The 46,037-nt window shown below is 49.7% G+C and carries 49 protein-coding genes and 4 riboswitches; of the genes, 29 read left to right on the forward strand and 20 right to left on the reverse strand.

Features of this window, described 5'->3' with window-relative positions; all coding sequences use genetic code 11:
- Positions 1-138 precede the first annotated feature (138 nt).
- The 12 genes from KNQ13_RS09620 to paaX all read left to right on the forward strand — a co-directional run bounded on the left by KNQ13_RS09620 (position 139) and on the right by paaX (position 9,646).
- The gene (locus tag KNQ13_RS09620; protein WP_026830695.1) at positions 139-534 is read left to right on the forward strand and encodes a phenylacetate--CoA ligase family protein; all 396 of its coding nucleotides are present in this window, start codon (positions 139-141) and stop codon (positions 532-534) included.
- A 17-nt stretch (positions 535-551) separates the two neighbouring features.
- Positions 552-1,523, forward strand: coding sequence for a 1,2-phenylacetyl-CoA epoxidase subunit PaaA (paaA, locus tag KNQ13_RS09625; protein WP_209548325.1), 972 nt, complete (start codon positions 552-554; stop codon positions 1,521-1,523).
- A 13-nt stretch (positions 1,524-1,536) separates the two neighbouring features.
- On the forward strand, positions 1,537-1,881 hold the full coding sequence (gene paaB, locus KNQ13_RS09630) for a 1,2-phenylacetyl-CoA epoxidase subunit PaaB (protein ID WP_026830697.1): 345 nt from the start codon (positions 1,537-1,539) through the stop codon (positions 1,879-1,881).
- Positions 1,878-2,663 (forward strand): 1,2-phenylacetyl-CoA epoxidase subunit PaaC, encoded by a 786-nt coding sequence (gene paaC, locus KNQ13_RS09635; protein ID WP_026830698.1) that lies wholly within the window; start codon positions 1,878-1,880, stop codon positions 2,661-2,663. The genes paaB and paaC overlap by 4 nt, the downstream gene beginning before the upstream one ends.
- A 14-nt stretch (positions 2,664-2,677) precedes the next feature.
- Complete coding sequence (gene paaD / locus KNQ13_RS09640) at positions 2,678-3,172, forward strand: 1,2-phenylacetyl-CoA epoxidase subunit PaaD (protein ID WP_026830699.1); 495 nt, start codon at positions 2,678-2,680, stop codon at positions 3,170-3,172.
- A gap of 15 nt (positions 3,173-3,187) precedes the next feature.
- On the forward strand, positions 3,188-3,511 hold the full coding sequence (locus tag KNQ13_RS09645) for an EthD family reductase (RefSeq protein ID WP_014969405.1): 324 nt from the start codon (positions 3,188-3,190) through the stop codon (positions 3,509-3,511).
- Positions 3,489-4,265: an enoyl-CoA hydratase/isomerase family protein gene (locus KNQ13_RS09650; protein WP_026830700.1), complete on the forward strand. Its 777-nt coding sequence runs from the start codon at positions 3,489-3,491 to the stop codon at positions 4,263-4,265. The genes KNQ13_RS09645 and KNQ13_RS09650 overlap by 23 nt, the downstream gene beginning before the upstream one ends.
- A 14-nt stretch (positions 4,266-4,279) precedes the next feature.
- Positions 4,280-5,788 (forward strand): aldehyde dehydrogenase family protein, encoded by a 1,509-nt coding sequence (locus KNQ13_RS09655; RefSeq protein WP_026830701.1) that lies wholly within the window; start codon positions 4,280-4,282, stop codon positions 5,786-5,788.
- A 52-nt stretch (positions 5,789-5,840) separates the two neighbouring features.
- Positions 5,841-6,713: a 3-hydroxyacyl-CoA dehydrogenase gene (locus KNQ13_RS09660; protein ID WP_251027403.1), complete on the forward strand. Its 873-nt coding sequence runs from the start codon at positions 5,841-5,843 to the stop codon at positions 6,711-6,713.
- On the forward strand, positions 6,710-7,918 hold the full coding sequence (locus tag KNQ13_RS09665) for an acetyl-CoA C-acyltransferase (RefSeq protein WP_026830703.1): 1,209 nt from the start codon (positions 6,710-6,712) through the stop codon (positions 7,916-7,918). The genes KNQ13_RS09660 and KNQ13_RS09665 overlap by 4 nt, the downstream gene beginning before the upstream one ends.
- Entirely contained in the window at positions 7,915-8,685 is a 771-nt protein-coding gene (locus tag KNQ13_RS09670; protein ID WP_026830704.1) for an enoyl-CoA hydratase-related protein, read from the forward strand. The genes KNQ13_RS09665 and KNQ13_RS09670 overlap by 4 nt, the downstream gene beginning before the upstream one ends.
- 76 nt (positions 8,686-8,761) lie before the next feature.
- A complete protein-coding gene (paaX, locus tag KNQ13_RS09675; protein WP_014969411.1) occupies positions 8,762-9,646 on the forward strand; it encodes a phenylacetic acid degradation operon negative regulatory protein PaaX in 885 nt (294 codons plus the stop codon).
- Between the two features lie 52 nt (positions 9,647-9,698).
- Here paaX and KNQ13_RS09680 read toward each other — a convergent pair whose 3' ends face one another.
- On the reverse strand, positions 9,699-10,217 hold the full coding sequence (locus KNQ13_RS09680; protein ID WP_026830705.1) for a gamma carbonic anhydrase family protein: 519 nt from the start codon (positions 10,215-10,217) through the stop codon (positions 9,699-9,701).
- An 82-nt stretch (positions 10,218-10,299) separates the two neighbouring features.
- Between KNQ13_RS09680 and KNQ13_RS09685 the strand changes: the two genes are divergently transcribed.
- The 3 genes from KNQ13_RS09685 to KNQ13_RS09695 all read left to right on the forward strand — a co-directional run bounded on the left by KNQ13_RS09685 (position 10,300) and on the right by KNQ13_RS09695 (position 12,288).
- On the forward strand, positions 10,300-11,235 hold the full coding sequence (locus KNQ13_RS09685) for an NAD(P)H-dependent flavin oxidoreductase (protein WP_014969413.1): 936 nt from the start codon (positions 10,300-10,302) through the stop codon (positions 11,233-11,235).
- 121 nt (positions 11,236-11,356) lie between these two features.
- Positions 11,357-11,785, forward strand: a complete 429-nt coding sequence (locus KNQ13_RS09690) for a DMT family transporter (protein WP_014969414.1) — start codon at positions 11,357-11,359, stop codon at positions 11,783-11,785.
- 23 nt (positions 11,786-11,808) lie between these two features.
- Positions 11,809-12,288, forward strand: coding sequence for a DMT family transporter (locus KNQ13_RS09695; RefSeq protein ID WP_026830706.1), 480 nt, complete (start codon positions 11,809-11,811; stop codon positions 12,286-12,288).
- A gap of 111 nt (positions 12,289-12,399) precedes the next feature.
- Here KNQ13_RS09695 and msrA read toward each other — a convergent pair whose 3' ends face one another.
- Both msrA and KNQ13_RS09705 read right to left on the reverse strand, forming a co-directional pair.
- Positions 12,400-12,930 (reverse strand): peptide-methionine (S)-S-oxide reductase MsrA, encoded by a 531-nt coding sequence (msrA, locus tag KNQ13_RS09700; protein ID WP_026830707.1) that lies wholly within the window; start codon positions 12,928-12,930, stop codon positions 12,400-12,402.
- Positions 12,931-13,034: 104 nt separating this feature from the next.
- Positions 13,035-13,138: riboswitch (SAM riboswitch) on the reverse strand.
- Positions 13,139-13,209: 71 nt separating this feature from the next.
- Positions 13,210-14,382: a M20 metallopeptidase family protein gene (locus KNQ13_RS09705; RefSeq protein ID WP_026830708.1), complete on the reverse strand. Its 1,173-nt coding sequence runs from the start codon at positions 14,380-14,382 to the stop codon at positions 13,210-13,212.
- Positions 14,383-14,460: 78 nt separating this feature from the next.
- Between KNQ13_RS09705 and KNQ13_RS09710 the strand changes: the two genes are divergently transcribed.
- Complete coding sequence (locus tag KNQ13_RS09710) at positions 14,461-14,754, forward strand: putative quinol monooxygenase (protein WP_026830709.1); 294 nt, start codon at positions 14,461-14,463, stop codon at positions 14,752-14,754.
- Positions 14,755-14,807: 53 nt separating this feature from the next.
- Here the strand turns inward: KNQ13_RS09710 and KNQ13_RS09715 are convergent, their stop codons facing one another.
- Positions 14,808-17,360, reverse strand: a complete 2,553-nt coding sequence (locus tag KNQ13_RS09715) for an SH3 domain-containing C40 family peptidase (protein WP_236624364.1) — start codon at positions 17,358-17,360, stop codon at positions 14,808-14,810.
- A 168-nt stretch (positions 17,361-17,528) separates the two neighbouring features.
- Positions 17,529-18,086, reverse strand: coding sequence for a GNAT family N-acetyltransferase (locus KNQ13_RS09720; protein ID WP_014969419.1), 558 nt, complete (start codon positions 18,084-18,086; stop codon positions 17,529-17,531).
- 258 nt (positions 18,087-18,344) lie between these two features.
- Between KNQ13_RS09720 and KNQ13_RS09725 the strand changes: the two genes are divergently transcribed.
- The 3 genes from KNQ13_RS09725 (at position 18,345) to KNQ13_RS09735 (ending at position 19,866) form a co-directional block, all read left to right on the forward strand.
- Positions 18,345-18,674: a DMT family transporter gene (locus KNQ13_RS09725; RefSeq protein WP_026830711.1), complete on the forward strand. Its 330-nt coding sequence runs from the start codon at positions 18,345-18,347 to the stop codon at positions 18,672-18,674.
- The gene (locus KNQ13_RS09730; RefSeq protein WP_014969421.1) at positions 18,671-18,988 is read left to right on the forward strand and encodes a DMT family transporter; all 318 of its coding nucleotides are present in this window, start codon (positions 18,671-18,673) and stop codon (positions 18,986-18,988) included. Before KNQ13_RS09725 ends, KNQ13_RS09730 begins: the two co-directional genes overlap by 4 nt.
- 122 nt (positions 18,989-19,110) lie before the next feature.
- Entirely contained in the window at positions 19,111-19,866 is a 756-nt protein-coding gene (locus KNQ13_RS09735) for a general stress protein (protein WP_026830712.1), read from the forward strand.
- Positions 19,867-19,944: 78 nt separating this feature from the next.
- On the opposite strand, the gene KNQ13_RS09740 is transcribed toward KNQ13_RS09735, so the two are convergent.
- Positions 19,945-20,769 carry an aldo/keto reductase gene (locus tag KNQ13_RS09740; protein ID WP_026830713.1) on the reverse strand — a complete coding sequence of 275 codons (825 nt, stop codon included), beginning with the start codon at positions 20,767-20,769 and terminating at the stop codon, positions 19,945-19,947.
- 144 nt (positions 20,770-20,913) lie between these two features.
- Here KNQ13_RS09740 and KNQ13_RS09745 point away from each other — a divergent pair, with 144 nt between their 5' ends.
- A complete protein-coding gene (locus KNQ13_RS09745) occupies positions 20,914-21,939 on the forward strand; it encodes an iron-containing alcohol dehydrogenase family protein (protein ID WP_026830714.1) in 1,026 nt (341 codons plus the stop codon).
- A gap of 67 nt (positions 21,940-22,006) precedes the next feature.
- On the opposite strand, the gene KNQ13_RS09750 is transcribed toward KNQ13_RS09745, so the two are convergent.
- From KNQ13_RS09750 to KNQ13_RS09770, 5 genes are all read right to left on the reverse strand, one after another.
- Positions 22,007-22,972 carry an EAL domain-containing protein gene (locus KNQ13_RS09750; protein WP_236624365.1) on the reverse strand — a complete coding sequence of 322 codons (966 nt, stop codon included), beginning with the start codon at positions 22,970-22,972 and terminating at the stop codon, positions 22,007-22,009.
- A 209-nt stretch (positions 22,973-23,181) separates the two neighbouring features.
- Positions 23,182-23,454 carry a DUF1294 domain-containing protein gene (locus KNQ13_RS09755; RefSeq protein WP_014969426.1) on the reverse strand — a complete coding sequence of 91 codons (273 nt, stop codon included), beginning with the start codon at positions 23,452-23,454 and terminating at the stop codon, positions 23,182-23,184.
- A gap of 8 nt (positions 23,455-23,462) precedes the next feature.
- The gene (locus tag KNQ13_RS09760) at positions 23,463-24,200 is read right to left on the reverse strand and encodes a TPM domain-containing protein (protein WP_026830716.1); all 738 of its coding nucleotides are present in this window, start codon (positions 24,198-24,200) and stop codon (positions 23,463-23,465) included.
- Positions 24,197-24,790: a LemA family protein gene (locus KNQ13_RS09765; protein ID WP_014969428.1), complete on the reverse strand. Its 594-nt coding sequence runs from the start codon at positions 24,788-24,790 to the stop codon at positions 24,197-24,199. The genes KNQ13_RS09760 and KNQ13_RS09765 overlap by 4 nt, the downstream gene beginning before the upstream one ends.
- A gap of 108 nt (positions 24,791-24,898) precedes the next feature.
- Entirely contained in the window at positions 24,899-25,735 is an 837-nt protein-coding gene (locus tag KNQ13_RS09770) for an undecaprenyl-diphosphate phosphatase (RefSeq protein ID WP_014969429.1), read from the reverse strand.
- 171 nt (positions 25,736-25,906) lie between these two features.
- Here KNQ13_RS09770 and KNQ13_RS09775 point away from each other — a divergent pair, with 171 nt between their 5' ends.
- Positions 25,907-28,009 (forward strand): heavy metal translocating P-type ATPase, encoded by a 2,103-nt coding sequence (locus tag KNQ13_RS09775; protein WP_209548324.1) that lies wholly within the window; start codon positions 25,907-25,909, stop codon positions 28,007-28,009.
- A 70-nt stretch (positions 28,010-28,079) separates the two neighbouring features.
- Here the strand turns inward: KNQ13_RS09775 and KNQ13_RS09780 are convergent, their stop codons facing one another.
- The 3 genes from KNQ13_RS09780 to KNQ13_RS09790 all read right to left on the reverse strand — a co-directional run bounded on the left by KNQ13_RS09780 (position 28,080) and on the right by KNQ13_RS09790 (position 30,600).
- Positions 28,080-28,892, reverse strand: a complete 813-nt coding sequence (locus KNQ13_RS09780) for a ZIP family metal transporter (protein WP_034774176.1) — start codon at positions 28,890-28,892, stop codon at positions 28,080-28,082.
- Between the two features lie 69 nt (positions 28,893-28,961).
- Positions 28,962-29,291 carry a YolD-like family protein gene (locus KNQ13_RS09785; protein WP_026830719.1) on the reverse strand — a complete coding sequence of 110 codons (330 nt, stop codon included), beginning with the start codon at positions 29,289-29,291 and terminating at the stop codon, positions 28,962-28,964.
- A complete protein-coding gene (locus KNQ13_RS09790) occupies positions 29,275-30,600 on the reverse strand; it encodes a Y-family DNA polymerase (protein ID WP_026830720.1) in 1,326 nt (441 codons plus the stop codon). The genes KNQ13_RS09785 and KNQ13_RS09790 overlap by 17 nt, the downstream gene beginning before the upstream one ends.
- A gap of 159 nt (positions 30,601-30,759) precedes the next feature.
- Between KNQ13_RS09790 and KNQ13_RS09795 the strand changes: the two genes are divergently transcribed.
- Positions 30,760-31,407 (forward strand): pentapeptide repeat-containing protein, encoded by a 648-nt coding sequence (locus KNQ13_RS09795; protein ID WP_014969434.1) that lies wholly within the window; start codon positions 30,760-30,762, stop codon positions 31,405-31,407.
- A gap of 62 nt (positions 31,408-31,469) precedes the next feature.
- On the opposite strand, the gene KNQ13_RS09800 is transcribed toward KNQ13_RS09795, so the two are convergent.
- From KNQ13_RS09800 to KNQ13_RS09825, 6 genes are all read right to left on the reverse strand, one after another.
- Positions 31,470-32,225 (reverse strand): MBL fold metallo-hydrolase, encoded by a 756-nt coding sequence (locus tag KNQ13_RS09800; protein WP_026830721.1) that lies wholly within the window; start codon positions 32,223-32,225, stop codon positions 31,470-31,472.
- 68 nt (positions 32,226-32,293) lie between these two features.
- On the reverse strand, positions 32,294-32,803 hold the full coding sequence (locus KNQ13_RS09805; protein ID WP_026830722.1) for an arsinothricin resistance N-acetyltransferase ArsN1 family A: 510 nt from the start codon (positions 32,801-32,803) through the stop codon (positions 32,294-32,296).
- 131 nt (positions 32,804-32,934) lie between these two features.
- A complete protein-coding gene (locus KNQ13_RS09810) occupies positions 32,935-33,474 on the reverse strand; it encodes a 1,2-dihydroxy-3-keto-5-methylthiopentene dioxygenase (RefSeq protein ID WP_026830723.1) in 540 nt (179 codons plus the stop codon).
- Between the two features lie 15 nt (positions 33,475-33,489).
- On the reverse strand, positions 33,490-34,110 hold the full coding sequence (locus KNQ13_RS09815) for a methylthioribulose 1-phosphate dehydratase (protein WP_026830724.1): 621 nt from the start codon (positions 34,108-34,110) through the stop codon (positions 33,490-33,492).
- The gene (locus KNQ13_RS09820; protein ID WP_026830725.1) at positions 34,107-34,766 is read right to left on the reverse strand and encodes a 2-hydroxy-3-keto-5-methylthiopentenyl-1-phosphate phosphatase; all 660 of its coding nucleotides are present in this window, start codon (positions 34,764-34,766) and stop codon (positions 34,107-34,109) included. Before KNQ13_RS09820 ends, KNQ13_RS09815 begins: the two co-directional genes overlap by 4 nt.
- Positions 34,763-35,953, reverse strand: coding sequence for a 2,3-diketo-5-methylthiopentyl-1-phosphate enolase (locus tag KNQ13_RS09825; protein WP_209548323.1), 1,191 nt, complete (start codon positions 35,951-35,953; stop codon positions 34,763-34,765). Before KNQ13_RS09825 ends, KNQ13_RS09820 begins: the two co-directional genes overlap by 4 nt.
- An 80-nt stretch (positions 35,954-36,033) precedes the next feature.
- A riboswitch (SAM riboswitch) is annotated at positions 36,034-36,135 on the reverse strand.
- A 208-nt stretch (positions 36,136-36,343) separates the two neighbouring features.
- Positions 36,344-36,446, forward strand: a riboswitch (SAM riboswitch).
- Between the two features lie 78 nt (positions 36,447-36,524).
- On the opposite strand from KNQ13_RS09825, the gene mtnK reads away from it, so the two are divergent.
- From mtnK to KNQ13_RS09860, 7 genes are all read left to right on the forward strand, one after another.
- A complete protein-coding gene (mtnK, locus tag KNQ13_RS09830) occupies positions 36,525-37,694 on the forward strand; it encodes an S-methyl-5-thioribose kinase (protein WP_026830727.1) in 1,170 nt (389 codons plus the stop codon).
- A complete protein-coding gene (gene mtnA / locus KNQ13_RS09835) occupies positions 37,691-38,740 on the forward strand; it encodes an S-methyl-5-thioribose-1-phosphate isomerase (protein WP_026830728.1) in 1,050 nt (349 codons plus the stop codon). Before mtnK ends, mtnA begins: the two co-directional genes overlap by 4 nt.
- Before the next feature lie 466 nt (positions 38,741-39,206).
- A complete protein-coding gene (locus KNQ13_RS09840) occupies positions 39,207-40,163 on the forward strand; it encodes an AAA family ATPase (RefSeq protein WP_026830729.1) in 957 nt (318 codons plus the stop codon).
- Positions 40,160-41,242 (forward strand): DUF58 domain-containing protein, encoded by a 1,083-nt coding sequence (locus KNQ13_RS09845; protein ID WP_026830730.1) that lies wholly within the window; start codon positions 40,160-40,162, stop codon positions 41,240-41,242. The genes KNQ13_RS09840 and KNQ13_RS09845 overlap by 4 nt, the downstream gene beginning before the upstream one ends.
- Positions 41,239-43,311 carry a transglutaminase TgpA family protein gene (locus KNQ13_RS09850; RefSeq protein WP_026830731.1) on the forward strand — a complete coding sequence of 691 codons (2,073 nt, stop codon included), beginning with the start codon at positions 41,239-41,241 and terminating at the stop codon, positions 43,309-43,311. The genes KNQ13_RS09845 and KNQ13_RS09850 overlap by 4 nt, the downstream gene beginning before the upstream one ends.
- Positions 43,312-43,348: 37 nt before the next feature.
- A riboswitch (purine riboswitch) is annotated at positions 43,349-43,450 on the forward strand.
- 128 nt (positions 43,451-43,578) lie between these two features.
- Positions 43,579-45,099 carry a glutamine-hydrolyzing GMP synthase gene (gene guaA / locus KNQ13_RS09855; RefSeq protein ID WP_034774346.1) on the forward strand — a complete coding sequence of 507 codons (1,521 nt, stop codon included), beginning with the start codon at positions 43,579-43,581 and terminating at the stop codon, positions 45,097-45,099.
- A gap of 296 nt (positions 45,100-45,395) precedes the next feature.
- Complete coding sequence (locus KNQ13_RS09860; protein ID WP_026830733.1) at positions 45,396-45,920, forward strand: hypothetical protein; 525 nt, start codon at positions 45,396-45,398, stop codon at positions 45,918-45,920.
- Positions 45,921-46,037 lie beyond the last annotated feature (117 nt).

Here is a 46,037-nt window from a genome sequence, read left to right on the forward strand (position 1 = left end):
TCAATGGGAGACCGCGAAAATGTCTCAACTGGAAAACTGCATACGAGGTCTTCACGGAAGAAGTGTTGCACTTAATTTGACAAACCGTCAAGTTTAAAAAAGAAAGCGCTTCCAATCATCCGGTATCGTACCGGAGACTTGGCATCCGTCACAACAAAAGTATGTGCCTGCGGTCGGACGACGACCCGGATGTCGCGGGTCAAAGGGCGAACGGACGACATGATGATCATCCGTGGTGTCAATGTCTTTCCGTCTGAGATTGAACGGGTCCTGCTGCAACAACCGGGTGTCACACCGCATTATCAAATTCACCGGATTCAACGGGCCGGTCTCGATGCATTGGAACTGCACATCGAACTCGAAACGGGGACAGTTGCTGAAGATCTGAAACGGATCATCTGCCATGCCATGAAAACCGAATGTCTGATCTCGGTTGATCTCGTTTGTCATCCGCCATACGGTCTTCCACGTTCTGAAGGCAAAGCTGTCCGCATCATCGACCGTCGCACAGCGTCTGAGAAGAAGTTTGTTTAAGCAGAGGAGGAAATGAAATGTACGATGCGACGCATCTTTTTGAACCACCGGTCATGACCGAAGAAGAAAAATTGGAACATTTTAAAGAACGGATCGAAAACGGGGAAAAAATCGAAGCTGACGACTGGATGCCTGATTTTTACCGCGACACGCTGATCAAATTGATTTCGATGCACGGAATCAGTGAAATCATGGGCGCTTTACCGGAAAAAGAGTGGGTACCCAAAGCCCCGTCCTTACGCCGGAAGCTCGGCATCATGGCAAAAGTCCAGGATGAGATGGGGCACGGTCAACTCCTGCTGCGGGTCGTCGAGGACTTGATGAAACCGTACGGAAAAACGCGGGCCGACTTGATGGACGATTTGTTTACGGGACGTCTCAAATTCCATAACGTCTTCCACATGCCGACCCGTTCGTGGGCAGATGCCGGGACGATCGGCTGGCTCGTCGACGGAGCAGCAATCATTACCCAGACGAACATGCTCGGGGCGTCCTACGGTCCTTATGCCCGGGCGTTGCAACGGATTTGTGCAGAAGAAGTGTTCCATGCCCAGCATGGTGAATCGATCATCATGGCATTGGCTGAAGGGACACCGGCACAAAAAGCGATGATTCAGGAATCCCTCGATGAGTGGTGGGAATCCCTGTTGATGTTCTTCGGACCGGCGACAAAAGAGACGACCGGGACGTCAAAACAAGACGTGACGATTGCTTATAAAATCCGGACGAAGACGAACGAAGAGCTGCGTCAAAATTTCTTTACGAAATATGTTCCCCGGATCCGTTCGCTTGGTTTTGTCATTCCGGATCCGACATTACGGTTTGATGAGGAAACCGGACAATGGATTTACGCCCAGCCGGACTGGACGGAATTCAAGAAAATCATTCAAGGCGGCGGTCCCCGTTCGAAGGAGCGACTCGCCTTACGTCAAACTTCGTATCAAAACAATGCGTGGGTGCGCGAGGCACTTGCTGAGACGATCGGCTGAAGGAGGAAAGACCATGACGGAAACGTTTTATCAAGAGTTCGAGATTTTCAGTAAACGGACGCCGAATGCTGCCTTTACGCATCAGTTCAGTCTACTGGCACCGAATAAAGAGATGGCCTTAATGATGGCGCAGGAAAACTTCATGCGGCGCGAACCGGTCGTCGACATCTGGGTCGTTAAACGGGAAGATATCCGGGGAATGACGCCGGATGAAAAGCAGATGCTGCAACGGCTGGATAACAAAGATTACCGGACGACGAAAGGGTACGGCTATCTGAAGAAAAAATGGCGGCATTATGAACAGCAGATGCTCGACGAAAAAGAAATCATGTCCTGGCAAGGAGGCGATTCCAAATGACGGAAGCAGAACGTTTGGCGTTGGCCTCACTGCTTTATCAATTAGCAGATGATGACTTTTTATACGCCTACCGCGGATCGGAATGGTTGGGACTCGCTCCGCATATCGAAGAAGATGTTGCGTCGTCCTCGATTGCCCAGGATTCGATGGGGCATGCAGCGATGTACTACCAATTGCTCGAAGAAATCGGTGAAGGAAAGGCTGATGCTTTGGCGCACGTGCGGCTCGCACATGAACGGAAAAATTCGGTCCTCGTCGAACGGGTCAACGGACCGGGATATTATATGGAGAATCCGGAATATGACTGGGCGTATGCCGTCGTCCGCAATTATTGTTATACGCTTGCGAAAAAGGTGCGGATCGATTCGTTGAAAAAAAGCAGTTATGCGCCGCTCGCAGCACTCGCCGTCAAGATCAACATGGAGTTGTATTATCATTTGTTGCACTGGCAGACGTGGTTCACCCAGCTGTATCAATCAACCGAAACCGCCCGTCAAAAAATGGACGCCGCCCTTGAACGGGTATTGGCTGACTTCGGTGATCTGTTTGATTACGGGGAAGCGACACAGCTGATTGACGAGATGCAGCTCATGGAAGATCAGGGAGTGTTGCTTGACCGCTGGTATCAGGCATTGACACCGGTCCTCGTCGATTTAAACGTCACGTTGCCGGAAATGAACATGACCTACAACGGACGAAACGGGGAGCACTCGCCTGATTTGAACGATGCCTTATCGACGCTCGGGGAAGTCTATCTGCTCGATCAGTCGGCTGTATGGTGAAGGAGGAAGGGCAGATGACGATCTTGCTGGAGCAAGAAATCCGGGACGCGCTAGATACGGTCAAGGACCCTGAAATCGATGCCGTCAGTATTCTGGATCTCGGGATGTTCGAAGCGATGGAGTGGACGGAGACAGCTGTCGGATACGATGTCCGGATTACACTGCTGCCGACATTTTTAGGATGTCCGGCGCTTGAGATCATTCAAAAAAATACGGAATCCGCGTTGTTGCAAGTACCTCGGGTCAATACGGTGAAAGTCGTCTTCCTGTTTGATCCGCCTTGGACATCGGACCGGATTACGGAACAAGGGATTGCCGGTCTGAAGTCCTTCGGGATTGCCCCGCCGCGAGTCGTCGACGGAAAGTGGGAAATCGACTGTCCGTACTGCGGATCGACGTTCGTTTCGATTGAAAACCTGTTTGGTCCGACGGCTTGCCGGAGTATTTTATATTGTAAATCATGCAAAAATCCATTCGAGGCGATGAAACCCGTCTCTACTCTCATGTGAAGGAAGGTAATCATTATGGTAAAACTAATCGCGCTTTATACACATCCGGAAAACAAGGAACAGTTTGACGAGCATTACTTCAACGTCCACGGTCCACTGACGGCAAAGATTCCCGGTCTGCAACAGATGACGGTCACGAAAATCGTCGGTTCACCGATGGGCGGAGACGGTAAATATTATCTGATGTGCGAAATGGTCTACGAAAGTCCTGAAACGATGAAAGCCGGCATGCGTTCGCTCGAAGGAAAAGCGTCGGGTAAAGACTTGATGGGCTTTGCGGGAGATCTCGTGACGTTAATGATTGGTGAGGAAGTCCATGCTGACGCCACAGTACGTTAAGACGAGTATCGAGGAGCGAATCGGCCGGATTCGACTGAATCGGCCGGAACGTTACAATGCCCTGAACCGGACGATGATCCGGGAAATCGTCGAAGCGATGGAACAATTCGATCAGGATGAGGCGGTCGCCGTCATCGTCCTGGACGGTGAAGGAAAGTCCTTTTCCGCCGGAGCCGACATCGAGGAGATGCTCGACGCGACACCGATTTCCATGGAACTGCTGGATCCGTTTGCTGATTGGGACCGGATCAGCCGGCTGCATAAACCGCTGATTGCGGCTGTCCACGGATTTGTGCTCGGCGGCGGTTTTGAACTGGCACTGGCCTGTGACTTGATTTATGCGACACCCGAGACGCAGTTCGGTTTTCCGGAAGTCGGACTCGGCGTCATGCCGGGAGCCGGCGGAACCCAACGACTGACGAACCGGATCGGTCGGACGCGGGCCCTTGAATGGTTGTGGACGGGCGACCGGATGTCGGCGTCGGAAGCAAATCATCTCGGAATCATCAACCGGATCGTGGAAGCGGACCAACTCGAAGCAAACGTTTTGGCGGTTGCCGGACGGATTGCGGCACAACCTATGATGTCCGTGCGACTGATCAAAGATGCCGTCGATAAGGCAGGCGATCTGTCACTGCAGGACGGCATGGACCATGAAAGAAGAAATTTCTACTTACTATTCGGCACGAGTGATCAGACGGAAGGGATGCAAGCCTTCCTCGACAAACGTCAACCGACATTCAAAGGAAACTAAAAGGAGTGGAAGCTATGTCAACGGTACATGAAAAAACAATCGAGATGAAACGTTCCGTTTATCATCTGGTCATCAACGGCGAGCAAGTCGAAGGGGCAACAGGGGAGACATTCAAGACCTATAATCCGGCAACGGGCGAAGTCATCGCGGAAGTCGCGAAAGCTTCAAAAGCTGATGCCGATCGTGCCGTACAGGCGGCACGGGAAGCGTTTGATCACGGGAAGTGGAAAATGTGGCCGGTCGGTCGCCGGTCGCAAGTTCTGAATAAAATTGCCGGCATCATGCGTTCACGTTTCAATGAGCTCGTGGAACTCGAGATTCTTGATACCGGGAAATCCCTCGCGGCAGCGCAAGGGCAAATCACGCAAGCGATTGAAGACTTTGAATTTTATGCCGGAGCCATCGTCGGTCACCGCGGTGCCGTCAATAACGTGCCGGGGCAATTCCATAACTACACGGAAAAAGAACCGGTCGGTGTCTGCGCCCAAATCATTCCGTGGAACTATCCGTTGATGATGGCGGCATGGAAAGTCGCACCGGCGATCGCCGTCGGTTGTTCGGTGGTCGTTAAACCGGCAACGCTGACGCCGTTGACAGCAATCATCCTCGGCGAAATTTGTCTCGAAGCCGGTGTACCGGCGGGAGTCGTCAACGTCATTCCGGGATCAGGCCGCGAAATCGGCAACCACTTGGTCGAACACCCGAATGTGGATAAAGTTGCTTTTACCGGTTCAACACCGGTCGGAAAAGACATCATGGGTCGGGCATCGGAAAGCTTAAAACGCGTCACACTCGAACTCGGCGGCAAATCACCGAACCTCGTGTTTGAGGATGCCGATATCACGGCAGCTGTCGATGGTTCGCTGTTCGGTATCTTCTACAACAGCGGCCAGTCGTGTGAAGCCCGGTCCCGCCTGTACGTCCACGAAGACATTTACGAAACGTTCATGGAACAGTTTGTCGCGAAGACGAAACAATTGGTGCTCGGGAATCCGTTTGACAAAGGGACACACGTCGGGGCGATCATCGACCAACAACAGCTCGATGTCATCGATGGCTATGTCCAATCGGCGAAAGCGGACGGAGCAACGATTTTGACTGGGGGTCAAGTCGAGAAAGTGGCTGGTTTTGAAGAAGGTTTCTGGTATGCGCCGACCATCATTGCCGATGTCACACACGAGATGAAAGCCGTCCAGGAAGAAATCTTCGGACCGGTCGTCGTCGTGATGAAGTTCAAGGATGAAAAAGAAGCGGTCCGTCTCGCAAACGATACGGAATTCGGACTCGGGTCAGCAATTTGGACAAAAGACGGGGCACGGGCGACGCGGATTGCGAATCAAATCAAAGCCGGTATCGTCATGATCAACTGTCCGTTCTCGGCCTTCCCGGGCACACCGTTCGGCGGCTACAAACAATCTGGTTTCGGACGCGAACTGTGTATCGAGACACTGGATTTATATACGGAAACGAAAAGTATCCTGTCGTATTACGGCAGTCGTCCACTTAATCCGTTCGGACTGTAAAACCAAGCGTGCGGACGTTCGTCCGCACGCTTTTTTAAAGGGGGAAAATCAGATGATAGTTCAACAGATGGTGGTCGTAGGGTCAGGTGTCATGGGAAGAGGGATTGCGTACGTGGCAGCAGCAAGCGGATTTGATGTGACGTTAGTCGACGTCGAACAAAAGCTGTTGACGTCCGCGCAACAGGAATTAGAAACGATTGCCGATAAAGCCATCATCCGCGGGAAAATGACGACGGAAGAAGTCGAACAGCTGTTCAGCCGTTTGAGTTATGCAACGGATTTAAAGGAGTCTGTCAAAGGCGCAAATCTTGTAATTGAGGCTGTCCCGGAACGACTCGACATCAAACGGACTGTGTTTGAGACGCTCGATCAGTATGCGCCGGCTGGTTGTATTTTTGCGACCAATACGTCGACGATGAGTCCGACCGAGATTGCGTCTTTCACGAAACGTCCGGAACGGGTCATGGCGATGCATTTCTTTAATCCGGTGCACCGGATGCCGCTCGTCGAACTGGCACAGGGGCTTGAAACGTCGGACGAAACGGTCATGATCTGTGAAACCGTCGCTCAACAAATGGGGAAAGAGACCGTCGTCATCCAAGAATTCCCCGGATTCGTCACGTCACGAATCAGTGCACTCGTCGGCAACGAAGCGTTTTATATGTTGCAGGAAGGACTCGGAACACCGGAAGAGATTGATAAAGCAATTAAGCTCGGACTGAATTATCCGATGGGACCGTTTGAACTCGGCGATCTTGTCGGACTCGACACCCGCTTGAACAATCTACGGTATCTGCATGAAAAACTGGGTGAAAAATACCGTCCGGCACCACTGCTCGAACAGTATGTCAAAGCAGGACGCCTCGGACGGAAAACCGGGCGCGGAGTCTACGATTATTCGGACAGCGGGGTGAAGACACGATGAGACGTGTCGCCATCATTGATGCCGTCCGTACACCGATTGGCCGGTATAACGGAGTTTTGAAAGACGTCCGTCCGGATGATTTAGGAGCTTGTGTCATCAAAGCATTGATTGATCGCAATCCGGAGGTGGATCCGGTCCGAATCGAAGAAGTGATTTTCGGAAATGCCAATCAGGCAGGGGAGGACAACCGGAATGTCGCCCGGATGTCCGGTTTGCTTGCAGGTCTGCCGGTCGAAGTTGCTGGGACAACCGTCAACCGGCTCTGTGGTTCCGGACTCGATGCTGTCATCGCAGCAGCCCGGGCGATCGCAATGAACGAAGGGGACATCTACATTGCCGGCGGAACGGAAAGTATGACCCGGGCACCGCTCGTCATGGCAAAGACGGAAACAGGCTTTGCCCGCGGGAACACGACGATCTATGACACGACGATCGGCTGGCGCTTCGTTAATGAAAAACTGAATGCCAAGTACGGAACAGACTCGATGCCGGAGACGGCGGAACACGTCGCAACCCGGTACGGGATTTCTCGGGAAGAACAGGATGATTTTGCCTATTTAAGTCAGCAACGGGCCAAACAGGCGATGGTGACACAACGTTTTCAAACAGAACTTGTGCCGGTGCAGTATATGACACGCAAAGGACAGGTCGTCGAAGTGAATACGGACGAACATCCACGTCCCGACACGAGCCGTGAAAAGCTCGGAACACTCAAAAGCCTGTTTCCCAATGGCACCGTCACGGCAGGGAATGCTTCCGGTGTCAATGACGGAGCAGCCGCCCTGTTGTTGATGAGCGAAGAAACGGCGGAACGTCTTGGTCTGACGCCGCTTGCCTATTACCGGGCCAGTGCCGTCGCCGGTGTCGAACCCGCCGTCATGGGAATCGGACCGGTCGATGCGACCCGTAAAGCGCTGAAACGGGCGGGATTGACGATTGAGCAACTGGATTTGATTGAACTCAACGAAGCCTTTGCGGCGCAAAGTGTCGCCTGTATGCAAGAACTTGGATTACCGCCGGAAAAAGTCAACGTCAACGGAGGAGCGATTGCATTTGGTCATCCGCTTGGTGCCAGCGGGGCACGGATTTTAACGACGCTTTTACACGAGATGTGCCGAACGAACCAGACATATGGTCTGGCGACGATGTGTGTCGGCGTCGGACAGGGTATCGCCTTGATCGTCGAACGGGAGGGACTTGTATGATCCACTTTGAACAAACAGGACACATTGGCTTGATTCGAATTGACCGGCCGGAACGAATGAACTGCTTTGACTATCCGACACTGGTTGAACTGCAACGGCTGGTCGATATGGTCCGTGTCAATCCGGTGATTCGTGTTGTCCTGTTCACAGGGACGGGGAAAGCCTTTAGCGCAGGAGCCGACTTAAAGGAACGGATGACCTTGACGGAAACGGAAGTCCGGCGAAACGTCGTCGCGATCCGTGACGTTTTTTCAAGTATCGCCGGCCTACCTCAACCGACGATTGCCGCCGTCAACGGACATGCACTTGGTGGTGGGTTCGAGTGGATGCTCGCGTGTGATTTCCGGATCATCGTCAAAGGGGCACTGGTCGGATTGACGGAAACGAGTTTCGGCATCATTCCCGGTGCCGGTGGGACACAACGGTTGCCGCGGTTGATTGGAGAGACACGAGCGAAGGAATTGATTTTCACCGCTAAAAAGATTGATGCCGAAACCGCTGAACGGTACGGAATCGTATCACGGGTCGTCTCGACGGTGGAAGAACTGATGGAGGTCTGTCTCGCCTTCGCTAACGAGATGTTGAAAAACGGACCGGTCGCCATCCGTCAGGCGAAACAGGCGATTGATCACGGACTTGATCACACGCTTGCCGAAGGATTAAAAATTGAGACCAATGCCTACGAAGTGGTCATCCCGACCGAAGACCGGCTGGAGGCTTTACAAGCCTTTGCTGAAAAACGAACGGCGCAGTTTCAAGGCAAATGAGGATGGTCGCGCTCTGAAATAACACGTATACTAACGGTAGACAAAAAAACGTTATATTAAAGAGAGAGTGAATGACATGAGTGCGAATACACAATCGATGATTTTCACCGTATACGGGGACTACATTCGACATTACGGCAATCAGATTTGGATCGGGAGTCTGATTCGTCTGCTGAAAGAGTTTGGTCATAACGAACAGGCAGTCCGTGTGGCCGTCTCACGGATGGTCAAACAAGGCTGGTTGACCTCTGAAAAGCAAGGCACTAAAAGTTTTTATTCGTTGACACCACGTGGGGTCGAGCGAATGGAAGAAGCTGCGCGACGGATTTATAAATCGACGCCCCACGTCTGGGACGGAAAGTGGCGGACGTTGATGTATACGATCCCGGAAGACAAACGACAAATTCGGGATGAGTTGCGAAAAGAGTTGTCCTGGAGCGGTTTCGGTAATTTATCGAACGGCGTCTGGATTTCCCCCAATCCGCTCGAAAAAGAAGCGGAACGTCTGATTGAGGCATACGGAATCACCGAGTATGTCGATTTTTTCGTCGGTGAATACCATGGTCCACAACAGGATCAATCGCTGGTCGAACGTGCTTTTCCGCTTGACGAACTCCAAGAACGGTATGAGACGTTCATCGCCGAGTACAGCCGGCGTTATATCGTCCATCAAAGCCGGATCCAGCTCGGTGAGATGGACGACGAACAATGTTTCGTCGAACGGACGACACTCGTCCATGAATACCGGAAGTTTTTGTTCAGCGATCCCGGTCTGCCGCAAGAATTATTGCCGGACGCATGGAGTGGCCAGCATGCTGCCTTATTGTTCGAGCAGTATTACCGATTACTCGCGGAACCGGCAAGCCGATTCTTTGAAACGATTTTTCAGAAAACGCATGACGTGTCACAAAAAAGCGCCGATTATGATGCATTGGAACATCCGTTATTTGCCGAGCGGTAATCAAGAAAACGCTCATCCCGAGGTTTCGAGATGAGCGTTTTCTTGATGAAAATCAGTCCTGTGCAAACTGTTTCCGGAAGGCATATCCTTTATCGACATACGAATCAATCGATTCTTGAATCATCTCGAGGTCTGCTGCCGTGAGTTCACGCACGACTTTACCGGGTGATCCGATGATCAACGAACGAGGCGGGAATTTTTTACCGGACGGAATTAATGTGTTGGCGCCGATGATACATTCTTCCCCGATTTCGGCATGATCGAGAACAGTCGCCCCCATACCGACGATGGAACGCCGACCGATTTTACAACCGTGCAAGATGGCATTGTGCCCGACCGTCACTTCATCCGCGATGATGACCGGTGCTCCTTCGTAGAGATGGATGGTCGCATTGTCCTGGATACTGCAACGTTTCCCGATCGTAATCGGACCTTCATCGCCTCGAAGGACGGCATTGAACCAAATCGTCGATTCTTCACCGACGGTCACGTCACCAATCAAAAAAGCACCGGGAGCGACAAAAACGTGTTCTGCTAAGCTTGGAGAAACATCGCGGTACGGAATATTCATGAGAATGCCTCTTTTCTAAAAATGAATTAAAATTCAGTCTTACTTAGTATACCATTCTTAGCAACGGAAACGGAGGGAGACCATGTCTCGTCTATGTACCAAATTACAGATCGATGTGCCCATTATTCAAGGCGGCATGGGAAACATCAGCCATGCCGAACTGACGGCAGCAGTCTCGAATGCTGGGGGACTCGGAACGATTGGATGCGGGACGATGACGCCTGCTGAAGTCAAACGATTGATTGAAGAGACACGCCGCTTGACGTCGCGTCCTTTTGCCCTGAATATCGCCATCCGGGTCTCGCCTCATGTCGAGCAGTTGATTGCGTTGGCGATTGAGGAACGGATTCCGGTCGTGTCCCTGTCGGCCGGTAATCCGGCACCTTTCTTGGAAAAGTTACGGGAGGCGGGGATCCAGACGATTGGTGTGGTCGCTTCCGTCAAACAGGCTGTCAAAGCCGAACAGGCAGGAGTGGATGTGCTGGTGGCGGAAGGGGTCGAAGCAGCGGGTATCAATTCACCGCTTGAGTTGACGACGATGACCTTGATTCCGCAAATCACGGATCATGTCACGATTCCTGTCCTTGCAGCCGGTGGAATCGGCGACGGGCGAGGCCTTGCCGCTGCCTGGATGCTCGGAGCAGAAGGGGTGCAGCTTGGAACCCGATTGATTGCGACACAAGAATCCCGTGTGCACGAACAGTATAAAAGACATCTCGTGCAGGCGGATGATCTCGCGACACGAATCATTGGCCGTGAAGTCGGACAAGTCCGCCGTGTTTTGAACGGACCGTATGTCGAGACATTGCAACCAACATCACTTGCTGCCTTTCAAGAACAGACGAACGAATCGTTTCATATCAAAGGAGCACTCGAGGGCGACGAGACAGAAGGGTACGTCAACGCCGGTCTCGTTTCCGGTTTGATTGATGATGTTCCAACCGTTGCGGAACTGTTTAACCGAATGATGGACGACGCGTTCGGGCGGATCGAACGGATGTACCGGACACTCCAGTAGTGTGAATTCAAAAGAAGCAGGCCTACGTGGTCGGCTTCTTTTTTATTTTTCAGGACATTTGTCCTTTTCAAAGGATAATAGAATGCGGTCTACTCATAATTAGAGAAAAAGGAGGATGAAGATGCAAGGAATCATTTTTGCTTTATTCAGTGGACTGTTTATCGCACTGCAAGGCATCTTTAATGCCCGGCTCGGTGACGCGGTTGGTCCATGGTTATCCGTGACAATCGTCCACTTCGTTGGGTTAATCGGCTGTTTGTTGATTTATGGATTCGTCCGGGATCGGAAAATCGGTGGTTTTCGTACGTTGCCGCTTGTGTATGCAAGCGGCGGATTACTCGGCGTCCTAGTCGTCGTCACGGAACTGACGTCGATTCAACTGCTTGGGATGACATGGGCGATGTCGCTGTTGCTCGTCGCCCAGATCTTATGTGCCTTTGTAATTGATTTGAACGGCTGGTTTGGTGTCATTAAAAAAAGCAGTAACAAAGGACAATGGATCGGTGTCGGCTTGATGTTGACCGGCGTCTTGATCTTTTCGCTCGCATGAAGTGAATCAAAGGAGGAAATCAAATGGGGTTAGGAATGTTTTGTGCCATCGTCGCAGGGATAATGATCAGTTTACAAACCGTTTTGAATGCACGGATGAGTCATGCCTTTGGCGCCTGGGCGACGACAACGTTAGTCTTTTTTGTCGGATTGCTCGGTTCGTTGCTCGCATTGGTCTTCTTTCGGGGCGGAACACTTGCGGCGCTTACAGAGGTCGAACCGCTTTATCTATTTGGTGGTTTCGTCGGAGTCGGTGTCGTGTTTTGTGTCATGCGGGGGATTCAACTGCTCGGACCGTCGATTGCGATTTCCGTCGTCTTGATTTCGCAACTCAGTTTTGCGCTGTGTGTCGACGTCTTTGGCTGGTTCGGTTTACCGAAAGTTGATTTGTCGTTTGGACAGATCATTGGATTGGTCGTCATGCTGAGCGGAATTTTCGTCTTGAAACGGTATCAAGTCGTGGATGAGGCGAAACAAATAGCCGACATCAAAGCGATTTCTTAAGCGAATCGCCAACAAATCAGCGGATGAATCGAAAAAGAGATCCCCCTTTCGCACGACTTTTACGTAAAGTGCATGAAAGGGGGGTCTCTTTTGAAAAACGTCCGATTTGAATCAGACGGATACTTCTTCTTTCCAGGCCACATCGATGAAGGCATCGCGACCCGATGCTTTCCGGTCTTTTTTGTAATGTTCCGGATTTTTTTTGTGGAAGTCTTGATGGTATTCTTCCGCCGGATAGAAGGCGTGTGCCGGTTCGATCCGTGTGACGATCGGTTGCTTAAAACGGTTTGTCGCAGCTAGCGCATCACGTGACGCGATGGCTGCAAGTCGTTGTTCTTCCGTATGGTAAAAAATCGCCGGAGCATACTGTGTACCGCGGTCCTGGAATTGTCCGCCGGCATCGGTCGGATCCGTTTGTGGCCAATACAGTTCCAGTAACCGTTCGTATGAAAAGAGTGCCGGATCAAATGTAATCTCGACGACTTCGGAATGTCCGGTCGTTCCGGTTTTGACCTGCTCATATGTCGGGTTGTCGACGTGTCCTCCTGTATAACCGGACACGATACTGTGAATCCCCGGTAATTCCTCAAATGGTGTCACCATGCACCAGAAACATCCTCCTGCAAATGTTGCTTTTTCCATGTCATCTCTCCCTTTCCCTTGGCTTCTTGAGCCGTAGTCCTGTCATTTCCGACAGCGAGAAAACGAAAACGACTCCTCTGCTTGGTTGCAAAAGGAGTCGCCGCTTTTTATCAACCAAAGCTTTCGCTTTGCTGGTCGTAGCACCTTGCTGTGCGCAGGTTGCTGGGACGTCATCGATCCAGATCTCTCGGTCCACTCTTGATAAGTGTTATATGAAGTTGATGTAAGTTCGTTATCATTGGGATGATAATACCATTCATAAAAGTGGAAAGTCAATCCTTATGTTTGCAAGGCACGCAGAACGGTCGCCCCTAACGTTTTGGCCCCGATCAGTAAGGCCTGTTCATTGATTTCGTACTTCGGGTGATGTTGTGGATAGATGGTGCTTCCGTCTGTCTTCGCAGAACCGGTAAAGAAATAACTTCCCGGGACGTGTTCTAAATAATAAGCAAAATCATCCGCTGCCATCATCGGTTTGACTTCACGGACCTGTGCCTCCGGTAAAAACGAAGCCGCTTCTTGGACCAACTTCGTCTCATTCGGATGATTCCAGAGCGACGGGTAACCGGTCGTGAAATCAATCGAATATGTAGCGCCAATTCCAGCACACGTCGTTCGGGCAACGAGATCGACCTGTTGGCGTAACTGATGCCGGAGTTGCTCGTTGAACGTCCGGATTTCACCGACGATCCGGGCTTCGCCGGTGACGATGTTCGGTGCCGTCCCGGAATGGAACGAGCCAATCGCGACGACGGCAGGTTCAAAGGGATCGACCCGTCGGCTGACGAGATGCTGTAAATTACAGACGAGTTGTGCTCCAGCGACGAGTGCATCTTGCGTCCGGTGCGGGGCTTGCGCATGACCACCTTGTCCATGGACGACGATTTCGAATTCATCGATCGCGCATAACGTATGGCCGCTGTGATAGCCAATCGTTCCGACCGGGAGATCATTTTCAAGATGGGTCCCGAAAATCGCATCAACCCCGTCGAGACAACCATCTTCGATCATTTGAATCGCACCTCCCGGAAAGACTTCTTCGCCATGTTGATGAATGAAGACGATGGTCCCTTCGAGTTCCTCTTGCAACGGCTTGAAGGCAGCGGCGAGTCCGAGGACGATCGCCGTATGGCCGTCATGTCCACAGGCATGCATGACACCGGGGCGGATTGAACGGAACGAAAGATCGGTTTCTTCCTGGAGCGGTAACGCGTCAAAATCCGCCCGGACAGCAATCGTTTTTCCGGGACGTGTCCCTTTGAGTGTCGCGACGATGCCGCTCCCTCCGACTTGTTCGCGGTAGGGGATACCAAGTGCTTCATAAAAGGCGATGATTTTTGCGGGTGTCCGGACTTCTTGGAACGATAATTCCGGGTGACGGTGAAAATCACGCCGTAAACGAATCATCTCGGCTTCGTATTGATCGAGAGCAGCAAATAAATTTTCTTGCATCGAAATCATCCTTTTCGGTATGTCTTGAGGAAAAACGGGTACAGATAGAGGTAATCAAATCAGAGGAGGAATTAACACATGGGTGAAATCATCGTCAATGCCGTTCTTACAGTCAAAGCAGGATTAGCTGATCAAGTCTTTCCAATTTTAAGTACAGTCTACAAAGCCGCACAAAACGAGCCGGGCTGCCTACGTTATACGTTACATCAATCGATTGAAAATGAACATCAGTTCATGCTCTATGAAGTCTATCAAGACGAAGCAGCACTCGAGACACATATCGCATCGGACCACTATAAAGCCTACCGGGAACAAATCGAATTATACCTTGAGGACCGTCAAGTGACGAAATACGTCGAGATGACATTCTGAATCAAGGAAAGAAGGGCGTACGGATCCTCAAGGGTCCATACGCCTCTTTTGTGTTACATCGATTTAAAGCCAAGGAAATGTTCGCGCCAGCGTGGTTCATAAATCGAATTGATCTGGAGCTGTGAGCCCCCGGCATGGATGAAGTATTCATTGTCGAGCATGATGCCGATATGCGACGGACCATCGGTATACGTATTTTCGAAAAAGACGATATCCGAGCGTTTTCCGCTGCTGATCGTCGTGCGACGGTTCGTAAAGAAGGCGCCGTACCAATAGCCGCTGACATTTGTCCGTCCACCGTATTTCCCGGCTTGGTTCGTGGCGTAATGTATCAAACCCGAACAGTCAAAGCCGCCATTGGCTGCCGTTTGCGAACCCCATGTATACGGCGTTCCTAGGTGTTTGGCGGCCGCTTGGATCAATTTTTCGCCACGTGACGTATTTTTTTGAGCAATCCGTGTGTCGCTTGTGACGGTGACAGCGCTGACCGGCAGATAGACAGGAGACCAGCCGGACTGGATGACATAAAAGTTTCCGACCCGGTACCGGGGATAAACCCGTTTTCCCTGTTCGATCAAGCCGGTACCTTTCGGACTGACGGGTGTCGCAAAATAAGACGTCGTTGTTTTGACCGTATAGATTTTTTGACGGTTGATTGCCTGTTGGGTGTAGCGCATATCCGGTTTCGTCGTCCCGATATACGGGTTGATGACATAACCGGTCGTCCCGTTCGGTAACCGGACTTTCCAGAAATCATCGTCAATCGCCTTCAGACCGATCAGCTTTGTCCCTTTACTTAAATAGCCAGCAGGACGGCTGTAAGCGACATCGGCTGAAAACAGCGGTGTCTGATCAAAATGAACATAAAAAACTGTTCCGATTTTAGACGGTGCGACCGGTTTGTTGAGACCGAGTTTACTCGAGTCGACGAAGCCGAACGTCGTTCCGATTTTGACACGTGTGTAGTAACCGCTTTTGCCGTAAATCGACAGCGCCGTATTCTTTTTCAGTGTCCCGATTTTTCCAGTCAGGCTTGCTTTTGGATGAATGACCAGTTTATCTTCGAGCACATACCGTGTCCCGGTCACATCATACAGATCAGGTTTTTTTGTTACGAGATCTGTCGTCTTGACGTAGCCATAGACGGTACCAAGCTTGACGCGTGTGTACGCGCCGCTTGTTCCGTAAATATCAATCTGTTCTGCTCGTTTCATAGTACGGACAATGGTTTTCGCCGTCGTGTCTTTAAAAATCGATGTCGATTTGCTGGTATACCGGAGACCTGTCTTCGCATAGACTTTTGTTTTCGCAAGGGCACTCGTCAAGACGAAGGCATACTGACCGCGGAACAGAATCCGGCTGTAGGCCCCACTTGTGCCATAGACGGTCAATAACGTATTCGTTTGATGATTTTTCAAAATCGGACTGGAGCTGCTTGCTGCCTGACGAATCGGGGTTGATGCCTGGACATAAAGGCGGTCCGTTTTGGCATACACTTTTAATGGTGCCAATGCACTTGTTAAGACGAAGACATGCTGACCGCGGAATAAAATCCGGCTATACGCGCCGCTCGTTCCATAGACCGTCAGGAGTGTATTCGTCTGATGCTGTGCGAGTATCGGGCTCGTACTGTTCGCAGCTTGACGGACCGGCGTCGGACTTTGCACATAGAGGCGGTCAGTCTGCTCAAAAAATGCAAGATCCCCAAGGTGTGCCGTCAAGACAAAACCATACGTATCATTCAACCGGACACGCGTGTAGTTACCGGAGACGCCGTAGATGTCGATACGTTGATTTTGTGCCAGTGTTCCAAGTGGTTTTCCGGTTGCGGAAGCGGTCGGATAGACAGTCGTGAGGTGTTGGCTGTATTTTTTGCCGGTCACCGAGTACGAGGTGACTTTTTTTGTTCCGAGATGAGCTGTCAAAATGAAAGCATAACGATCGTTCCACTTGATCCGGGTAAACGTGCCGGACGTTCCGAATGTTTCGACGGGTTGATTGACGGCGTATTCTGCAAGAACTGTTCCGCTAGTATCAGCCGTCGGATAGACCATCGTTTTCTGTTGGACAAAGCGTTCCCCGGTCGTTACATAGACAGGGGTTGCACTGAGATCAGCCGTCAAAACGAACTGATACACCGTGCCCTGTTTGATGCGTGTGAAAAGACCTTCTTGACCGTATGTATCGACTGCTGCATTTTGAGCCAACGATTCGGTTGTCACCGTTTCTGAAGCAGCTGCTGTATAAAGTGGCGTTGATTTATTCGTATATCGGCTGTCGATTTTTGAGTAGGTTGGAGCAACGGCCAATTGTTCGGTCTTGACGAAGCGATAAACACCGTCGAGCAGGATGCGCGTAAACAGACCTTCTGTCCCGAACGTCTCGACTTCCGTCGCAGCAGGTAACGTTTGAAGTGCGTCAGTACTGTCCGGTGTTTCAAATACAGGGGTGACCGCTTGGGTGAACTGTTTGCCGGTCGCAACGTCCGTCTGTTCGTCGACGACTGCCGGAGCAACGTCACCTTCTGCAAGACCGTTGACCGGAAATGAACTAAACAACATGACGGAAGCAGCCAGTGAGGTGAACCATTTTTTTGATAAAGGCATCGTATGTAAGACTCCATTTCTTGAAAAATTAATTTTGAACCAATTATAACTAAGTTTACCATGTTCATTTTTCATGAAGTAGTAAGATATCAAAAAAAGTCAATTTCAGACTAAAAATTGGGAACAAAGGAAAAGGTGTTCTCCTGTTTTGGAGAAACACCTCTTTCATCATTTCGTGTCGTCTTCATGGTCGACTTGCCACTCCCAATCGAGCATGCCGTAGATCAGTGAGTCGCGCCAATGATCTTCCAAGTAGACAGTCTCACGCAGTTGTCCTTCCTTTGTCATCCCGACTTTTTGCAAGACACGTTCTGAGGCAAGGTTTCGCGGATCACAGGTCGCCGTAATGCGATGTAATTCTAACTTCTCGAAGCCGAATTCGAGTAAAAAACTAGCGATGGACGTCGCATACCCATTACCCCATTCGTCGGGAGACAGGATATAGCCAATTTCCGCACTTTTATGTTCGGCATCGGTGATGACAAGTTCGCCAGCACCGATAACATGGTCGTTTGAAAAGGTAACGGCAAAGACATAGCGGCGTCTCGGATTTTCAAGCTCACTTTCGAGCGCATCATGGATGAACTGTTTACTATCACTTTCGGAGTTTGGTCCCCATGACTGATACTGGCTGACAATCGGTTGTGAAGCATAGGCATGGACGGCTTCTAAATCCTCTGGCGTGAAACGACGAATACGTAGTTGCTCGTTGATTTTATAGCGCATGATGGACTCCTCCTCTATAGTTGACTCTCTCTATATATTGGCCATTCGGTCTGATTTTCCTGTTTGACAGGCAAAATCAAGCGTGCTAAAGTCGGTGTATCGAATGAAATGAATAGTGATCCTCTAGGGTTCCGTTCGGCTGGACCAAGGGAGGAACATAAGGGAAACCTTATGCAACGGAGGGATAAAAGCCCGGGAGTAAAGCGTTTTGGCGCTTGCTCTCGGGCTTTTTTGTTGGAGATATAAGGAGGAAATTATATGACTAAGTATTGGTTGAGTATCGTTTTAGCGGCATTTTTTGAAGTCGGCTGGGTCATCGGATTAAAACACGCGGCGACACCACTCGAATGGGGGGCGACGATCATCAGTATCATCGTCAGTTTCACCGTTCTGATCAAAGTCAGTAATCATTTACCGGTCGGAACGGTGTACGCGGTATTCGTTGGGCTTGGAACGGCAGGGACTGTCCTGACAGACATCCTATTGTTTGGTCAATCCGCGTCGATCGTCAAATTGATGCTGATTGTTGTTTTGCTCGTCGGTGTCATCGGATTGAAGTTAGTCAGTGGGGAGGGTGAAAAACAATGAGTTGGTTTTATTTGATTCTCGCAGGATTATTTGAGATGGTTGGTGTCGTTTTGATCAACACGTTTAATCAACAAAAAAATGCAAAAAATCTTCTGTTGATGTTCGCTGGTTTTGGATTCAGTTTTTTATTCCTGACCTTGGCGATGAACGAACTTCCGATGGGAACGGCATATGCAGTCTGGACCGGAATCGGTGCAGCAGGCGGCGCAGTTCTCAGCATGATTTTTTATAAGGAAGCGAAAGATTGGAAACGGCTGGTCTGTATCGGTTTGATCATCAGTGCGACCATCGGTTTGAAGCTGATTGGAGAATAAACATAACATTTAGATTACTTTTCCGATCAGAGCCGACTTAGTGGCATATTTTAGTGTGAAAAAGGAAATACTCCTTATAAGACAGTACGTCATTAAAATCGTGCATAAGGGGATGGATCGGTATGAAGACGAAACAGTATATCGGAACGTTTTATAAAGAAGAAGAATTGATCTCGAAAATGGATGAGTTGCATCAGCAAGGTCATCGCGAAGAAGATTTTTATATCATCGTCAAAGAGAAATCGAATCTGCAACTCGTTCGGAGCCAAATGGACGCGGAGATCGCAACGACGAAACCATCATGGCTTGACCGGATTCGGGGCAATCAGGGACGCGATCAGGAAGTAGATAGTCTGTTTGGTTCACTGGAGTTACCGGCTGATCAAGTCGAAGTCCATAAAACAGAAGTCGAAGGCGGCGGATTCGTGTTATTACTCGAAGTCCAGGACATCCAGTTCGATCCCCATCTGAATACGGACAATACCCATCCGGATGTCAAAGTTCGTTATGGCAGTTATGAAGAAACACGTACGTCAGAGGATGCCAATTCGAATGCCCAGCTTGGATCAGGGAATCCGCTTGATGTCGATAAGGATTCAAAAGAAGAGCATGCCGAAATTGATCTGCATCGAGCGGGTACAGATAAGATGCCGCAAGATGAACAAGCGATTGATCACGCAAAGCTTAATGGAGACCGCGAACCGAACATTGCGATGCGGCGTGATGATGACTTCAAACGTCCCGAGTGGGAAGAACAAAAAGCACGTCACGAAGACAAGGATGAAGATGAAAAACAAGAGCTTCATCGTCCGAACCGTTCGGCAGACCACTCAGATGATCTGGCGAAACAAGATCATGGGAATGATTTGGATCGTTAAAAAATAAAAACGGAGTGCTCTAAGCACTCCGTCAACATCAAACGATGTTCACTTTACCTGTGAGCATCGTTTTGTTTTTCATTTTTTATGCATCTCGTCCGGATTCGAACCGGTCCGTTCATCCCGGTTCAGCTGATCGATTTGCTTCATGTCATCAGACGATAAAACAAAATCAAAGACATCTAAATTTTCTTGAATCCGGTTTGGTGTGACGGATTTTGGAATCGCGATGATGTCATGCTGCAGGTGCCACCGTAAAATGACTTGAGCCGGTGTTTTGGCGTGACGTGTCGCGATGTCTGTGATGACAGGCTCCGTTAAGGCGTCGCGTCCTTTCATTAAAGGACTCCATGCTTCGACGACAATTCCGTTTTTCTGACAAAAATCACGAATCGCTTTTTGGCTCAAGAACGGATGCAGTTCAATCTGATTGACGGCAGGGACAATCGTTCCTTCTTCGAGAATCCGCTTGAGATGCGGGATGTGGAAGTTTGAGACACCGATGGCTTTGGTTTTTCCTTCTGCATAGAGGTGCTCGAGGGCCCGCCACGTGTCCATATATAAATCCTCATCCGGCATCGGCCAGTGAATCAAATACAGATCGACATAGTCGACACCTAATTTTTGAATGCTCGTTTCAAAAGCGGTCAGCGTTTCCTCATAACCTTGATCCTTGTTCCAGACTTTCGTCGTCAAAAAGATATCTTTCCGCGGAATCCCCGAATCTCGTAAAGCGCGTCCGACACCGGCTTCGTTTTCATAAATCATCGCGGTATCAATCGAACGGTAACCTGCCCGTAAAGCTTCGAGTACGGCCTCATAGACGTCTTGTTCAGGAACTTTAAACACACCATAACCCAGTTGTGGCATGACAAGTCCATTGTTTAATGTGATGTAATCCATCAAAATTTCCCCCTTTGGATGACAAATCTGTACTCACTTCAGTGTACGCCTTCCGTTACGGAAAATCGAATCAAACGAAGGGTTGAACCAGGGGACGGATTTCCGTATACTGAGCGTTAACAAATAATGGAATGAGGGGTCAGGATGATTCGTCAAGCAGTCTTACAATACATACACGAAGAACGCGCAGTTGACCGTCTAACGGAATTGTTAGCGGGAAGAAAAACCGTCATGATTCACGGAGAGAAGGCGCTGCAAGCGGCCTCACCGTATTTAGGAAAATTCCCTACACTTGTTTTCCGTGGGCACTGTACGGATGAACAAGTCGGACAGCTCGTAGATGCATGTGAGACCTATGAAATCATCATTGCTCTCGGTGGCGGTTCCGTCATTGATACGGCAAAACAAGTGGCCGTCAAACGGAATTGTCCCTTGATTGTCATTCCGACGATCGTCTCGAACTGTGCCCCATGGACACCCCTTAGTGTCATGTACGACGAACGGGGGCAGTATCTTCGTTTCGATACGATTCCCGTCGTCATCGAAGCGTTATTGCTCGACCACCGGATTTTAGCAGCCAGTCCATATGATTATTTTGTTGCCGGACTCGTTGATACGTTAGCCAAGTGGTATGAGGCACGCGCTCTCAGCGGCACGACGGCAGACGATCCGGTTGTCGAGTCCGCACTGCGGATGGCAGAACACTGTAAAGAGCTGATTTTGCGGACGCCGATCAGTCCGGAACAATTTAAGGACTATCCGTCATCGATTCAATATCTGGTGGAGACGGTCATTCCCCTTGCCGGAAGTGTCGGTGGATTCGGTGACGAAGCAACACGGGGAGCAATTGGTCATGGTATCCACAATGCGTTGTCTCCGTTTCCTTCGACGCATCGGATGCTGCATGGAAGTAAGGTCGGATATGGGCTGTTGATTCAAGAGTTGTTGCTCGGACAGACGGAGTCCTATGCAGAATTGCAGCACTATTTAGTAACCAATCAGCAACCGACGACGAGTGCACAACTCGGATTGACGGAGGCAGAACGGCAAAAAATAGCAGAGCGGATTGGCCAGGAGCCGCTTTGTCAGTTGATCAAAACGGATTTGTCCCCGGAAACAGTTCTTTCAATTTTAATGAAAAACGACCAGCACGTTGCGTACGCTCGTTGAAGCAGGTACGAAATAAAAAGCAAATCCGACGCCCGAATTGACCGGGAATAGGATTTGCTTTTCTTGATTACTGTGCTTTGGCAAATTCAGAATAAGGCGCAGGACGACCAAGCAGATAACCTTGTCCGAAGTCAAAACCAAGTTCGCGGCATAAGTCGAGCTCTTCCTGGCGTTCGATGCCTTCCGCGAGGATTTGAATCCCCATCTCTTTTGTTAAGTGACGTGCTTTTCGTAAAAAGGTTTCATTTTCAGCTACCGTATCACAATGGGAGATGAAGTCACGATCGATTTTGATGTAGTCCGGTTGCAGGAGGGACAACATATCGAGTGTCGAGAAGCCCGCTCCGACGTCGTCGAGCGCCACTTGGATCCCTTGTTTCTTATACTGTTCGAAGACGTGTTTCAAATGATTGACGTCTTCAATTTTTTCCGTTTCAACGACTTCAAACACAAGCCGGCTTGGATCCACATTATACCGTTCGACGATCTCGAACGTATGGCGAAGGCAATATTCCGGGTTGTAGATGGTCGAAGGAAGGAAATTGATAAACGTTTTTTCTGTCCCGCCAACTAAATGTGTCGCACGAATGGCCTCTTCGCGAGCACGTTGGTCGAGTCTTGAATGGAGACCCATCTTCGAAGCCGTCGAAAACAGCAAACCAGGTGACATGGAAACGTTTTGGTCCGCGGCTCGAAGTAATGCTTCGTTAGCGAACAGCGTGTTGTCTTGAATGTTGAAGATGGGTTGTAAATGACTGGTCATGACGCCGTTCTGGATAAAGTCAATCGTCTGCCGGTGACGCACCTGCTCGAGTAAAACCGAGGCGGCAAGCACCGGAGTGACGAGGCGAGAACCAGTTGCCCGGCAGGAGACCGGGAAATCTGCAATCCGTAACGTCGATTCGAGTAATTGCTCCAGTTGTTCAAAGGAATCATAAGAAACCACTTCGGATTCAGGTGACTGGATATGTAGGGAACCAGTCTCAATAAAGCGGATTGTCGTAGTACATTCAGCGCAAGGATGCCATATCAATAGATTTCCACCTCTCCTAGTAAAATACATTTTCAAAAGATGTATTTATTAAATTAGTTAAACTCTTTACCCGAAGATAATCCATCGCTAAACCGGATATCAACTATTTGTCCTTCTATTGACCAAACTAAAAAAAGAGATAGGTGAATTCGTCTAAGAAACGAATTCTCTATCTCTTTTATCGGTATCTGTCGATTGATTCTAAAGGACTAAAGTCGCATCCACAAAATCCAGGCGGTCAGATGAAGCAGTAAAGCAAGTGGAACAAACAATTGAAACTTCGCTGTCCGCGTTTTATGGCGGACAAGTTGCATCGCAAGTAACGTACCAAGTGCTCCACCAAGGAAAGCGATCGTTAATAAGGTGGCTTCCGGTGTCCGCCATGCCCGGTGTTTCGCCTGACGTTTATCCCGCCACATCGAAACGAAACCAATCCCGGTCATGATGCTGTAAAACAGAAGAATAATGGAGAAGGGTGTCATTCGATACCTTACCTTTCTGCGCCGCCGCCGCCGGAACTGCCCCCGCCGCCACGACTTCCACCACCGCCACCGCCGCCACGCATAATGGCAGAGAAGATGTTGATGATGGCAAAGAAGAACATTCCGCCGGTGAACTTCATGTCAAGAAGCAGCAACAGGACAAGTCCGGCGCCAATCAGGACTTTTGCCCAGGTACTTAAACCGCCGTCAGCACTCTTTTTGACCGGATCCTGCGATTCAAGCGATTGTTCTTTTGAGATGACGCTGACGACGGCTTTATACGTTTCAGAAGCCGCCTTACCATAGTCCCCTTGGTCGCGGTAGGGGACCGCATACTGATCAAGAATCCGTCCGGCAGTGATATCGGTCAGAATTCCTTCCAATTTATAGCCGACTTCGATCCGGAAATTTCGGTCTTTTTCGTTTGGAGCGACGACGACTAAAATGCCGTTATCTTTTCCGGCCTGTCCAATGCCTTGTGCCCGGAAGGTTTCATTGGCATACGTGCTTAAATCTTGTCCTTTTAAATCCGGCACAGTCTTGAGCACAACCTGTGCCGTTGTATATTGTTCGAGTTCTTGCCCGAGACGAGCGAGTTCCGCTTCTTCCGACGCGGTCAGCAGCTGTGCATCATCCTGGATGAAGAATGCTGCGCCCGTGCGTTCTGACACGGCTTCGGCAGTCGGAGTCAGAAGGAAGAAGACGAGGAACGCGGTGAAAAGCAGTCGCGTTCGTCGCCAAATCATTTCGAGTCACTATTGAAGTCGACCGTTGGGTTTTCACGGTCACTGTCTGAGATTTCATAATATGGTTTTTTCTCAAAACCAAACGCCGAAGCATAAAGCGAAGTTGGGAAACTGCGACGTTTTTTATTATAGACGGTCACGGCGTCATTATAATCCTTACGGGCGATACCGAGACGATTTTCCGTTCCTTCGAGTGTATCCATCAACGATTGGAACCGTTCACTTGATTTGAGTTCCGGATACGTCGTTTGCAAGGCAATCAGTCCGCGAAGTGAAGACGTGACTTGCTGATCGGCTTCGATCCGCTGTTCCGTCGAAGCGGCCCGTGCGAGACCAGCTTGTGCCTCAGCAATATCACCATACACTTTTTGTTCCTGACCGGCGACACCTTTGACGGTTTCGACGAGATTCGGAATTAAATCCGCTCGGCGTTTGATTTGGTTATCGACTTGCGACCACTTATTTGAAACATCTTCTTCGACATTGACGAGACTGTTGTATTGTCCGATTGCTAAAAAGGCAATCAGGACGACGACAGCAATCCCGATGATAAGAGGTAACTTGGAACCTCCACGATTTCTACGTGCCATAAATTCGTTCACTCCTTTTTCTGTATCTCATCTGTATATACCCTAATCCCTTCAATTAGTTTCACGAAAATGAAAAAAACCATCAGCGTCTGCTGACAGTTTTCAGGATTACATGTAGACGATGACGGCGAGAATCGTTGCTAAGACCAGACGATAGATCGCAAACGGGACAAGCTTGATCTTATTAATCAGTTTCAGGAAGAAACGAATCGACAGTAAGGCGAATGCGAATGAGGCGATGAAGCCGACTGCATAAAAACCAAGGTCTCCAGCATTGATATATTGCCAGTTCTTGACGAGTGATAAGGCACTTGCACCGAACATGATCGGGACGGCCATGATGAACGTAAAGTCAGCCGCTGTCCGGTGATTCATCCCGAGGAACACCCCTCCGGAAATCGTCGAACCGGACCGCGAGAAGCCCGGCCAAAGCGAGATACACTGGAAGAGACCGATCAGAGCCGCTTGGCGGTAAGAAATCTGATCGAGTGTCGTCGTTTTTGGTTCTTTTGGTCCAAGTTTATCCGCTGCAATCATCAGGATCGCACCGGCTGCAAGACCGATGATGACGGTATCAATCGAGAACAGGTTCTCGTCGATGAAGTCTTCAAACAGCAGACCGAGAACGGCTGCCGGGAGTAAACCGATCAGGACGTGACGTAATTTCAGTTTGTGTGTCCCAGACGCGTCATGTTCCCCTTCGATCTTATAGAGACCAATCAGGCTGAACAACCGTTTCCAAAAGACGACGATGACGGCGAGGATTGATCCCAGCTGGATGACGATCTTAAACGTATTCGCGGAATACTGACCTAAGAATTCTGATGTCTGAAGCCACATATCGTCAACGATGATCATATGTCCGGTTGAGGAAACAGGCGCGAATTCCGTCATCCCTTCGACGAAACCGAGTAAAAGTGCTTTAAGTAATTCAATGATAGTCATGTTATTCTCCTTCTATATTTTTCTAATTAAAAACATATCATGTTTTATTCTTCTGAGATAGAACTAATCGAAATATCGGGCGCAAGTCTGAGAAAAATGTGACTTGTTGAAAAATCAAAAAGAGCGTAAACTATTCTTATAATCAAACAATCGTTTGAATGAGGTGAGAAGATGGAAACCAAAACAGAACGACTTCACGTGACCGGAATTGATTGTGCCAACTGTGCAGCCAAAGTCGAACGTGGTGTTTCGAACGTCAACGGCATCGAGCAAGCCAATTTAGATTTTGCCGGGCAAAAACTGTATCTGACGTATGAAAAAGAAGCAATACTCGACGATACCTATCGTGCGGTCGTCAATCGAGTCCGGGAACTGGAACCAAATGTCGTGCTCACGCGACCGGATGCACCAGACGGCGAGGACGATCACGGTCATCACCATGATCACGGACCATTCCTGAATAAAACGAAAAAAATTCAATATGGTGTGGGTCTGCTTTCCTTCGCCGGGGCTTATCTGGTCCCGGGATCAATTGACCTTCTATTTTTTGCGATTGCGTACTTGTTGATCGGATGGGAAGTCTTGCGAACGGCCGTCCGGAACATACGACACGGACAGATTTTTGATGAGAACTTCCTGATGTTCATTGCGACGATCGGTGCGTTTTTGATTGGCGAATATCCGGAAGCCGTCGCCGTGATGCTGTTTTATCAAATCGGTGAGTTTTTCCAACATCGTGCGGTGGATCAATCCCGGAAATCGATTGCTGAACTGATGGACATTCGCCCGGATGTCGCGACGCTTGTAGACGGACGACAAGTCCGGCCGGACCAAGTGATGATTGGTCAACGGATTCTCGTCCGGGCAGGTGAAAAAATCCCTTTAGATGGGACAGTCCTTGAAGGAGAAGCCTTCATCGACACAACCGCCCTGACCGGCGAGTCGGTCCCGCGACGGGTCCGACCGGCCGATCCGATTTTAGCCGGGACGATCAATACAGATGGACACCTGTTGATTCAAGTCGACCGCCGGTATGGTGAGTCAACGGTTGCTAAAATTCTTGATTTAGTGGAAAATGCATCGCGTCATAAAGCACCAACGGAAAAATTCATCACCCGCTTCGCGCGTGTCTACACACCTGTCGTCGTTGTGATTGCAACATTGCTCGCGGTCGTGCCACCACTCCTGATCAGCGGGGCGATATGGGGGGACTGGATTTACCGGGCACTTGTCTTCCTGGTCATCAGCTTTCCGTGTGCGCTTGTCATTTCGATTCCGTTAGGATTCTTCAGCGGGATTGGTGCTGCTTCAAAACGGGGGATTCTCGTTAAAGGAGGCAATCACCTTGAAGCGTTGCAACAGCTGGATACGGTTGTGTTCGATAAAACCGGGACACTGACAGAAGGTGTGTTTGAAGTCGTCGAACTGCGTCCGGTAAGTGGATCGGACGAAGAACTGTTGCAGGCGGCTGCGACGGTCGAACAACACTCGAATCATCCGATTGCGAAATCCATCCAACGCCTGTACGCGACACGTGGTGTCGTCACAGTGAAGGGACAAGATTACCGGGAAGTAGCCGGATCCGGTGTCACCGGACGGTTTGGAACGGATCAGATGGAGGCGGGGAACGCCCGTTGGTTCAAGGAATTGGGCTTTACGCCGCTTGATCAGACGGAAGACGGGACGTATGTCCATGTTGCCAAAAACGGAACGTACCTCGGGTTTATCCGGATTGCGGACCGGATTAAATCCAGCACGGTTGACGCCTTACAGGATCTAAAAAAACTGGGTGTCCGTCGAACGGTCATGTTGACCGGCGACCGGCAGGAGACGGCACAACGAATCGGTCAACAGATTGGCATCGATCAGATCGAAGCGGAACTTTTACCGAATCAAAAAGTCGAACAGCTGGAAGCGATCTTGCGACAAGCAAAAGGGAAAGTCGCGTTCGTCGGAGACGGCATCAACGACGCACCGGTTCTGACACGGGCAGATGTCGGTATCGCGATGGGCGGACTCGGAAGTGACGTCGCGATTGAAGCGGCAGATGTCGTCTTAATGACGGATGAACCGAAGCAACTCGTGGAAGCAATCCACGTCGCGCGTGCCACCCGGAAAATCGTCTATCAGAACATCATCTTTGCACTCGGTGTCAAAGGAGTTTTCTTACTCCTCGGCGCCTTCGGGATTGCGACGATGTGGGAAGCGGTCTTTGCGGACGTCGGTGTGACCGTTCTTGCTGTCTTGAATGCGATGCGGATTTTACGGAAATAACAATGGACATGCAATAAGACCTCTCCCGTGTCTCACAGGAGAGGTCTTATTCGTTTGCTGTAATACTACATTATCCGAGTGCGACGTCCAAAATCATCATGACGGTGAAACCGACCATCAGACCAAGTGTTGCCAAGTCTGAGCCGTTTTCAGCCTGCGATTCGGGAATCAATTCTTCGACGACGACGAAAATCATCGCACCGGCGGCAAACGCCAGGGCATATGGTAAGAGCGGCTGGATGAAGAAGACAGCGGCCGCCCCGACCATGGCGGCAATCGGTTCGACGATCGCCGACAATTGTCCGTAGTTAAAGGCACGCCGGCGTGACATCCCTTCACCACGGAGCGGAATCGACAAGGCTGCCCCTTCCGGCATGTTTTGAATCCCGATCCCAAGTGCGAGTGTCAAGGCGCCGGCGACTGTCGCCCCGTCCATGTTGAGCGCTGCTGCACCAAAGGCAACACCAATCGCTAAACCTTCCGGGATGTTGTGTAAAGTAATCGCGAGAAACAACAGCGTTGTCTTTTTCAGACCGGTCGACGGACCTTCGGCTGTTTCGAGCGGAGCGGATAAATGCAGGTGGGGAGTTACGAAATCCAGGAGGCGGACAAAAAAACCACCTGCCAGGAAACCGATTGCGGCCGGCAACCAGGCAATTCCACCATCATTTTCCGTAAATTCAATTGCCGGGGCGAGCAATGACCAAAACGAAGCCGCAATCATAACACCGGCGGCAAAGCCGAGCATCATATTCATGACCCGTTTTTCAATCGTCGTAAAGACGAGGACAAGTGCGGCTCCGAGTGCCGTCAATCCCCAAGTCATCATGCCGGCAAGCAACGCTTGCACGACGACCGGAAGTCCGGTAAACCATTCCATCATACCAATCAATCCTTCTTTCAATGCTAATTCGTAAGATAAGTGCGTAAGATACAGCAGCTTCTGTCTCTTCTACCCGTTTTCAATCCGAATGATTCGTCCGAGCGGAATCTCGATCCGTGATAATCCACGCAATATGAGATAGGCACGTTCACGATGCACCTGCTCGATGAACCCGGAGGTCGTGACATAGCCTCTTTCACTATAATACGTGATTTCAAGCTCGGTTCCTTCTATTAATGCTTGTTCAAGTAAGAACTGCCAGGGATACTGCAATTGTTCATCGATGATTGGAAGATCGATTTGATGGTTTTCAAGATAATAGGCTTTGAGAAGTTGAATGTGTTCCGGCATCAGAAAGGGAAGCCATTTGAGGTCTCCACGATCATGATAACGTGTCATGCTGGTCACCTCCCGGATGGCCGCCGACGAACCGGAGCCGGCGTTTTGCGACACTTGTATCAAGGAAGGACACAGCGAGCCGGATCGTTCCTTTTCCGTAACGTAAATTGACGTGGTCGATGGCTTTTAACAAGCGCTTTCTGCGCCAGACCTTTGTATTGTCTTCAAATAAGGACAACTGAAGTGTTCCCTGATCCGGAGTGAGTTGCCCGAGGGCGACCGATAAAAAGCGGACCGGTTCACCGTCGAGCCAATTCGGTTCGAACAATTGGAGGACGTAACGCAACAACAGCCGTTCATCAGATGTCGGATAAGGCAGGCGGAGCTGTTTCGAAAAGCCGTCCCGGGTGACATGGCGGGAGTAGCGAACGCCGAGATGCACCGTCCAACCGACTTGATTAGAAAAACGGACCCGTGCCGCGACATCGCCTGCTAATTCGGCCAGAACTAAACGAATCTGTTCGTACTGGTAATAATCGCGCATCAAGGTCACTCCATGTCCGATTGTTCTTTTGGTATCCGGCGCAGTCTGGAATAAGGTCATCGGATCAATGATGGTCGGAGAACTGTCGATTCCCCAGGAATGGTGCCAAAGTTCTGCCCCGAGGACTCCAAACCGTTCGTGTAAGTCTTCAACCCGTGCTGCGGCCAGGTCACCAATGGTGTTGATCCCCATTACCGACAAGTGTTGCTCCATCATCCGTCCGACTCCCCACATCTTGCGAACCGGAAAATCATGCAACAACCGGGAGACATCTGCATAACCGCATTGTGCGATGCCTTCACGTTTTCCACGTAAATCGAGCACCAGTTTTGCGATGACGTTGTTCGGACCGATGCCGATCCGGACCGGAATGCCGGTCTGTTGCCAAATCGCTGTCTGGATTTTTTGAGCCGTTTCAACATCTGATCCAAAAAGCCGTTCCGTTCCGGTCATGTCGATAAAATTTTCGTCAATTGAATAGATCCGGATCGCATCGGGCGGGGCAAACTGATGCAAGACATCCAATACTTCAATTGATGTTTTCATATATGCGAGCATCCGCGGTTCAACGAGCATAATCTGCTTTCGCTCCCGATAAGGCAATTGTTCAATCTGATAGAGTCGACTGGCGGTCTTGATTCCGAGTTGTTTTAAGGCAGGGCTGGCTGCGAGGACAACGGATCCGGAGCGGGTCAAGTCCGATACGACAGCAAGTTTTGTCGTCAAGGGAGGCAAATTTCGATAACGGCATTCACAACTGGCATAAAAAGAGACACTGTCGACACAAAAGATCCGTCGATCGGGAAAAGAGATAGTCAGGTTCATCGGAAACTCTCCTTGGTACATAAAAGAACATTTGTTCTTGTTTTTGATTTGACTATATCATGGTCTCAGTCGGTCTCAAATCAAAAAACCAAAAAAAGAGTCAATCTTTGCTACACTGAGAAAGATGAAAGTGATGTAGAAGGAAAGAAGGGGAAGTACGTGAAAAAACAAATCATTCAATTACCCGAGTTACCGCACCAGCTGACACCGGAAACCTTTGCGGATGTCGAAATCGATGATCCGTATCTGTATCAAACGTTGTATGAAAAAGAGACATTACCGGTCGAGTTGACAGAACGGCTCGACGTCAATCAAGTCTGTTTTCGAAATGTCTCGTTTGCGGGACTGGTTTTTGAACGGGCTTCATTTGAAAATGTCCGCTTTGAACAATGTGACTTGACGGGGTGTCAGTTCCAGGACAGTCGTTTTCACCGGGTCGTTTTTGAGGATTGTCGCCTGACCGGAATTCACTTTGAATCGAATACGGTTGATCATGTGACGATCAAAAACTGTCAGGCCAATTATGCCCAACTGATTCGGACAGCGTTACGTCACGTCGCACTGGAGCAGACGACGATGCGGGAAAGTCATTTCTTTGAAATGAAGCCAACCGATTTCCGGCTGCATGAAGTTGATTTGTCGGAAAGTCAATGGGTCGAGACGGCATTAAAAGGACTGGATCTGCGGCAAGCCGACCTGTCCGGAATCACGATTGATCCACGTTTCTTACCAGGTGCTATCGTTACGGAAAGCCAGGCCATCACGTTTGCCCGGTTACTCGGACTCGTCATTCCAAGTCATGATTAACGATCAAAAAAAAACGAAGTTCACTGTCCCGAATACTACCGGGATAGTGAACTTCGTTTCGTTTAGAGGGAAATGGTTTCGCCGTCATCTGGAATGAGGAAATGAGCGGATAAATGATGGGCAGCCAAGAAATCAGCAATCATATCACGACGCAGAAGACAATGATTGACGGATTCGAGGTGCGAGACGATGATTGTCGACTCAGCAGCTGCTTGATGAACGGCGAGTAAATCGCGCTGGGACATCGTAATCGGTTCTCCGGTCAAGAATTGTGCCGCACCACTGTTGACGACGATGATGTCGGGTGCATGTTGTTCGATCGCAGTCGCGACGTCATCACACCAAATCGTGTCACCGGTGATATAGAGTGTCGGTTCGTCGGGATGCGTCAAGACGATACCGGAAACGGTACCCATCCGTTGGCCGATTTCTCCAACGCCGTGTTGACCCGATGTATGAGAGACGCGGATATCGCCGAGCGTCAATCCATTCTCAAACGACGAGACGTTCGTGAATCCGGCTTCGCGGATCGTGGCAACGTCCGCCTCATTTTGCGCATAAAGCGGGATTTGTTTCGGCAAAACCTTTTTGGCCGTCTCATCAAAGTGGTCGGCATGCAGATGGGTGACGAAAATTGCGTCCGGATCGAGTAACGTCGAGACATCGACCGGTAAGTCGACGAGCGGGTTCGGAACGGCATTGGGTGTTTGCCCAAACGGCGGCAAGGTTCCTTTTTCACCGAGAAACGGATCGATTAAAAATACTTGATTGGCATAAGTGACGACGAGGGTTGCATTACGAATCTGTTGAATATCCACGGGCAGTCTTCCTTTCGGGTTGGGAATGTGTCAGTGTTCGTTCATTTCCCATTCAGACGCCGTGTTAATCATATTTGATCGTCAATCGTCTTTGAAAGTACCTTTTCCATCGCCAGAACATCAACATAATACCCATTGAGCATTCCTTGTTCCTTAAATGTCCCGACGATCCGGAAGCCGGACCGGATATAGAGTTTTTGACCGAGTTTATTAAACGGGAAGGTAAACAGGATCAATTTATGGAATCCCTGCGTGATCGCGTGTTCCTCGATGATCCGTAAGAGCTGTCGTCCGATGCCTTGACCGCGGTGGGTCCGGGTGATGTAGACAGACAGTTCACCGACGGATTGATAGACCGGACGCGGATTGTACGGGTCAAGCGAGATGAAGCCAAGAATCGTCGTTCCTTCATACGCCACAAACCCGGCATAACGTGTCGTTCGTTCCTGATACCAGTCTTCCATGAAAGATAATTCCTTGGTATCCGTTTCAAGCGTCGCAATCCGATCTTCGATGCCTTCGTTATAGATGGCGAGGATGTCTTTCAAATCAGCTTCTTGGACAGGGCGAATCATCATACACGTGACCTCCAGTTCAAATGAGTCTTTTCTTCATTATATAGGAGGAAACGGAAACAAGCGGTATGTTTGTAGGATAGAAAAAAACAGACAGCCGGATAAACCGGACCATCTGTTTTCAGGAGAATGCTTTAGTTAGTTGTTTCAATTGGATCTTTTTCATAAATCGGCACCCACCCGTCCGTCGTCACGAAAATCCGCACGGCAACGACTTGACGGTCGTCCTGGAGCGTGAAGTAATGACGGGTGTTGACTGGGACGGAAATCAAATCACCCGGATTCAACTCAATGTTGTAATAGCCGACTTCGTCATCCTGGATGGCAAAAACACCGTGACCGCTGACGATGAACCGGACTTCGTCATCCGTGTGATGGTGTTCTTTCTGGAAGTTGACGAGCAACTCATCCAAGTTCGGTGTTGCGTCAGACAGGGAGATGATATCAGCCGTCTGATAACCGCGACGTTCCGAGACATCCGTGATTTCCGGTTGGAACGTACCGAGAATCGTTTGTTTGTCCGCATCCGTCAACGTGTACGTGTCGACCAGTTCCGCTGGGAGTTTCGTGACATCCCATTGTTCATACAAGACGCCGCGTGAAGCCAGAAACGCAGACACCTCGTTTTGATCCGTATACCGTTCGTTTGTTTTTTGGAAAAGTACTGTTGCCATTGTAAATTCCTCCTTTTAATGAATCGCCTGTCGGCACGTTTGTAGTTTTAAGGTGTAACTGAACAAAAACTCGAATGCTTCCAACTGTTTTTTGGCTTCAAAGGCAGTCGGTGCCCAGACAGTGATGCCGTGATTGCGGATCAGGACGGCGCCGCTCTCGGCATGCACATGCGCTGCAAAGGCAGCGGCAAGTGTCGGAATGTCTGCATAGTTCGGGATAATCGGCACACGGACTTCCGCATTTTCTTCCCAAAGGCCGAGTGCTTTGATGATTTCCTGACCGGCAAACCGAATCTCGCCTTGGTCCCCGTACAGTTCCGAAATGACATTGTTGTCGATCGTGTGGACGTGAAGGGAACACCCGGCAGTCGTTCGGTTGAAGACCTCGACGTGGAGCAAGGTTTCGGCAGAGGGACGACCCGTCTGTTCGCCGATCAGTTGACCGGACGCGTCGACATGGACGAAGTCGTCCGGTGTATCCTGCCGTTTGTCCTTACCGCTTGCCGTCACGAGAAATTCAGTCGGTTGATCGGCTGTCCGGATGGCGAGGTTACCGCTCGTACCGGGAAACCAGTCGCGTGCGGCGAACTCCTGTTTAATGGCACGTAATTCTTCGTATCGTTTCAAGAATGTCATGCGTACACCTCCGTTGTCTGTAAGTGTTCGACGATGTCATAAAACGTTTCAAACGGTGTATAGGGAATACCGTGTTGTTCACACAGTGTAATCAGATAGTCCCGGGCATAGACGTGGTCAGCTTGTTTCGCCAGTTCGAAATCCGTCACGGAGTCACCGATGGCGATGATCGTGTCACCGTCCTGCTTGAGCTTTCGGGCAATCGACGTTTTACAACACCCGCATTGATTGTTGCATGCCGCATCGCAAGCGTGTGGCCATTCAATCCGAATCGTCTCTTCGCTAAAGTCACTGCCGTTGCAATAAATCGCTTCATCTGTCAGTAATCCTTTAAGAATGGGTTGGACAAAAAAGTCGATTCCGCCGCTGACGATCGCAAAGTCGATCCTGTTCGATTTGGCAAAGGCGAGTAAGGTCTTAAAGCCGGGACGAATGACAGCCCGCTGTTCCAAAAAATCAACATAGTCTTGTTTCCGGTCTGACGGAAGCAGCCGAAACATCTGTCCGACGCCGGACTGGATCGAAAGGGACCGGTCGAGCACACCTTTTTTCAACGGCTCAAAAGCTGCCGGTGGAGCAAATTCTTTCATCAACGCGATGATGTTGTCGTGTTCCGTCACCGTGCCGTCGAAGTCACATAAAATCCGGATCGTCATTTCGTGATCCCCCAAGCGTCAAGGGCGACCCGTAATTCTTCCTGCCGCGTTGCGGCACTTGTCAACGATTCTCCGGTCAGTGCGGCGTCGAGCGCCTGACGGAATGCAAGGACACCGGCAGCGGCACCTTGCGGATGACCGTGAACGCCGCCTCCGGCATTGATGACGGAATCGATGCCGAAATCATGAACGAGTTGGGCGACGAGACCGGGATGGATTCCGGCGGACGGGACCGGGAGAATCGTTTTTGTATTACCGATTCGGGTCGCTTCGACCGCAATCCCGCGGGCCAAGTCTTTGGCGAGGGCGACGTTCCCGTACGGCGACGGGAACAGTGTCAAGTCGGCACCAGCGAGTCGCGGTAACGTCCCGAGTAACACGGGAGCGGAAATCCCGTAATCAGGACTTGCGATCAAGGCACCGCTTAAGGCCGGGTGATTAAAGATTGGAACGGAAATGTCCGGATCAGCAGCTAACTCGCGCAGGACATCGAGTCCGTATGTAAACGTGTTGAGCAGGAAGGCCGTCGCACCTGCTTCAATCAAACGTTTTGCCTGCTCTTTCAAGCGGAAGACCGGACCGCTCAACGTAATCGCATAAAGAGCCCGTTTACCGGTCTGTTCATAATGTGCATGGAGAACTTCTCGTCCAATCCGTGCCCGGTCGAGTGCCGGTGTCAACGGATTGTCGTATAAGATTTCATCATCTTTGACGAGATCAATCCCACCGGCAAGCTGGGCTTCAAGTTGTTCCCGTAAAAAAACGAGGTCCCGTCCGATGACGCCTTTAAATATGCTCATCAACAGAGGGCGGTCATGGACTTGGATCAATTGACGGACGCCCTCGATGCCGAATTTAGCACCGGGAAAATCCGGTGTGAACGTAGCGGGAAGCTGAAGATCCGTCAGTTTGATTTGACCGTCGAGCGACAGCTTGCCGAAGACGGTCGTCAAAATCGCCGAAAAGTCTCGTGAGACGTTGTGTTCCGGATAACGGATTGTGACATACCCTTTTCCGTCGTGTTCTTCCGTATGGACGACTTGTCCTTTAAAGGATTCAAGCTGTTGTTGTTCCAAATGATTCAAATCGGTCCATGAGCCGACCGTCAGACCGAGGGCGATTTGCTCTGCCCGTTTTGGTAACTGATCGGTCACGCCGAGTTGGTACGTTGCGGTAATGTACGCCATGATCGTCGTCTCTCCCTTGTTAAAAAATACAAAAATGGTCCCTCGTCAATGACAAGAGACCATGAAGAATTGCGCGTGGACTCTTATCTGTCAGCGTGTTAGCTGCAAGAATTAGCACCGTGCCAAATGGTCGGTTGCTGCGACATCGTAGGGCTCGTCCCTCCGTCTGCTCTTGATAAGAATTGGATGAAATTGTGAAATATAATTGCAATTTTTACATGAGATGACGGACTTGTCAAACTATTTTTTGAAAATTTATTTTTTTGAAAATACTTCTTCTATAGACGATTCCGTTTTTGAATCCGTTTCACTAAAAATTGGAATTGACAGACTACCAGCAACGCACGTAGTATTCAAATCAACATCAAATCACACGACAACTACATATGACTCTTATCGTGAGTTGGCAGAGGGAATTGGCCCGAAGACGCCGCAGCAACCGACCATCCGGCACGGTGCTACATCCAACAGACATTCGTCTGAGAGATAAGAGGACGGAGTATTCTACTGCGCCTCTTTTCTTTGACGAAAAGGGGCGTTTTTTCGTGTGATCATCAAGGGGGAAATCATAATGGGATATCAAGCATTTACAGTACAGGACGCCATCGAACGGGTTCGGACACTCGGTCTGATCGGCAATGAACCGGTGACGGCAGAAGAAATCGGGGACGGCAATTTAAACCTGGTCTTTCGGATTCATGCGGGGGACCAGCACCTGATTTTAAAACAAGCGTTACCGTATGCGAAGGTCGTCGGTGAAAGCTGGCCGCTGTCGCTCGAGCGGGCATGGATCGAACAGTCAGCGTTAAAAGAATTCGCGAAAGTCGCGATTCCGTTCGTCCCGCGTGTTTATCATGCCAGCAAAGAAGAAGCCTTTACGGTGATGGAAGACTTGTCTCATCTGACAATCGTCCGGGCTGGATTGCTTGAGGGAGAGAAGTATCCGTTGCTCGCGGAACACATCGGTTCGTATTTGGCACGGACGCTCTTTTATACGTCGGATTTTGCCCTCGGCCCGGTCGCGAAAAAACAGATCGCCCGTCAGTACTACAATCCGGATCTGTGCGACATCACGGAGAAACTGATCTTCACGGATCCGTTTTATGACGCGGAAACGAATGCGATTGAAGCAGGACTGGAAGCGGAAGTCGACCGGGTCTGGAACGACGCGGAGCTGAAACGGGAAGTCGCGAAGCTCGAAGCACTTTTCATCACGAAAGGTGATGCCTTGCTGCATGGCGACTTACATACCGGAAGTATTTTTGCTTCAGCCGATGAAACGAAAGTCATCGATCCCGAGTTCGCGTTTTACGGACCGTTTGGGTTTGATGTTGGTCAGTTCATCGCGCATCTGTTTTTTGCCGCTTATCCGAACTATGACCAGTTGCGCGAGGAACGGATCAAGGACATCGATACGTTTTGGCTGACGTTTGCGTCGACGTTCAAGGCGTTGTGGGAGCGGGAAGCGGTGGAACCGTTCCGTTCAGCGGACGGTCTCGTCGAGGATGTTCTCAGTACGATTTTACAGGATGCGCTTGGATTTGCCGGATGTGAATTGATCCGCCGGACGATTGGACTGGCACTGGTCGCGGACTTGGAACAGATTGCCGATCCGACCGTTCGTCTCGAACGGAAACGCCATGCGTTACGCCTCGGTGCTGCGTTGATCAAACGCCGGACGGAATGCAAGACGTTTACGGATCTGCGGAACTTTGACGTAACGGAGGAACTCAGCCGATGAGTCAATTCGTTCAGAGCATCATCTATGAAAATGGGACGGTGACGATTTTGGACCAAACCCGTCTGCCGCAAGAAGAACGGTATGAAGTGATCCAGGACTTGGCGCAAGCGATTGACGCCATTAAACAACTTCGTGTCCGTGGGGCACCGGCAATCAGTTTATTTGGTGGTTTTATCCTGGTCCAAGAAGCGTTCCGTCGGACGACAGGACCGCTTGACGAGGTGAAACAGGAACTGTTGACGGTGTCGGCACAATTACTGTCCACCCGGCCGACCGCCGTCAATTTGCGAAACGTCCTTGACGAACTGAATCAACTCATTGTTTCGGCAACGACGCTTGCGGAACTGCCGAAACGTCTGGAACAAAAAGCACTGGCGCTTTATGAGGCGGATGCCAAGACCTCCCGGCAAATCGGTATTCATGCGCTAGAATTGTTCCAGTCCGGTGACCGGATTCTGACGATTTGTAATGCCGGATCGATTGCGACAGCGGCTTACGGGACGGCACTTGCTCCGTTTTATCTAGCGAAAGAACAGGGGATTCCGCTCGCCGTTTATGCGTCGGAAACCCGTCCGTTACTGCAAGGGGCACGTTTGACGACATGGGAACTGCAACGAGCAGGGATTGACGTGACATTAATTACCGACAACATGGTCGCCCATACGATCAAAGAAAAGAACATCACTGCCATCATCGTCGGTGCTGACCGTATTACGCGAAACGGCGATACGGCGAACAAAATCGGCACGTTCCAACTGGCGTTACTGGCCCGTGCTTTCGGGATTCCGTTTTATGTCGCCGCACCGCTGTCGACCTTTGATTTTACGAGCTTGTCGGGAGACGAAATAGAAATCGAAGAGCGGGCAACGACGGAAGTGACGCAGTTTGCCGGACAAGTGACGGCGCCTGCAGGTGTACCGGTCTTCAATCCTGCTTTTGACGTGACACCACACGAATTGATCACGGCAATCATCACAGAACTTGGGGTCATCGAACAACCATCCGTGGAAACGATCGAACAAACGCTTGGATTAAACACGATTTAAAACAAACAGGGATTCGTGTTAATTGATGTCGAATCGCGTGTTAACTTACGTCATTGCCGGATGTTTGCAACACGTATCACCAGTTCCGAAAAAAATAATCAAAAAAACAGGTTTAACTTAGAATAGAATCGGTAATATTCAGTATATGAAAGGATGGTGATGCACATGAATGATTATCAATGTATAGGGAACGATCGCATGTCGCTTCGAAAAGAAGAGGATCACCGGACTTGACGGATGCAACATGACAATCGACACGAAGTGATTCGTGTTTTACGTGCAAATTGCACGGCGCAAGAACGGTTTACGATATGTGATCGTTCCTGAAAGCAGGAAGGGGGAGTCGCGAACAGCGACCCCCCTTTTGTGCGTATTCAGCTACCCCTATGCCTTTAAAAGCAGACATGGATATGAGATGATATAAGAAGTCAGAAAATTCAACTACTAAATAGCAAGGGGCCAGACAATGCGAACCTATACAAAGGAGATTCAAGCGATCATCGACAACGTAGAAAAAGTAATCATCGGTAAAGAAGGTGTGATTACACAATCTTTAGCAGCGTTACTTGCCGGAGGGCACGTCTTGCTCGAAGACGTACCAGGTGTCGGGAAAACGATGCTCGTCCGTGCATTTAGCCGTTCAATTGGTTTGACATTTAAACGTGTTCAGTTCACACCCGACCTGCTGCCGTCTGATTTGACGGGAGTTTCCATGTATAACCAAAAGACGAGCCAGTTCGAATACCGACCGGGTCCTTTGATGGGAAACATTGTCCTGGCGGATGAAATCAACCGGACGTCACCGAAAACGCAATCGGCCTTACTCGAAGGGATGGCGGAAGCCAATGTAACGGTAGATGGAGAAATTCACACGTTACCGAATCCCTTTTTTGTCATGGCGACCCAAAATCCGATTGAACACGAAGGCACGTATCCACTTCCGGAAGCGCAACTCGATCGCTTTTTGATCAAGGTCAAGATGGGATATCCCGACTTCCAACAAGAGATGAAATTGCTGACACGCTTTGAACGGGATGAACCAATCGATACACTGCAGTCTGTCATCACGCGGGATGAATTGTTACGGATGAAAGAAGCCGTCAAGGACGTCCATGTCTCCCAGCCCGTTAAAAAATATATCGTCCATCTCGTACAAGCGACACGAACTCACGGATCTCTGTATCTTGGAGCAAGTCCTCGTTCATCGATTGCCTTGATGAAAGTAGCGCAAGCGTGGGCGTACATGGAAGGACGATCATTCGTCTTACCGGATGATGTCAAAGAATTATTGACTCCCGTCCTTTCACACCGTCTGATCTTAACAGCGGATGCCCGGTATCACGGGCAGACAGCCGAGCGTATCCTGGAACAAGTGAAAAAAGAAGTCGCCGTACCGATTCAACAAGACGTGGAGTCTTTATGACACGATGGCAAATCGGTTGGCGTTACGCCGTCTTGCTGTTCACAGTCCTCTCCCTCTGGGTCTATGCCCGAATTGACGGTGGGAATGTCGCTTCCTTGTTAGTGTATGTCATGGGAGGATTGACGATCTATTGGACGTTATTTTTAATCTGGCCGGTCACACAAGCGATTGCGACGCGTGAAGTGTCGAATAAAATGTTGGTTGCCGGGACCGATATTCCGGTCTCGCTCAAAGTCCGGCGGAAGTTTCCATTTCTTGTCGGATCTGTCGAGGTCAAAGAGGTCGTTCCAGCGGAGTTAAGTGAAGAACAACTGGACATTCGACATCCGCTCCGGGCCCATTACCGAAAAATCGAACACATTGAATACCTGATTCCGTCGATTCGCCGTGGGCTGTATCAAATTCCCGGTTGTGTGATCGAGATTCGAGATCCCTTTGGGTTGTTCATGCGTAAAAAACTGTATCCGGTTGAGACGTATCTGGCGGTTGAACCCGCTCGTTTAGCAGTTCAACTCCCACATGAAGACGACCGGGGAGACGGTGGGATTTCACCCGTCTCGCTTGATTTACGCCAGTCATCGTTTACCGTCGTCGGCGTAAGAGAATACGTCAGCGGGGACCGGATGAATCAGATTGATTGGAAAGCGACCGCAAAACGTCAAGGATTGATGACAAAAACGTTTGAACGGGAACAGGAACGGGAGACGACGATTGTGTTTGATGAAGGAACCGTCAGTGATGATGATTTTGAACGCAGCATCTCGATGCTGGCTGCCGCGACGGATCAACTCAACAAACGGCGCTTGAATTACCGGATTCATTTGGTCGGACATGGTGTCCAGTCGTTATCCTTACCACTCGAAGGCGCGAAACTGACCCATTATCTGATGACGGCTCAACCGAGTCGGACACGGTCGTTCATCGAGTCGTGGGAATACTCTTCGAAAGCGCTCCGACTAAACGGAAACGTCCTCTTCATCACACCTGACCTCGAATCCAACAATGAAATATGGATTTCGAAAGTCCGGCAGGAAGCGACCGTTCATGTCTACACACCAGAGAGGAGGGGCGATCAATGATACGAAGATTGATCTGGAATTTACTTGCCGGTCTCCTGTTCGCCAGTTTCATGCCACCGCTGCTTGAGTTGACGACGTTCGAAAGTGTCGTCCCGTTTCTTCCGCTCTTGCTGACGCCGCTTTTGTTATCACATGTCCGCCGAAGTTGGTTTTTACTTGGGAGTCTGCTGGCGTTACTCATCTCTTTTTATTTCATCTTGATCCCGGGCGAAGCACCGTGGAATCTGTTTCGTGAAATCGCAAGGGACATCAATCGAGTCATCAATGGTGAACTTCCGGGGCGAGCGGCCTTTGCCTTCTCGATCGGACTGATCAGTTTTCTGATCGGGTATCTTGCACGACGGACCTTTCCGAATCGTGGGTTCGTGTTTGGTCTTGCCCTTGGTGTGATTGGTTTCATTGCCTATTGTGATACGTGGACCGACTATTCGGGTGAACAGTTTATCCTTTATCCGATTGTCCTTGCCATGCTGCTGTTATATGCAACAGAGGTCAGTGAGCGACCAACCGCATCTTACGTCCGACCGCTGAGTGCGTTATTGATCATCGGAGCCACCGTGGTGGCGGCCGTTCAAAGTCCCGTCATCACCGCGACATGGCAGGATAGTTGGTATGACTGGACAGACGGATTTGAAGGTGAAGGGACATCGTCGAGTGCGATTCAAAAAGTAGGGTACGGCAACAATGACGAACAGTTGGGCGGTCCGTTTCAGATGGACGACCGGGAAGTGTTCCAAGTCGAAAGCGAAGGCAGTCGTTACTGGCGGGTCGAGACAAAAGACATCTATACCGGAAAAGGCTGGGTGTTATCCAAATCAGAACCGGAAATTGATTCACGAGGATTTTTCTCGAATTTCGGTGACGAAGTCGAGACGCGACAAGAACGGGCGACCTTCGAGTTATCTCGCGAACTTCCCTTTGTGCCGTACAACGGTGACAATGTCCGGTTGAGGGTGGATGAGCAACGACAAAATCTGTTGATCGATCCGGAAAACCAAAAGGTGTCTTACCTGGATGACGCGGAACGGCAACAAAACTATCAAATTCAATATACGTATCCGTTGTTTACAGAAGAAATTCTTCAAACGGACGAACCGATCACGTTGTCCGAGATGGAGCAAGACCGTTACTTGCAATTACCGGATAACCTGCCGGACCGGGTCCGTGATCTTGCGACAGAGATCGTCGCGGATGAGGACCGTCCGTGGGATAAAGCAAAAGCGATCGAAAATTATTTTGAACAGGAGAATTTTGAATACAATACGGAAGAAGTCGCCGTACCGAAAGAAAATCAAGATTACGTCGATCAATTTTTGTTCGAGACCAAACTTGGCTACTGTGACAACTTCTCGACGTCAGCGACAGTCCTACTCCGTGCCGCCGGTCTACCGGCCCGCTGGGTAAAAGGGTTCACCGGAGGCGATTCGGATGTCATCGGGGCTGCTGTGACGAGTTACACGGTCCGCAATAAAAATGCCCATTCATGGGTCGAAGTGTATATCGAAGGTCCGGGTTGGGTTCCACTTGAGCCGACGGTCAGCTTCGACGGTGCGGGACAGTATACGATCAACCAGGAAACAAATAACGAAACCGATCAAGCGAATCCGCAGCGTGACACGGAAACGGACACCGAGACGGCGACGCCAGAGCGACCGCAAGAAAATCTGTTGGACGAAGAACAAACGACGACAACGACGCAAAGCGAACAACAATCGATTCCTGTTTGGCCGATTGTCGGTCTGCTTGTTGGTCTTCTGTTCCTTTATCTGTTCCGGAAACCGTTGATCCGGATGGCGGCGATTGTATTCTTCCGGAATCAACTCAATCGTCCGGAAGGGTTTAAACGGATGTACCGGTTCTTGTTACGCCGTCTCGATAAACAAGGATTTCACTATAAAGACGGGCGAACGCTTGCTGAGCTGGCGCATGAGGTCGACGGTTACTATGAGACCTATGCGATGCGACCACTGACCGATGCCTATGAACGAATGGTCTACGGCGGCGAATCGTTATCAACCGATAAAAAACGCGAATATTTCGAAAATATCATTCGGCGGATAGAGGGTTGATATTTTCGAATTGATACAGGTACAATGGGAACAACGTAAATCATACATGCATCTCCTTTGTATATACTCGCGAATATGGCGTGAGAGTCTCTACCGGGTCACCTTAAACGACCTGACTATGAAGGAGCAGACCCTTCGTATACACTTTTTGTGAAGCGGCCTGCTCTTTTTCCATTTTCTTATGGGGGAAGAGTGGGCTTTTTTCATCGGGTTACGCATGAAATTGGAAAGGCGGGAATAGATTTGGAAGCACATTTGGACCAAGAAATGATCCTCGTCCTCGACTTTGGAGGTCAGTACAATCAATTGATCACACGCCGCATCCGTGATCTCGGAGTTTACAGTGAACTGCATTCGCATAAGATCACTGCAGCAGAAGTGAAAGACATCGCACCAGCCGGTATCATCTTCTCAGGTGGACCACGAAGTGTCTACGCAGAAGACGCCTACCGCTGTGATCCAGCAATCTTTGACCTCGGCATTCCGATTTTCGGAATCTGTTACGGTATGCAATTGATGTCGCAACACTTTGGTGGAACGGTCGAACGTGCCGGACACCGTGAGTATGGGAAAGCGACATTGACACTCAATGATCCATCACCTATGTATGCGAACCTTCCACTCGAACAAACGGTTTGGATGAGCCACAGTGACCTCGTCACATCGGTACCAAACGGATTTGTCGTCGATGGAACAAACGTCTCATGTCCAATTGCTTCGATCAAGAATGAAGAATTGAAAATGTACGGCGTCCAGTACCACCCGGAAGTCAACCACACGATGTTCGGAAAAGAATTGTTGAAAAACTTCTTGTTCGAAGTCTGTAACTGTACAGGCGACTGGTCGATGGGGAACTTCATCGAAGTCGAAATCGCGAAGATTAAAGAAGAAGTCGGGGACAAAAAAGTCCTTTGTGCCCTTTCAGGCGGCGTCGACTCGTCAGTCGTCGCAGCACTCATTCACGCCGCAATCGGGGATCAATTGACATGTATGTTCGTCGACCACGGTCTCTTGCGTAAAGGGGAAGCCGAAAGTGTCATGAAGACATTTGCGGATCACTTCCACATGAACGTCATCAAAATCGACGCGCAAGACCGCTTCTTGAATAAGTTAAAAGGCATCTCGGATCCGGAGCAAAAACGCAAAATCATCGGAAACGAATTCGTTTACGTCTTCGACGAAGAAGCGTCGAAATTGACGGATATGGACTTCCTTGCGCAAGGAACGCTCTACACGGATATCATCGAAAGTGGAACGGATACGGCGCAAACGATTAAATCACACCACAATGTCGGTGGATTACCGGAAGACATGCAGTTCAAGTTGATTGAACCGATCAACACGTTGTTCAAGGATGAAGTCCGTGCACTCGGAAAAGAACTTGGTTTGTCTGACGAAATCGTTTGGCGTCAACCGTTCCCGGGACCAGGTCTCGGTATCCGTGTCCTCGGTGAGATCACAGACGAGAAACTCGAAATCGTCCGTGAATCAGATTTCATCCTCCGCGATGAGATTAAAAAAGCCGGTCTTGAACGCGAGATTTGGCAGTACTTCACGGTCTTGCCACCACTTCGTTCAGTTGGTGTCATGGGTGATGAGCGGACATATGACTATGCAGTCGGAATCCGTGCTGTTACGTCGATTGACGGCATGACGTCGGATTGGGCACGCATCCCGTGGGACGTGCTCGAGAAGATTTCAGTCCGGATCGTCAACGAAGTCCAGAACGTTAACCGCGTCCTGTACGATGTGACGTCGAAACCACCTTCAACGATTGAGTGGGAATAAGGATTGAACCGGATGAAACGATTCGTCTCATGAAGCCTGTCATACCAACATTTTAAAGGAGACAGGTGAAAAGAAGTCCGTTCCACCTTCAACAATTGTATTTCGAAATGAAGCTCTCTTTTGTTCACATGATTTGTGAATGAATGGGGGCTTTTTTCGTGACTAAAATGATGGGACGGTAGAGTAAGTTCCGGCTGAACCAGCAAATTTAAGGGAGGAAACCATGATATATCGAGATGTGCATCCGTCACTTGCCATAAAATATGAAGAGAATATTAAATGGGGTAGGTGCTTTTATGATTGATTGGACATGGACTGAAGTCGACAAATTAGAGAAACAGGAGAAATGGAATGAAGCAAAAGCATATCTACTAAACTCTTGGCGGCAAAATCCCGCGGACTTAAAAACTGTGATTCGATTGGGCTTTTTTTGTTGGTATGTCGTAGTCGAACAAGGACCGCTAGGAATTGCAGATGCAGATGTAGATATGGATGAATTAGAGACGTTACTGGATGAAGTTACACATTTTGGCTTAACCCATTTTATGACGAATGAGGATTTTCTCTGGTGTTTTGGATATATGATTTCAATGTTTCCCTATTACTTTGGCGACTATGAACAGCGGGAAGAAAAAGGTATCTCAATGTTAAAACGTGCTTCTGAACTATGCCCGGACGAACCAATATATACATATTTAAGATCATTTTCCAATACTTATGACAAACATAAAGAGGTATTTCAACAGGTGCAAATTGTTTTAGAAGATCGATTTAAAGGAGAAGGCTTATTATCCGATTACTTTAAAAATGCATTCAATTAACAGGACAGTTAATTTTCAATTTTTCAATAGACGGTTTGTCAAATTAAGTGCAACACTTCTTCCGTGAAGACCTCGTATGCAGTTTTCCAGTTGAGACATTTTCGCGGTCTCCCATTG

Origin of the sequence: Exiguobacterium sp. s128, assembly GCF_018618815.1 — a bacterium.
GTDB classification, from domain to species: domain Bacteria; phylum Bacillota; class Bacilli; order Exiguobacteriales; family Exiguobacteriaceae; genus Exiguobacterium_A; species Exiguobacterium_A antarcticum.

Coding starts and splice junctions, on each gene's coding strand:
- paaA (WP_209548325.1), top strand. CDS start 552: ATGTACGATGCGACGCATCTTTTTGAACCACCGGTCATGACCGAAGAA.
- paaB (WP_026830697.1), top strand. CDS start 1,537: ATGACGGAAACGTTTTATCAAGAGTTCGAGATTTTCAGTAAACGGACG.
- paaC (WP_026830698.1), top strand. CDS start 1,878: ATGACGGAAGCAGAACGTTTGGCGTTGGCCTCACTGCTTTATCAATTA.
- paaD (WP_026830699.1), top strand. CDS start 2,678: ATGACGATCTTGCTGGAGCAAGAAATCCGGGACGCGCTAGATACGGTC.
- KNQ13_RS09645 (WP_014969405.1), top strand. CDS start 3,188: ATGGTAAAACTAATCGCGCTTTATACACATCCGGAAAACAAGGAACAG.
- KNQ13_RS09650 (WP_026830700.1), top strand. CDS start 3,489: ATGCTGACGCCACAGTACGTTAAGACGAGTATCGAGGAGCGAATCGGC.
- KNQ13_RS09655 (WP_026830701.1), top strand. CDS start 4,280: ATGTCAACGGTACATGAAAAAACAATCGAGATGAAACGTTCCGTTTAT.
- KNQ13_RS09660 (WP_251027403.1), top strand. CDS start 5,841: ATGATAGTTCAACAGATGGTGGTCGTAGGGTCAGGTGTCATGGGAAGA.
- KNQ13_RS09665 (WP_026830703.1), top strand. CDS start 6,710: ATGAGACGTGTCGCCATCATTGATGCCGTCCGTACACCGATTGGCCGG.
- KNQ13_RS09670 (WP_026830704.1), top strand. CDS start 7,915: ATGATCCACTTTGAACAAACAGGACACATTGGCTTGATTCGAATTGAC.
- paaX (WP_014969411.1), top strand. CDS start 8,762: ATGAGTGCGAATACACAATCGATGATTTTCACCGTATACGGGGACTAC.
- KNQ13_RS09680 (WP_026830705.1), bottom strand. CDS start 10,217: ATGAATATTCCGTACCGCGATGTTTCTCCAAGCTTAGCAGAACACGTT.
- KNQ13_RS09685 (WP_014969413.1), top strand. CDS start 10,300: ATGTCTCGTCTATGTACCAAATTACAGATCGATGTGCCCATTATTCAA.
- KNQ13_RS09690 (WP_014969414.1), top strand. CDS start 11,357: ATGCAAGGAATCATTTTTGCTTTATTCAGTGGACTGTTTATCGCACTG.
- KNQ13_RS09695 (WP_026830706.1), top strand. CDS start 11,809: ATGGGGTTAGGAATGTTTTGTGCCATCGTCGCAGGGATAATGATCAGT.
- msrA (WP_026830707.1), bottom strand. CDS start 12,930: ATGGAAAAAGCAACATTTGCAGGAGGATGTTTCTGGTGCATGGTGACA.
- KNQ13_RS09705 (WP_026830708.1), bottom strand. CDS start 14,382: ATGCAAGAAAATTTATTTGCTGCTCTCGATCAATACGAAGCCGAGATG.
- KNQ13_RS09710 (WP_026830709.1), top strand. CDS start 14,461: ATGGGTGAAATCATCGTCAATGCCGTTCTTACAGTCAAAGCAGGATTA.
- KNQ13_RS09715 (WP_236624364.1), bottom strand. CDS start 17,360: ATGCCTTTATCAAAAAAATGGTTCACCTCACTGGCTGCTTCCGTCATG.
- KNQ13_RS09720 (WP_014969419.1), bottom strand. CDS start 18,086: ATGCGCTATAAAATCAACGAGCAACTACGTATTCGTCGTTTCACGCCA.
- KNQ13_RS09725 (WP_026830711.1), top strand. CDS start 18,345: ATGACTAAGTATTGGTTGAGTATCGTTTTAGCGGCATTTTTTGAAGTC.
- KNQ13_RS09730 (WP_014969421.1), top strand. CDS start 18,671: ATGAGTTGGTTTTATTTGATTCTCGCAGGATTATTTGAGATGGTTGGT.
- KNQ13_RS09735 (WP_026830712.1), top strand. CDS start 19,111: ATGAAGACGAAACAGTATATCGGAACGTTTTATAAAGAAGAAGAATTG.
- KNQ13_RS09740 (WP_026830713.1), bottom strand. CDS start 20,769: ATGGATTACATCACATTAAACAATGGACTTGTCATGCCACAACTGGGT.
- KNQ13_RS09745 (WP_026830714.1), top strand. CDS start 20,914: ATGATTCGTCAAGCAGTCTTACAATACATACACGAAGAACGCGCAGTT.
- KNQ13_RS09755 (WP_014969426.1), bottom strand. CDS start 23,454: ATGACACCCTTCTCCATTATTCTTCTGTTTTACAGCATCATGACCGGG.
- KNQ13_RS09760 (WP_026830716.1), bottom strand. CDS start 24,200: ATGATTTGGCGACGAACGCGACTGCTTTTCACCGCGTTCCTCGTCTTC.
- KNQ13_RS09765 (WP_014969428.1), bottom strand. CDS start 24,790: ATGGCACGTAGAAATCGTGGAGGTTCCAAGTTACCTCTTATCATCGGG.
- KNQ13_RS09770 (WP_014969429.1), bottom strand. CDS start 25,735: ATGACTATCATTGAATTACTTAAAGCACTTTTACTCGGTTTCGTCGAA.
- KNQ13_RS09775 (WP_209548324.1), top strand. CDS start 25,907: ATGGAAACCAAAACAGAACGACTTCACGTGACCGGAATTGATTGTGCC.
- KNQ13_RS09780 (WP_034774176.1), bottom strand. CDS start 28,892: ATGATGGAATGGTTTACCGGACTTCCGGTCGTCGTGCAAGCGTTGCTT.
- KNQ13_RS09785 (WP_026830719.1), bottom strand. CDS start 29,291: ATGACACGTTATCATGATCGTGGAGACCTCAAATGGCTTCCCTTTCTG.
- KNQ13_RS09790 (WP_026830720.1), bottom strand. CDS start 30,600: ATGAACCTGACTATCTCTTTTCCCGATCGACGGATCTTTTGTGTCGAC.
- KNQ13_RS09805 (WP_026830722.1), bottom strand. CDS start 32,803: ATGATGATTCGCCCTGTCCAAGAAGCTGATTTGAAAGACATCCTCGCC.
- KNQ13_RS09810 (WP_026830723.1), bottom strand. CDS start 33,474: ATGGCAACAGTACTTTTCCAAAAAACAAACGAACGGTATACGGATCAA.
- KNQ13_RS09815 (WP_026830724.1), bottom strand. CDS start 34,110: ATGACATTCTTGAAACGATACGAAGAATTACGTGCCATTAAACAGGAG.
- KNQ13_RS09820 (WP_026830725.1), bottom strand. CDS start 34,766: ATGACGATCCGGATTTTATGTGACTTCGACGGCACGGTGACGGAACAC.
- KNQ13_RS09825 (WP_209548323.1), bottom strand. CDS start 35,953: ATGGCGTACATTACCGCAACGTACCAACTCGGCGTGACCGATCAGTTA.
- mtnK (WP_026830727.1), top strand. CDS start 36,525: ATGGGATATCAAGCATTTACAGTACAGGACGCCATCGAACGGGTTCGG.
- mtnA (WP_026830728.1), top strand. CDS start 37,691: ATGAGTCAATTCGTTCAGAGCATCATCTATGAAAATGGGACGGTGACG.
- KNQ13_RS09840 (WP_026830729.1), top strand. CDS start 39,207: ATGCGAACCTATACAAAGGAGATTCAAGCGATCATCGACAACGTAGAA.
- KNQ13_RS09845 (WP_026830730.1), top strand. CDS start 40,160: ATGACACGATGGCAAATCGGTTGGCGTTACGCCGTCTTGCTGTTCACA.
- KNQ13_RS09850 (WP_026830731.1), top strand. CDS start 41,239: ATGATACGAAGATTGATCTGGAATTTACTTGCCGGTCTCCTGTTCGCC.
- guaA (WP_034774346.1), top strand. CDS start 43,579: ATGATCCTCGTCCTCGACTTTGGAGGTCAGTACAATCAATTGATCACA.
- KNQ13_RS09860 (WP_026830733.1), top strand. CDS start 45,396: ATGATTGATTGGACATGGACTGAAGTCGACAAATTAGAGAAACAGGAG.